Raw genomic sequence first — 56,665 nt, 5'->3', positions numbered from 1 at the left:
AAAACGATGACTCGAACCGCGCCCTCATGGGAGCGAACATGCAGCGTCAGGCTGTGCCTTTGATGCAGCCGGAAGCTCCGATCGTCGGAACGGGTATGGAATACGTATCCGGTAAAGACTCCGGTGCAGCCGTTATTTGTAAACACCCTGGTATCGTAGAACGGGTGGAAGCGAAAAACGTATGGGTGCGCCGCTATGAAGAAATTGACGGCCAAAAAGTAAAAGGCAACCTGGATAAGTACAGCTTGCTGAAATTTGTCCGCTCCAACCAAGGTACGTGCTACAACCAGCGTCCGATTGTAAGTGTCGGCGATGAAGTAGTCAAAGGAGAAATCCTTGCTGACGGACCTTCAATGGAGCTTGGTGAACTTGCTCTCGGCCGCAACGTAATGGTCGGCTTCATGACATGGGACGGTTACAACTATGAGGATGCCATCATCATGAGTGAACGCCTTGTGAAAGATGATGTATACACATCTATTCACATTGAAGAATATGAATCAGAAGCACGTGATACAAAGCTTGGACCGGAAGAGATCACCCGCGATATTCCAAACGTAGGGGAAGACGCGCTTCGCAACCTTGATGACCGCGGAATTATCCGTATCGGTGCGGAAGTCAACGACGGAGACCTTCTCGTAGGTAAAGTAACGCCTAAAGGTGTAACTGAGCTTACGGCTGAAGAACGCCTTCTTCATGCGATCTTTGGAGAAAAAGCGCGTGAAGTCCGTGATACTTCTCTCCGTGTGCCTCACGGCGGCGGCGGAATTATCCACGACGTAAAAGTCTTCAACCGTGAAGACGGCGACGAACTTCCTCCGGGAGTGAACCAGCTTGTACGCGTATATATCGTTCAGAAACGTAAGATTTCTGAAGGTGATAAAATGGCCGGACGTCACGGAAATAAAGGGGTTATCTCGAAGATTCTTCCTGAAGAAGATATGCCTTACCTTCCTGACGGCACGCCGATCGATATCATGCTTAACCCGCTGGGTGTACCATCACGTATGAATATCGGTCAGGTATTAGAACTTCACATGGGTATGGCTGCCCGCTACCTCGGCATTCACATCGCGTCACCTGTATTTGACGGCGCGCGTGAAGAAGATGTGTGGGAAACACTTGAAGAAGCAGGCATGTCAAGAGACGCTAAAACAGTTCTTTATGACGGCCGTACGGGAGAACCGTTCGACAACCGTGTATCAGTCGGAATCATGTACATGATCAAACTGGCTCACATGGTTGACGATAAACTTCATGCCCGTTCTACAGGTCCTTACTCACTTGTTACGCAGCAGCCTCTCGGCGGTAAAGCCCAATTCGGCGGACAGCGTTTCGGTGAGATGGAGGTTTGGGCGCTTGAAGCTTACGGCGCAGCTTACACGCTTCAAGAAATCCTGACTGTGAAGTCCGATGACGTGGTCGGACGTGTGAAAACATATGAAGCCATCGTCAAAGGCGACAATGTTCCAGAGCCTGGTGTTCCGGAATCATTCAAAGTATTGATCAAAGAGCTTCAAAGCTTAGGTATGGACGTAAAAATCCTCTCAGGCGATGAAGAAGAAATAGAAATGAGAGATCTAGAAGACGAGGAAGATGCGAAACAGGCTGACGGCCTTGCATTATCAGGTGATGAAGCGCCGGAAGAAACAGCATCTCCAGACGTTGAACGTGACGCAGTAACGAAAGAATAGTCTCTGATTGATAAAGGCAAGTGACATCGGTTAATCCGAAGATAAAAAGGGAGGTAGGCCCCTTGCTAGATGTGAACAATTTTGAGTATATGAACATCGGTCTTGCTTCACCAGATAAAATCCGTTCATGGTCTTTTGGTGAAGTGAAAAAGCCTGAAACGATAAACTATCGTACGTTGAAACCTGAAAAGGACGGCCTGTTCTGCGAACGCATTTTCGGACCGACTAAGGACTGGGAATGTCATTGCGGCAAGTACAAGCGGGTTCGTTATAAAGGCGTAGTTTGTGACCGTTGCGGAGTTGAAGTAACGCGGGCTAAAGTCCGTCGTGAGAGAATGGGGCATATTGAACTGGCTGCCCCGGTTTCTCACATTTGGTATTTCAAAGGTATTCCGAGCCGTATGGGTCTTGTATTGGATATGTCACCGCGTGCGCTGGAAGAAGTTATTTACTTTGCTTCTTACGTCGTAACTGACCCGGCCAATACACCGCTCGAAAAGAAACAGCTTTTATCTGAAAAGGAATACCGTGCGTATCTGGATAAGTACGGAAACAAATTCCAAGCCTCTATGGGTGCGGAAGCCATTAATAAACTTCTGCAGGACATCGACCTTGTCAAAGAAGTTGATATGTTAAAAGAAGAGCTGAAGACTTCTCAAGGACAGCGCCGTACACGTGCGATCAAACGCCTTGAAGTGCTTGAAGCCTTCCGTAATTCAGGAAACAAGCCGTCTTGGATGATTCTCGACGTGCTTCCGGTTATTCCGCCTGAATTAAGACCGATGGTTCAGCTTGACGGCGGACGTTTCGCAACGTCTGACCTGAACGACCTTTACCGTCGTGTCATCAACCGTAATAACCGTTTAAAACGTCTGTTAGACCTCGGCGCGCCAAGCATCATCGTTCAGAACGAAAAACGTATGCTTCAGGAAGCGGTCGACGCTCTGATTGACAACGGACGCCGCGGCCGTCCGGTTACCGGACCGGGTAACCGTCCGCTTAAATCTCTTTCTCACATGCTGAAAGGGAAACAAGGGCGTTTCCGTCAGAACCTTCTCGGTAAACGTGTAGACTACTCAGGCCGTTCCGTTATCGTCGTAGGCCCGCATCTGAAAATGTATCAGTGCGGTTTACCGAAGGAAATGGCGCTTGAGCTCTTCAAGCCTTTCGTCATGAAAGAGCTTGTTGAAAAAGGCCTTGCTCACAATATCAAGAGCGCAAAACGCAAAATCGAACGCGTGCAGCCTGAAGTATGGGATGTACTTGAATCTGTCATTAAGGAGCATCCGGTCTTACTGAACCGTGCCCCTACTCTTCACAGATTAGGTATCCAGGCTTTCGAACCGACGCTTGTTGAAGGACGCGCCATCCGTCTTCACCCGTTAGTATGTACAGCTTATAACGCTGACTTTGACGGTGACCAAATGGCGGTTCACGTACCTTTATCAGCTGAGGCTCAAGCTGAGGCGCGCATTCTGATGCTTGCGGCCCAAAACATCTTGAACCCTAAAGATGGTAAACCGGTTGTTACGCCGTCTCAGGATATGGTATTAGGAAACTACTACCTGACGCTTGAGCGCGCCGGAGCAGTCGGCGAGGGTATGGTTTTCAAAAATACGGACGAAGCGCTTCTTGCTTATCAAAACGGTTATGTTCATCTTCATACGAGAGTAGCTGTTGCAGCGAACTCCCTTAAGAATGTGACATTTACTGAAGAACAGCGTTCAAAATTGTTAATTACAACTGTCGGTAAGCTCGTCTTCAATGAAATTCTTCCGGAATCATTCCCTTACATGAATGAACCAACGAAGAGCAACATTGAAGAGAAGACACCTGACCGTTTCTTCTTAGATAAAGGTGCTGACGTAAAAGCTGTGATTGCTGAGCAGCCGATCAACGCACCGTTTAAAAAAGGTATTTTGGGTAAAATCATCGCGGAAATCTTTAAACGATTCCATATCACGGAAACGTCTAAAATGCTTGACCGCATGAAAAACCTCGGTTTCAGATATTCAACGAAAGCCGGCATCACAGTAGGGGTTTCTGATATCGTCGTTCTCGATGATAAACAGGAAATCCTTGAAGAAGCACAAAGCAAAGTAGATAATGTTCTGAAACAGTTCAGACGCGGTTTAATCACCGAAGAAGAACGTTATGAAAGAGTCATTTCAATTTGGAGTTCAGCGAAAGATGTTATCCAAGGCAAACTGATGAAATCATTAGACGAAGTCAACCCGATCTACATGATGAGTGATTCAGGAGCCCGTGGTAACGCATCTAACTTTACACAGCTTGCGGGTATGCGCGGTCTGATGGCCAACCCGGCTGGACGAATCATTGAATTGCCGATTAAATCAAGTTTCCGTGAAGGTCTGACAGTATTGGAGTACTTTATCTCCACTCACGGTGCGCGTAAAGGTCTTGCCGATACCGCCCTGAAAACAGCTGACTCAGGTTACCTTACACGCCGTCTTGTTGATGTTGCGCAGGATGTTATCATTCGTGAAACAGATTGCGGAACAGACCGCGGTATTCTTGCAAAACCGCTCAAAGAAGGCACGGAAATCATCGAGCGTCTGGAAGAGCGTCTGATCGGACGTTTCGCCAGAAAACAGATCAAACATCCTGAAACGGGTGCTGTGCTCATTAACGAAAATGAATTGATCGATGAAGATAAAGCGCTGGAAATCGTTGAAGCCGGAATCGAAGAAGTGTGGATCCGTTCTGCGTTCACATGTAACACTCCTCATGGTGTATGTAAACGATGCTACGGACGAAACCTTGCAACCGGAACTGATGTTGAAGTCGGCGAAGCAGTAGGTATTATCGCCGCTCAATCTATCGGTGAGCCTGGAACACAGTTAACGATGCGTACGTTCCACACAGGCGGGGTTGCCGGAGACGATATCACACAAGGTCTTCCGCGTATCCAAGAGCTTTTCGAAGCGCGTAATCCGAAAGGTCAAGCGACGATTTCTGAGATTGACGGTACAATTGCCGAAATCAATGAAGTCCGCGACAAACAGCAGGAGATTGTTGTTCAGGGCGCTGTTGAGACCCGTTCATACACGGCACCTTACAACTCACGCCTGAAAGTGACTGAGGGTGATCAGATTACCCGCGGTCAAGTGCTGACAGAAGGTTCAATCGATCCGAAAGAACTTCTTAAAGTCACTGACCTGACAACGGTTCAGGAATATCTTCTGCATGAGGTTCAGAAGGTTTACCGTATGCAGGGGGTTGAAATCGGCGATAAACACGTAGAAGTAATGGTTCGCCAGATGCTTCGCAAAGTCCGTGTAATCGATGCCGGAGATACTGATGTTCTCCCTGGCACATTGCTTGATATTCACCAATTTACAGAAGCGAACAAAAAAGTGCTGCTTGAAGGCAATCGACCTGCTACAGGCCGTCCTGTCCTTCTCGGTATCACGAAAGCTTCACTCGAGACGGATTCATTCTTGTCTGCCGCATCATTCCAGGAAACAACACGCGTTCTTACAGATGCTGCGATTAAAGGCAAGCGTGATGAACTTCTCGGCCTGAAAGAGAATGTCATCATCGGTAAACTGGTTCCGGCCGGTACAGGTATGATGAATTACAGAAAAGTAAAACCTGTTTCAAACGTTCAGCCTTCGGAAGATATGGTTCCGGCTGAATAACAGAAACTGCTGCAGGAAAGGCTGTTTCGACAGCTTTTCCTCAGTATTACAATTATTCTGGCGGGGGACTGCACTAAAAAATGTCATACGTTGTTGACATCCGTCCCGCAGAGTGATAATATAACCAAGGTGCTCGAAATAAAACCTGTTACTTTGGAGGATATGTTTATGTCTTATGATAAAGTATCACAGGCCAAATCAATTATTATTGGTACGAAGCAAACAGTGAAAGCTCTAAAACGAGGTTCAGTGAAGGAAGTCGTCGTGGCAAAAGACGCGGATTCAGTTCTTACGGCTGGCGTTATCCAGCTTGCAAAGAACCAAAATACCGCTGTCTGTATGGTGGATTCCATGAAAAAGCTCGGCAAAGCCTGCGGAATTGAAGTGGGAGCAGCAGCTGTTGCCATTATGTTATAGCGTACTTTTTGTTTTTATATAAGATATCAATCTTGTGTAAAGACATTGTTTTTTGCCTAATGATGAACCACCTGGGTATGTGGGTTATAAAACGTAATGAAGGGAGGAACACAACATGCCTACAATTAATCAGCTAATTCGCAAGGGACGCGTGAGCAAAGTTGAAAACTCTAAGTCACCTGCACTAAACAAAGGATACAACAGCTTTAAAAAAGAGCACACTAACGTATCTTCTCCACAAAAACGCGGGGTATGTACTCGTGTCGGTACAATGACACCGAAAAAACCGAACTCAGCACTTCGTAAATATGCTCGTGTTCGTTTGACTAACGGAATCGAGGTTACTGCCTACATTCCTGGTATCGGTCACAACCTGCAAGAGCACAGCGTTGTACTGATCCGCGGCGGACGTGTAAAAGACTTACCGGGGGTACGCTACCACATCGTTCGTGGCGCGCTTGATACTGCCGGAGTTGAAAACCGTGCGCAAGGCCGTTCTAAATACGGTACGAAACGTCCTAAAGCAAAGTAATAACAATAAATCATTAAAACTATGAAGGGAGGATATTCAGATGCCACGTAAAGGTCCTGTAGCAAAAAGAGATGTTTTACCTGATCCGCTTTACAACTCTAAGCTGGTATCCCGCCTGATCAACAAAATGATGATCGACGGTAAAAAAGGTAAATCTCAAACAATCCTATACAAGTCATTCGATATCATTAAAGAACGCACTGGCAATGATGCAATGGAGGTTTTCGAACAAGCATTGAAAAACATCATGCCTGTACTTGAAGTAAAAGCACGCCGTGTAGGTGGAGCTAACTACCAAGTGCCTGTAGAAGTTCGTCCTGAACGCCGTACAACTCTTGGTCTTCGCTGGTTGGTTAACTATGCGCGTCTTCGCGGAGAAAAAACAATGGAAGAGCGCCTGGCTAACGAAATTCTTGATGCAGCTAACAACACTGGTGCTGCCGTTAAGAAACGTGAAGACACTCACAAGATGGCAGAAGCGAACAAAGCATTTGCTCACTACCGCTGGTAGGATTCATATAATCAAAATAATAATTCCCTAATAAGGAAGGAGAAATTACCCAATGGCAAGAGAGTTCTCCTTAGAAAAAACTCGTAATATCGGGATCATGGCTCACATCGATGCCGGTAAAACGACTACTACAGAACGGATCTTGTTCTACACAGGCCGTATCCACAAAATTGGCGAAACTCACGAAGGTGCTTCGCAAATGGACTGGATGGAGCAGGAACAAGAACGCGGTATCACAATCACTTCTGCAGCAACGACTGCACAGTGGAAAGGTTACCGTGTAAACATCATCGATACACCGGGACACGTAGACTTCACAGTTGAAGTTGAACGTTCACTCCGTGTACTTGATGGTGCGGTTGCCGTACTTGATGCTCAATCAGGTGTTGAGCCTCAGACAGAAACAGTATGGCGCCAAGCAACAACTTACGGAGTACCGCGCGTTGTATTTGTTAACAAAATGGACAAAATCGGCGCAGACTTCCTTTACTCTGTAGGCACTTTAAGAGACCGTCTTCAAGCTAACGCTCACGCAATTCAATTGCCGATCGGCGCTGAAGACAACTTCGAAGGTATCATCGACTTAGTAGAAAACGTTGCGTATTTCTACGAAGATGACCTTGGAACTCGTTCAGATGCGAAAGAAATCCCTGAAGAGTACAAAGAGCAAGCTGAAGAGCTTCGCAGCAGCCTGATTGAAGCTGTAGCTGAGCTTGATGAAGAGCTTATGGAAAAGTACCTTGAAGGTGAAGAAATCACTATCCCTGAACTGAAAGCTGCTATCCGTAAAGGTACACTGAATGTTGAATTCTACCCTGTACTTGTTGGTTCTGCTTTCAAAAACAAAGGTGTTCAGCTTGTACTTGATGCTGTTCTTGACTACCTTCCTGCGCCAACTGATGTTGCTGCAATCAAAGGTGTACGTCCTGATACAGATGAAGAGATCGTTCGTCATTCTTCTGATGAAGAGCCGTTCTCTGCACTTGCATTTAAAGTTATGACTGACCCTTATGTCGGTAAGCTGACATTCTTCCGCGTATATTCCGGTACACTTGATTCCGGTTCATATGTAAAGAACTCTACAAAAGGCAAGCGTGAGCGCGTAGGACGTATCCTTCAAATGCACGCTAACAGCCGTGAAGAGATCTCTACTGTTTACGCTGGAGACATCGCAGCTGCTGTAGGTCTAAAAGATACTTCTACTGGAGATACTCTATGTGATGAAAAGGATCTTGTAATCCTTGAATCAATGGAATTCCCAGAGCCTGTTATCGACGTAGCGATTGAGCCTAAATCAAAAGCTGACCAAGATAAAATGGGTATCGCTTTAGCGAAACTTGCTGAAGAAGATCCTACATTCCGTACACAAACTAACCCTGAAACGGGTCAAACAATCATCTCTGGTATGGGTGAGCTTCACCTTGATATCATTGTTGATCGTATGAAGCGTGAGTTCAAAGTTGAAGCTAACGTTGGTGCTCCTCAAGTTGCGTACCGTGAGACATTCCGTACCGGTGCAAAAGTTGAAGGTAAATTCGTACGTCAATCAGGCGGACGCGGTCAGTTCGGTCACGTTTGGATCGAATTTGAACCGAACGAAGAAGGCGCTGGCTTTGAATTCGAAAACGCAATCGTCGGTGGTGTTGTTCCTCGTGAATACATCCCAGCCGTACAAGCAGGTCTTGAAGACTCTCTTGAAAATGGTGTCCTAGCCGGATTCCCGCTAATCGACATCAAGGCGAAACTTTTTGATGGATCTTACCATGATGTTGACTCAAACGAAATGGCGTTTAAAGTCGCTGCTTCTATGGCATTGAAAAATGCAGTCAGCAAATGTAACCCAGTTCTTCTTGAACCAATCATGAAAGTTGAAGTTGTTATTCCTGAAGAATACATGGGAGACATCATGGGTGATGTTACTTCTCGTCGCGGACGCGTAGAAGGTATGGAAGCTCGCGGTAACGCTCAAGTTGTGCGTGCGATGGTACCTCTTGCTGAAATGTTCGGTTACGCTACTGCCCTTCGTTCTAACACGCAAGGACGCGGTACGTTCACAATGTTCATGGATCACTACGAAGAAGTGCCGAAGAGCATCGCTGAAGAAATTATCAAAAAAAATAAAGGCGAATAATTGATTTTGCCACTTAACTCAAGTATAACTACTATTGTAAGATGAGGAAGTGAGAGCTTGCTTTCACTTTCTATCACTCTATACATTACTAATTAAAAGCTCTTAAGGAGGATTTTAGAATGGCTAAAGAAAAATTCGACCGTTCCAAATCACATGCCAATATCGGTACAATTGGACACGTTGACCATGGTAAAACAACATTAACTGCTGCTATCTCAACAGTACTTCATAAGAAATCTGGTAAAGGTACAGCTATGGCGTACGATCAAATTGATGGTGCTCCAGAAGAACGTGAGCGCGGTATCACAATCTCTACTGCACACGTTGAGTACGAAACTGACACTCGTCACTATGCACACGTTGACTGCCCAGGACACGCTGACTATGTTAAAAACATGATCACTGGTGCTGCGCAAATGGACGGAGCTATCCTTGTAGTATCTGCTGCTGATGGCCCAATGCCACAAACTCGTGAGCACATCCTTCTTTCTAAAAACGTTGGTGTACCATACATCGTAGTATTCCTTAACAAATGCGACATGGTAGACGACGAAGAGCTTCTTGAGCTTGTTGAAATGGAAGTTCGCGATCTTCTTAGCGAATACGACTTCCCTGGTGATGATGTACCAGTTGTTAAAGGTTCTGCTCTTAAAGCTCTTGAAGGCGATGCTGAGTACGAAGAAAAAATTCTTGAACTTATGGCTGCAGTTGATGAGTACATCCCAACTCCAGAACGCGACACTGAAAAACCATTCATGATGCCAGTTGAGGACGTATTCTCAATCACTGGTCGTGGTACAGTTGCTACTGGCCGTGTAGAACGCGGACAAGTTAAAGTCGGTGACGAAGTTGAAATCATCGGTCTTCAAGAAGAAAACAGCAAAACAACTGTTACAGGTGTTGAAATGTTCCGTAAGCTTCTTGACTACGCTGAAGCTGGAGACAACATCGGTGCACTTCTTCGCGGTGTAGCTCGTGAAGACATCCAACGTGGACAAGTACTTGCTAAACCAGGTACAATCACTCCACACAGCAAATTCAAAGCTGAAGTTTACGTTCTTTCTAAAGAAGAGGGTGGACGTCATACTCCATTCTTCTCTAACTACCGTCCTCAGTTCTACTTCCGTACAACTGACGTAACTGGTATCATCAATCTTCCAGAAGGCGTAGAAATGGTTATGCCTGGAGATAACACTGAAATGATCGTTGAACTTATCTCTACAATCGCTATCGAAGAAGGAACTCGTTTCTCTATTCGTGAAGGCGGACGTACAGTTGGTTCAGGCGTTGTTTCTACAATCACTGAGTAATCGACTCGTTCAATAATGCGGGGTCCCTTATGGGGCCTCGTTTTTTTGTTTCCCTGCTGATTCCATGTATAATAGAACGTATACAAATTTTAGGAGCAGACCGATGAACGATAACTTCAAGAAAACCAATCGTATTTCAATGCTTCAGCAATTGCAGATTAATGGCAGTGAACAAACCATTATGATTAATGGTGATGACAGGAGTAGTCCGCTGCTTTTGTTTTTGCACGGCGGTCCCGGTACGCCTCAAATCGGTTATGCGAGAAAATACCAGAATGAGCTGGAAAAGCATTTCACCGTTGTGAACTGGGATCAGAGAGGGGCGGGTCTCTCTTATTCAAAGGAAATTCCGGGTTCATCTATGACTTTGGATCAGCTGACAGCTGACACCATTCATCTGACCGAACGCTTATGCAAGCAATTCAGCAGGCAAAAAATATATATCGCCGGCTATTCGTGGGGTTCAGTTTTGGCGCTTCAAGTTCTTCAAGAGAAACCTGATTTGTATTATGCGTATATCGGTATCAGTCAGGTGGTTAATATTCAAAAGGAAGAAACGGAAGCCTACCGGCTGATGATGGAATGGAGCAGGCAACACAAACATATCCTGCTGGGCAAGACGCTGAGCTTTATCGGAGCACCTCCATGGGAGAAACAGCTGCAGCGTACGCTGTTTCTGCTTTGTATTGAGATGAGGGGAGGGGGCTTTACCCATCATCCGATCGGCGCTCTTAAAGCAGGGGGGCGAATGCTGTTTGGTGAACCGTACGGTGTGAGAGGGAGCTTCTTAGCCGCGCGGGGACAAATGTTCAGCCTGAAACACCTGTGGGAGGATCTCATTTCCTTTGATGCCGGGGAATCAGTTTCTTCTATTGTAATACCGTGCTGTTTTATGTCAGGGAGATACGATTTGACGGTTCCGGGGACGACGTCTTATGAATATTATCAGAAGGTTGATGCGCCATATAAAGAATGGCATTGGTTTGAGAACTCAGCCCATTCGCCTCACTTGGAGGAACCGGATCGCTTTGCCGAAGTTGTCAGCCGGTTCGCATCGTTCCATCTCTGAAAGAAAACAGTCATATCCTTGATTAATCATGGTATCACCTGTATAATAATCAAAGTGTGAAAACCACAAGGTTCTTTAAATAAACCTTGCAACATGCGTCTATTTTCTGTATAATAGTGTATGTTGGTCTTTGACTGCGATGAAGTGAGAGGTTGCTGACACACCCGGCCGCTTTGCCATGGCAAGGTGATCAGGTTTTTCTCACGGAGAACTGTCTAACGTGATGTAGGCGAAAAGGAGGGAAAATAATGGCAAAACAAAAAATTCGTATTCGTTTAAAAGCATATGATCATAGAATCCTTGATCAATCTGCAGAGAAGATTGTTGAAACGGCAAAACGTTCTGGTGCCAGCGTATCTGGTCCGATTCCGTTGCCGACTGAAAAATCAGTTTACACAATCCTTCGTGCGGTGCACAAATACAAAGATTCTCGTGAGCAATTTGAAATGCGTACACATAAACGTTTAATCGACATTGTGAACCCAACACCACAAACTGTTGATGCTCTCATGCGATTAGACTTACCATCTGGTGTCGATATCGAAATCAAACTTTAATTCTAAAATATAGAATGATCTTAATAGGAGGTGTGACGAATGACCAAAGGAATCTTAGGAAGAAAAATTGGTATGACGCAAGTATTCGCAGAGAACGGTGATCTTATCCCGGTAACTGTTATTGAAGCAGCTCCAAACGTTGTTCTTCAAAAGAAAACAGCTGAAAATGATGGCTATGAAGCGATCCAGCTTGGTTTTGACGATAAGCGCGAAAAGCTTTCAAACAAACCGGAAAAAGGACACGTTGCAAAAGCGGAAACTGCTCCTAAGCGCTTCGTTAAAGAATTACGCGGCGTGGATATGGATGCGTATGAAATTGGTCAGGAAGTCAAGGTTGAAATTTTCTCTGCAGGAGAAATCGTAGATGTAACAGGAGTATCTAAAGGTAAAGGTTTCCAAGGTGCAATCAAGCGCCACGGACAATCTCGCGGACCTATGTCTCACGGTTCACGCTACCACCGTCGCCCTGGTTCAATGGGACCTGTAGATCCTAACCGTGTATTCAAAGGTAAACTATTACCTGGACGCATGGGCGGAGATCAAATCACTGTCCAAAACCTTGAAGTCGTAAAAGTAGATGCTGAGCGCAATCTTCTTTTGATTAAAGGTAACGTACCTGGTGCGAGAAAAGCTTTAATCACTGTTAAAAGTGCTGTTAAATCTAAATAAGTCTCTTAGGAAAGGAGGAAATTGATCATGCCAAAAGTAGCATTATACAACCAAAACGGTTCTACTGCTGGTGATATCGAATTAAACGCTTCTGTATTTGGAATTGAGCCAAATGAGAGCGTAGTATTCGACGCTATTCTTATGCAAAGAGCTTCCTTACGTCAAGGATCTCACAAAGTAAAAAATCGTTCTGAAGTACGCGGCGGAGGTCGCAAACCATGGCGTCAAAAAGGTACAGGTCGTGCCCGTCAAGGTTCAATCCGTTCACCGCAATGGCGCGGAGGTGGTGTCGTATTCGGCCCAACACCACGCAGCTATTCTTACAAATTACCTAAAAAAGTTCGCCGCTTGGCAATCAAATCAGTATTGTCTTCTAAAGTGAACGACAACAACATTATTGTTCTTGAAGATCTTACTCTTGATACGGTTAAAACAAAAGAAATGGCAGCTGTCCTTAAAGGATTATCTGTTGAGAAAAAAGCTTTAATCGTAACTGCGGATGCAAACGAAGCAGTATCTCTTTCTGCACGCAACATCCCTGGAGTTACAGTTGTTCAAGCTAACGGAATCAACGTGTTAGACGTTGTCAACCACGAGAAGCTTCTGATTACAAAAGCTGCGGTTGAAAAAGTAGAGGAGGTGCTTGCATAATGAAAGATCCTCGTGATGTTCTTAAGCGCCCCGTCATTACTGAACGTTCTGCTGATTTAATGACTGAAAAGAAATATACTTTTGAAGTTGATGTAAGAGCTAATAAAACAGAAGTGAAAGATGCAGTTGAAAGTATCTTTGGAGTGAAAGTTGACAAAGTCAACATCATGAACTACAAAGGGAAATCAAAACGTGTCGGCCGCTATACTGGTATGACTAGCCGTCGCAGAAAAGCGATCGTAAAACTTACTGCAGACAGCAAAGAAATCGAAATTTTTGAAGCTTAATTATCTGTAAAAAGAAGGAGGGAAATTCAAAATGGCGATTAAAAAGTATAAACCGACCTCTAACGGACGTCGTGGCATGACAACTTCAGATTTTGCTGAAATCACGACTGACCAGCCGGAAAAATCCTTGCTTGCGCCCCTTCACAAAAAAGGCGGACGTAACAACCAAGGTAAATTGACTGTACGTCACCAAGGTGGCGGACACAAACGCCAATACCGTGTTATCGACTTCAAACGCGATAAAGATGGTATACCTGGACGCGTTGCTACAGTTGAGTACGATCCAAACCGTTCAGCTAACATTGCACTAATCAACTATGTAGACGGAGAAAAACGTTACATTCTTGCTCCAAAAGGAATTCAAGTAGGTACTGAAATCATGTCCGGCCCTGAAGCTGACATCAAAGTAGGTAACGCACTTCCGCTTATCAACATCCCTGTTGGTACAGTTGTGCATAACATTGAATTAAAACCTGGTAAAGGCGGACAGCTTGTACGTTCAGCTGGTACATCTGCTCAGGTTCTTGGTAAAGAAGGCAAATACGTTCTTGTACGTCTTAACTCTGGTGAAGTTCGCATGATCCTTTCTGCTTGCCGCGCTTCTATCGGTCAAGTAGGTAACGAGCAGCACGAACTTATCAACGTTGGTAAAGCAGGACGCTCTCGCTGGAAAGGCATCCGCCCTACAGTCCGCGGTTCTGTAATGAACCCTAACGATCACCCGCACGGTGGTGGTGAAGGTCGCGCGCCAATCGGACGTAAATCACCAATGTCTCCTTGGGGCAAACCGACTCTTGGATTCAAGACACGTAAGAAAAAGAACAAATCTGATAAATTTATCGTACGTCGTCGTAAAAATAAATAACGGGGTTGTCTACGGTTCATTTCGGACCGTAGTGCAATCACGAAGGGAGGTTCCAAAATGGCTCGCAGCTTGAAAAAAGGACCATTTGTCGATGGACACTTGATGACAAAAATCGAGAAATTAAATGAAACGGACAAGAAACAAGTTGTAAAAACTTGGTCTCGCCGTTCAACTATTTTCCCACAATTTATCGGTCACACTATCGCAGTATATGACGGACGTAAACACGTGCCTGTATTCATTTCTGAAGACATGGTAGGCCACAAGTTGGGCGAATTCGCACCGACTCGTACTTACAAAGGCCACGCCAGTGACGATAAAAAAACAAGACGCTAAGAGAGGAGGCTTTTAAATGCAAGCTAAAGCTGTTGCAAGAACAGTCCGTATTGCTCCTCGTAAAGCACGTCTAGTAATGGACCTGATTCGAGGTAAGCAAGTAGGCGAAGCAGTATCTATCTTGAACCTAACTCCGAGAGCTGCTTCTCCGATCATCGAAAAAGTTTTAAAATCTGCTATCGCAAATGCTGAGCACAACTACGAGATGGACGCTAACAATCTGGTTATTTCTCAGGCATTTGTTGACGAAGGCCCAACGTTAAAAAGATTCCGCCCGCGTGCTATGGGACGTGCGAGCCAAATCAACAAACGTACGAGCCACATTACAATCGTTGTATCAGAAAAGAAGGAGGGATAAGTAGTGGGTCAAAAGGTAAATCCAGTCGGTCTTCGTATCGGAGTCATTCGTGATTGGGAATCTAAGTGGTACGCTGGTAAAGATTACGCTGACTTCCTGCACGAAGATTTAAAAATTCGTGAATTCATTAGCAAACGCCTTTCTGACGCTTCTGTTTCTAAAGTAGAAATCGAGCGTGCAGCAAACCGCGTTAACATTACGATCCACACTGCTAAGCCTGGTATGGTAATCGGTAAAGGCGGATCTGAAGTTGAAGCACTTCGTAAAGCCCTTAACAGCCTTACTGGCAAGCGTGTACACATTAACATTCTTGAAATCAAAAGAGCAGATCTTGATGCTCAGCTTGTAGCTGACAACATCGCTCGTCAACTAGAAAACCGTATTTCTTTCCGCCGTGCGCAGAAACAACAAATCCAACGCACTATGCGTGCTGGAGCACAAGGTGTGAAAACAATGGTTTCCGGCCGTCTTGGCGGAGCTGATATCGCTCGTTCTGAATACTACAGTGAAGGAACTGTTCCATTGCACACTTTACGTGCTGACATCGACTATGCAACATCTGAAGCTGACACAACTTACGGTAAGCTTGGTGTAAAAGTCTGGATCTATCGTGGAGAGGTTCTTCCTACTAAGAAGAAAACTGAGGAAGGAGGAAAATAATATGTTATTACCAAAACGCGTTAAATATCGCAGAGAGCATCGCGGAAAAATGCGCGGTCGCGCTAAAGGCGGTACTGAAGTACATTTTGGTGAGTACGGTATCCAGGCTCTTGAAGCTTCTTGGATCACGAACCGCCAAATCGAAGCTGCACGTATTGCGATGACTCGTTACATGAAACGTGGCGGTAAAGTTTGGATTAAAATTTTCCCTTCAAAACCTTACACTGCTAAACCGCTTGAGGTACGGATGGGTTCCGGTAAAGGGGCTCCTGAAGGCTGGGTAGCTGTTGTAAAACCGGGCAAAGTTTTATTTGAAATTTCTGGTGTGTCTGAAGAGGTAGCTCGTGAAGCTCTCCGTCTTGCATCTCACAAATTGCCAATTAAAACGAAGTTCGTAAAACGTGAAGAAATTGGTGGTGAATCAAATGAAAGCTAATGAAATTCGTGACCTTACCACTGCTGAAATTGAACAAAAAGTAAAGTCTCTTAAAGAAGAACTTTTCAATCTTCGCTTTCAATTAGCGACAGGACAACTTGAAAATACTGCTCGCATTCGTGAAGTGCGCAAAGCTATCGCGCGCATGAAAACTGTGATTCGTGAAAGAGAAATTGCTGCCAACAAATAATCACTGAGGGGAGGTCGTGAGCATGAGCGAACGTAACCAACGCAAAGTTTACCAAGGCCGTGTTGTTTCTGACAAAATGGATAAAACCATCACTGTTGTTGTTGAAACATACAAAAAGGATCCTATTTACGGTAAACGCGTAAAATACTCAAAGAAATTCAAAGCACATGATGAAAATAACCAAGCTAAAATCGGAGACATCGTAAAGATCATGGAAACTCGTCCATTATCTGCAACTAAGCGTTTTCGTCTAGTAGAAGTTGTCGAAGAAGCTGTTATTATCTAATAAAGTTCGGAATTCTTTTTCCGAAGGGAGGTAACAAATAATGATTCAACAAGAGACTCGTTTAAAAGTTGCTGACAACTCCGGTGCGCGTGAGGTACTTACTATTAAAGTTCTTGGCGGTTCTGGACGTAAAACGGCTAACATTGGTGATGTAATTGTTTGCACGGTTAAACAAGCAACACCAGGAGGCGTTGTCAAAAAAGGTGAAGTCGTAAGAGCTGTTATCGTTCGCACAAAAAGCGGAGCACGCAGATCTGACGGATCATACATCAGCTTCGATGAGAATGCATGTGTTATCATCCGTGACGACAAGAGCCCGCGTGGAACTCGTATCTTCGGACCGGTTGCCCGTGAATTACGTGAAAACAACTTCATGAAAATTGTTTCTCTGGCTCCAGAAGTTATCTAATGAAATAAATGCCTTACTCAAGGAGGTGCGATCAGGATGCATGTGAAAAAAGGCGATAAAGTAATGGTTATCTCTGGTAAAGATAAAGGCAAACAAGGTACGATCCTTGCTGCTTTCCCTAAAAAGGACCGCGTTCTAGTTGAGGGCGTAAACATGGTGAAGAAGCACTCTAAACCAACTCAAGCAAACCCTCAAGGCGGTATTTCTAATCAAGAGGCGCCAATTCATGTATCAAACGTTATGCCGCTCGATCCTAAAACAGGTGAAGTGACTCGCGTAGGATACAAAGTGGAAGATGGCAAAAAAGTTCGTGTTGCAAAAAAATCTGGGCAAGTCTTAGATAAATAGTATTTAAAGGAAGGGAGGTCTATCTCATGAACCGCCTTAAAGAAAAGTACAATAAAGAAATTTCACCTGCTTTAATGACGAAGTTCAACTACGACTCTGTTATGCAGGTGCCAAAAATCGAAAAAATCGTAATCAACATGGGTGTCGGTGATGCTGTTCAAAACGCAAAAGCAATCGACAGTGCTGTTGAAGAATTAACGTTTATCGCAGGTCAAAAACCTGTCGTTACTCGTGCGAAGAAATCAATTGCTGGATTCCGTCTTCGTGAGGGAATGCCTATCGGTGCGAAAGTAACTCTTCGCGGAGAGCGCATGTATGATTTCCTTGATAAACTTATTTCTGTATCTTTACCGCGTGTACGTGACTTCCGCGGGATTTCTAAGAAATCTTTCGACGGTCGCGGAAACTACACTCTTGGTATCAAAGAACAGTTAATCTTCCCTGAAATTGACTACGATAAAGTAACAAAGGTTCGCGGAATGGACATCGTTATCGTAACGACTGCTAACTCTGACGAAGAGGCTCGTGAGCTATTAACTCAAGTAGGTATGCCGTTCCAGAAATAATCAATGAAAGGGAGGCGAAATCGTGGCTAAAAAGTCAATGATTGCGAAACAACAACGTACACCAAAGTTTAAAGTGCAAGAGTACACTCGCTGTGAACGCTGCGGACGTCCGCACTCAGTCATTCGTAAATTTAAACTTTGCCGTATTTGTTTCCGTGAGCTTGCATATAAAGGACAAATTCCTGGCGTGAAAAAAGCCAGCTGGTAATCCCCAAGAATGGGAAGGAGGTAATTATATAATGGTTATGACAGATCCAATTGCAGATATGCTGACTCGTATTCGCAATGCAAACATGGTACGTCATGAGAAGCTTGAAATTCCTGCTTCTAAATTGAAAAGAGAAATTGCTGACATTTTAAAGCGTGAAGGTTTCATTCGTGACGTTGAGTTCGTAGAAGACAGCAAACAAGGTATCATCCGCGTTTTCTTGAAATACGGACAAAACAACGAGCGCGTTATCACTGGTCTTAAAAGAATCAGCAAACCAGGTTTGCGTGTATACGCTAAATCAAATGAAGTACCTCGCGTACTTAACGGTCTTGGAATCGCGATTATTTCTACATCACAAGGTGTTTTAACGGACAAAGAAGCCCGTGCAAAACAAGCTGGTGGAGAAGTTCTAGCATACGTTTGGTAAGAAGTTTAACAAGAATGGAGGTGTTTTAGTATGTCTCGTGTAGGTAAAAAACTGCTTGAGATCCCTTCTGGAGTTACAGTAACGCTGAACGAAGGCAACACTGTAGCTGTAAAAGGACCAAAAGGAGAATTAACTCGTACTTTCCATCCTGATATGGAAATCAAAATTGAGGACAACGTGCTTACAGTTACTCGTCCTTCTGATCACAAAGAGCACCGTGCGCTGCATGGTACGACTCGCAGTCTGCTTGGAAACATGGTTGAAGGCGTATCTAAAGGATTTGAAAGAGGTTTGGAATTAGTCGGTGTCGGTTATCGTGCGGCTAAATCCGGAAACAAACTTGTTTTAAACGTTGGATACTCTCACCCTGTTGAGATCGTTCCTGAAGAGGGCATCGAAATCGAAGTTCCTTCTCAAACTAAAGTAGTTGTAAAAGGTACAGACAAAGAGCGTGTAGGAGCTATCGCTGCTAACATCCGCGCTGTACGTTCTCCAGAGCCTTACAAAGGTAAAGGAATCCGCTACGAAGGTGAAGTTGTTCGCCGTAAAGAAGGTAAATCTGCTAAGTAAGACCGCTTAAAGTGAAGAAAGGAGTGACCTAAGGATGATTACGAAAACTAGCAAAAATGCTGCTCGTCAAAAAAGACATGCCCGTGTTCGTGCTAAACTTTCAGGCACAGCTGAAAGACCTCGTCTGAATGTGTTCCGTTCAAACAAACACATTTATGCTCAAATCATCGATGATGTAAATGGCGTTACACTTGCTAGTGCCTCTACTCTCGATAAAGATTTGAACGTGGAAAGCACTGGTGACAGCGCTGCTGCTGCTAAAGTCGGTGAACTCGTTGCGAAACGCGCTTCTGAGAAAGGTGTTTCTGACGTAGTATTTGACCGCGGCGGATACTTATACCATGGACGTGTAAAAGCTCTGGCCGATGCAGCTCGTGAAGCCGGACTGAAATTTTAATAAAAAAAGGAGGGACACATGATTATGCGTCGTATTGACCCAAGCAAATTAGAGTTAGAAGAACGCTTAGTTACGGTTAACCGCGTAGCGAAAGTTGTTAAAGGTGGTCGTCGTTTCCGTTTCGCAGCTCTAGTCGTTGTCGGTGACAAAAACGGTCACGTAGGTTTCGGTACTGGTAAAGCACAAGAAGTACCTGAAGCAATCCGCAAAGCTGTTGAAGATGCGAAAAAGAATTTGATTGAAGTACCAATGGTTGGAACTACGATTCCACACGAAATCATCGGACGTTTCGGTGCAGGCAATATCTTGTTGAAACCTGCTTCTGAAGGTACTGGAGTTATCGCTGGAGGCCCTGTACGTGCGGTACTTGAGCTTGCTGGCGTTGCTGATATCCTTTCTAAGTCTTTAGGTTCTAACACACCGATCAACATGATCCGTGCAACACTTCAAGGTTTAAGTGAGCTTAAACGTGCCGAAGAGGTTGCGAAGCTTCGTGGAAAATCTGTAGAAGAACTGTTAGGATAAGGAGGGAACATTAATGGCTAAATTAGAAATTACCCTCAAACGCAGTGTAATCGGTCGCCCGGAAGATCAGCGCGTTACTGTAAGAACACTTGGTTTAAAGAAAACAAACCAAACTGTCGTTCATGAAGATAACGCTGCGATCCGCGGTATGATTAATAAAGTATCTCATCTAGTTTCTGTTAAAGAACAATAAAAATAAATTATAGGCTAAGGAGGTGTCCTAATGAAACTTCATGAATTAAAGCCTTCAGAAGGTTCACGTAAAGTACGCAATCGCGTAGGTCGTGGTATTGGTTCTGGTAACGGTAAAACAGCTGGTAAAGGTCACAAAGGTCAAAACGCTCGTTCTGGCGGCGGTGTACGCCCTGGATTCGAGGGGGGACAAATGCCTTTATTCCAACGTCTTCCTAAGCGCGGTTTTACAAACATCAACCGTAAGGAATACGCTATTGTGAACGTAGACAAATTGAACGGTTTTGCGGAAGGAACGGAAGTCACTCCTGAACTTCTTCTTGAGACTGGTGTTATTAGCAAACTTAATGCAGGAGTAAAGATTCTTGGCAACGGTAAATTAGAGAAAAAATTAACTGTAAAAGCCAATAAATTCTCTGCTTCTGCGAAAGAAGCTGTTGAAGCTGCTGGCGGTACAGCTGAGGTGATCTAACTTGTTTAAGACAATCTCCAACTTTATGCGTGTGAGTGATATTCGGAATAAAATCATTTTTACATTACTCATGCTTATCGTCTTTCGCATAGGTGCGTTTATCCCTGTGCCATATGTAAATGCTCAGGCGTTGCAGACACAAAGTTCGATGGGGGTTTTTGATCTCCTTAACACATTTGGCGGCGGTGCGCTTTATCAGTTCTCCATTTTTGCGATGGGAATTACACCTTACATCACTGCTTCGATCATCATTCAGCTGCTTCAGATGGATGTTGTGCCGAAGTTTACCGAGTGGTCTAAGCAAGGTGAAGTCGGCCGCCGTAAATTAGCTCAGTTCACGAGATATTTTACGATTGTGCTTGGTTTTATCCAGGCATTAGGTATGTCTTACGGGTTTAACAACCTGGCAAACGGTATGCTGATTGAAAAATCCGGCATATCGACATATCTGATTATTGCTTTAGTACTCACTGGAGGAACTGCTTTTTTAATGTGGCTGGGAGAACAAATTACTTCCAATGGAGTAGGTAACGGAATTTCGATCATCATCTTCGCGGGGATTGTGGCTAGTATTCCGAAAACTGTTGGGCAGATTTATGAGACTCAATTTGTCGGCAGCAGCGATCAGCTGTTTATTCATATTGTGAAAATCGCTTTACTGGTGATTGCGATTTTGGCCGTTATTGTTGGTGTTATTTTCATTCAGCAGGCCGTACGCAAAATCGCGATTCAATATGCAAAAGGGCAAGGTCGTTCACCTGTTGGCGGAGGCCAGTCAACTCACCTTCCGCTTAAAGTGAATCCGGCAGGGGTTATTCCGGTAATCTTTGCGGTTGCGTTCCTTATTACGCCGCGTACTATCGCGTCATTTTTCGGAGAAAACGATGTGACAAAGTGGATTCAAGCCAACTTTGACAATACACATCCGGTGGGCATGACGGTTTATGTCGCATTAATTATCGCCTTTACGTACTTCTATGCTTTTGTGCAGGTAAACCCTGAACAAATGGCTGATAACCTTAAAAAACAGGGTGGCTATATCCCGGGGGTTCGTCCAGGGAAAATGACTCAAGATAGAATTACGAGCATTTTGTATCGACTTACGTTTGTGGGTTCTATATTCTTAGCCGTGATTTCCATTCTTCCTATCTTTTTCATTCAATTCGCTGGATTGCCTCAAAGTGCACAGATTGGCGGAACATCATTGTTAATTGTCGTCGGGGTAGCCTTGGAGACAATGAAGCAGCTGGAGAGCCAGTTAGTGAAACGTAATTACCGAGGATTTATGAAAAATTAGAGGACTGGTTTTAACCATTCCTCTAAATAAGAGAGGACGGGGGAAATCCGAATGAACTTAGTCTTAATGGGACTTCCTGGAGCCGGTAAAGGCACACAGGGAGAACGAATTGTTGAGGATTATGGGATACCTCATATCTCAACGGGAGATATGTTCCGTGCTGCTATGAAAGAAGAAACACCACTCGGACTCGAAGCAAAGTCTTATATTGATAAAGGCGAGCTCGTACCGGACGAAGTCACAATCGGCATTGTCAAAGAAAGACTCGGCAAAGATGATTGTGAAAGAGGTTTTCTTCTGGACGGATTTCCGCGAACAGTCGCTCAGGCTGAAGCTCTTGAAAACATTCTTGAGGAATACGGCAAGCCGATTGATTATGTCATTAACATTAAAGTAGACAAAGACTCTTTAATGGAACGTTTGACTGGACGCAGAATTTGCAGTGTTTGCGGCACAACCTATCATTTGGTTTTCAATCCGCCGAAAACGCCGGGTGTTTGTGATAAAGACGGAGGAGACCTTTATCAACGGGCAGATGATAATGAGGAAACCGTCTCAAAACGGCTTGAGGTCAACATGAAGCAGACTCAGCCTTTACTCGATTTTTATTCTGAGAAAGGGTATCTTGTCAACGTCAATGGCCAGCAGGACATTAACGACGTGTACAAAGATGTGAAAGAGCTTCTTGGAGGATTGAGCAAATGATTATCTGTAAGACCCCTCGTGAGCTTAGCATCATGCGGGAAGCAGGGCGAATCGTGGCTTTGACTCATGAAGAGATGAAAAAGCACATTAAACCAGGAATCTCGACAAAAGAATTGGATCAAATTGCCGAACGTTTTATTGAGAAGCAGGGTGCAATCCCATCTTTTAAGGGGTATAATGGGTTTCGCGGGAGCATCTGTGTATCAGTTAATGAAGAACTCGTTCACGGAATTCCCGGTAAAAGGGTTTTGCGTGACGGTGACATTATCAGCATTGATATCGGTGCTAAATTAAATGGTTATCATGGTGACTCTGCTTGGACATATCCGGTAGGAAACATCAGTGATGATGATAAACGACTGCTGGAAGTGACAGAGGAGTCTTTATATAAAGGCTTGAAGGAAGCAAAACCAGGTGAACGTTTGTCGAATATTTCCCACGCAATACAAACGTATGTCGAAAATGAGCAGTTTTCAGTTGTTAGGGAGTATGTCGGACATGGTGTTGGTCAAGACTTGCATGAGGATCCGCAAATACCTCATTACGGTCCGCCAAACAAAGGACCTAGGCTGAAGCCTGGTATGGTTCTCGCTATAGAACCGATGGTTAACGCTGGCAGCCGGTATGTGAAAACATTGGCTGATAACTGGACGGTTGTAACGGTAGATGGGAAAAAGTGTGCTCATTTTGAACATACGATTGCGATTACGGAAACGGGTTTTGATATACTGACAAAAGTCTAGATGATGAAATGAGTTCCATGACACATGTTTTTCATTCCGCACCTGGGCAGATTGTAGTTTTACAATTGGTCGGAAGAAAAACCGGCTAGCTGCTGTCATCGGAAGGAAGATTCATCATCGTGTACTAAAGCAGACGGAGAAAAGCGTACATTTCATTCTCCTTAGAAAAAGAATATCAATCATTCACCCTTTATGATTGCGTATCTCCGGAAGTTCAGAACAGTATAAACGAAACAGGGCGTGTGACAAACGGATAACTGAGATTTTCTCTTTTGAAATTTGTCAGAGAGCAAGTTACTGATTTGAAGAAGGGAGAACACTTGAATGGCGAAAGACGATGTAATTGAAGTGGAAGGTACGATTGTCGAAACACTGCCAAACGCGATGTTCAAAGTTGAACTCGAAAATGGCCATACGGTTTTGGCTCACGTATCTGGTAAAATCCGCATGCACTTCATTCGCATTTTACCTGGAGACAAAGTTACGGTAGAATTATCTCCATATGACTTAACTCGTGGCAGGATTACGTACCGTTACAAATAAAGCACTCCGGAAACTGAAGGAGGTTGGAAACACATGAAAGTGAGACCATCAGTTAAACCAATCTGCGAGAAATGTAAAGTTATTCGCAGAAAAGGAAAAGTAATGGTGATCTGTGAAAATCCAAAGCATAAACAAAAACAAGGATAATTAATAAGGAGGTGCCCAGAGAATGGCTCGTATTGCTGGTGTAGATATCCCACGTGACAAACGTGTTGTTATTTCTTTAACATATGTCTTCGGAATTGGCCGCACAACGGCTCAGCAAGTCTTGAAAGAGGCTGGTGTTTCTGAAGATACTCGTGTGCGTGATCTTACTGAAGAAGAACTTGGTAAAATCCGTGATGTTATTGACAAACTGAAAGTAGAAGGTGACCTTCGCCGTGAAGTTTCTCTTAACATCAAGCGTCTGATCGAAATCGGAAGCTACCGCGGAATCCGCCATCGCAGAGGTTTGCCTGTTCGCGGACAAAACTCTAAAAACAATGCGCGTACTCGTAAAGGTCCGCGTCGTACTGTAGCTAACAAGAAAAAATAAGTAAGGGAGGTACCTAAACAATGGCTGCTGCTCGTAAACAAAACACGCGTAAACGTCGCGTGAAAAAGAATATTGAGTCAGGAATCGCTCATATTCGTTCAACTTTCAACAACACGATCGTTACGATCACTGATACTCATGGTAATGCTATTTCTTGGTCAAGTGCCGGAGCTCTAGGATTCAGAGGTTCTCGTAAATCGACTCCTTTTGCTGCGCAAATGGCTGCTGAAACAGCTGCTAAAGGTTCAATCGAACACGGACTTAAAACTCTTGAAGTAACTGTTAAAGGACCAGGTTCTGGCCGTGAAGCTGCAATCCGTGCTTTACAAGCTGCCGGACTTGAAGTTACAGCTATCAGAGACGTAACTCCTGTTCCTCATAATGGATGCCGTCCACCAAAACGTCGCCGCGTGTAATTTGTTTGTATAGATTTTGTGTCCCTGTCAATAATGGGTTATGATACAGTTATTTATGAAACGAATGCACCGACTCGTTGCCTGAGCACATACGGGACTAAACAATGGGGAATTTCGGATGGAATCTCATATGATTCTATTCGAGGTTTCGACGTTTTGAAGGAGGGTTTTAAGTAATGATCGAGATTGAAAAACCAAAAATCGAAACGGTTGAAATCAGCGACGATGCCAAATTTGGTAAGTTTGTCGTAGAGCCGCTTGAGCGTGGATATGGTACAACTCTGGGTAACTCCTTACGTCGTATCCTCTTATCCTCACTCCCTGGTGCCGCTGTAACATCGATCCAGATAGATGGTGTACTGCACGAATTCTCGACAATCGAAGGCGTTGTGGAAGATGTTACAACGATAATCTTGCACATTAAAAAGCTTGCATTGAAAATCTACTCTGATGAAGAGAAGACGCTTGAAATTGATGTACAGGGCGAAGGAACTGTCACAGCAGCTGATATTACACACGACAGCGATGTTGAAATCCTTAATCCGGATCTTCATATCGCGACTCTTGGTGAGAATGCGAGTTTCCGAGTTCGCCTTACTGCACAAAGAGGACGTGGGTATACACCTGCTGATTCGAACAAAAGAGACGATCAGCCAATCGGCGTGATTCCGATCGATTCAATCTTTACGCCAGTTTCTCGTTTATCTTATCAGGTAGAAAACACTCGTGTAGGCCAGGTTGCAAACTATGACAAACTTACACTTGATGTTTGGACTGACGGAAGCACTGGACCGAAGGAAGCAATTGCTCTCGGTTCAAAGATTTTAACTGAACACCTTAATATATTCGTCGGTTTAACTGACGAAGCTCAGCATGCTGAAATCATGGTTGAAAAAGAAGAGGATCAAAAAGAAAAAGTTCTTGAAATGACGATTGAGGAACTTGATCTTTCTGTCCGTTCTTACAACTGCTTGAAGCGTGCGGGCATTAACACGGTTCAAGAACTTGCGAACAAGACGGAAGAAGATATGATGAAAGTTCGCAACCTGGGACGCAAATCACTTGAAGAAGTGAAAGCGAAACTTGAAGAACTTGGACTCGGCCTTCGCAAAGACGATTGATCTAGTTTCCATGTGAACTAGGATTTTCGTGTGTTTTTTAATTAGAAACAGCATTCCATTAAAGGAGGGGACATCACATGTCATACAGAAAACTAGGACGTACGAGTTCACAGCGTAAAGCTATGCTTCGTGATCTTACAACAGATTTGATCATCAACGAAAGAATTGAAACAACTGAAACACGTGCGAAAGAACTTCGCTCTGTTGTTGAAAAGATGATCACTCTTGGTAAGCGCGGTGACTTGCATGCTCGTCGTCAAGCTGCTGCATACATTCGCAACGAGGTTGCTAATGAAGAAAATAACCAAGATGCACTTCAAAAATTATTCTCTGACATTGCAACTCGTTACGAGGAGCGCCAAGGCGGATACACACGTATTATGAAGCTTGGTCCTCGCCGTGGTGACGGTGCACCAATGGCAATCATCGAATTGGTTTAATCACATATTTTTGTGTATCTAAAGAAGGGCGGGACAGTTTCTAACTGGATCTATGCCCTTTTTTTAGATATCAGAACTTTTTATCATGAGACAGAAAAGCAGAGCTATAGCTGAGAGGAGGTCAGGCGCCCGTGGATCAAAAACAGCTTATATCCGTAAAAGACATTCTATTCCGCTACCGCAAAGATGCAGTAAGACCGGCGCTGGACGGTGTGAGTCTGGAGGTATATGAAGGAGAATGGCTTGCTATCGTAGGTCACAACGGTTCAGGGAAGTCGACTTTGGCCAGAGCGCTGAACGGGCTGATTTTGCCTGAGGCCGGAGAAATTGATGTCGGCGGCATCAAGCTGACTGAGGATACCGTGTGGGATGTGCGAAAAAAAATAGGGATGGTCTTTCAGAATCCCGATAACCAATTTGTCGGAACGACTGTTCGCGATGATGTGGCTTTTGGTTTAGAAAACAATGGTGTTCCGCGCGAAGAAATGATTGAGAGAGTAGATTGGGCTGTCACACAAGTCAATATGCAGGATTTTCTTGATCAAGAGCCGCACCATCTCTCCGGAGGTCAAAAACAAAGAGTGGCGATCGCGGGAATTATTGCCGCGCGTCCTGATATTATGATTTTGGATGAAGCGACATCCATGCTTGACCCGATTGGGAGAGAAGAAGTCCTTGATACTGTCAGACGCTTAAAAGATCAGGGCATGGCCACCGTCATTTCGATAACACATGACCTGGAAGAAGCCGCAAGGGCGGACAGGATCATTGTGATGAACGGCGGCAGGAAATATGCAGAGGGCACGCCTGAAGAGATTTTTAAATTAAATGAAGACTTGGTTCGCATCGGTCTTGATTTGCCTTTCTCATTCCAGCTCAGCCTGCTTTTGAAAGAAAGCGGACTGGCGTTAACGAAAAACCATCTGACTCAGGAAGGGCTGGTGAATGAGCTGTGGACATTAAAATCAAAGATGTAGAACACCGCTATCAAATGAAGACACCGTTTGAACGGCTTGCTCTGTATGATATCAATGCCGTGATAAAAGAGGGCAGCTACGTTGCCGTCATCGGACATACAGGGTCGGGCAAATCGACGCTCCTGCAGCATTTAAACGGTTTGCTGAAACCGACTAAAGGACAGCTTGAGCTCGGGAGCACGATTCTGGCAGCCGGTAAAAAGAATAAAGACCTTAAGCCTCTGAGAAAAAAAGTCGGAATCGTTTTCCAATTTCCCGAACATCAGCTGTTTGAAGAGACTGTGCTGAAGGACATCGCATTCGGACCGATGAATTTCGGTGTAAAAAAAGAAGACGCTGAACGGAAAGCAAAAGAAATGCTGGGGCTTGTGGGCCTTCCGGAAGACATTTTGGATCGTTCACCGTTTGAGCTCAGCGGCGGCCAGATGCGCAGAGTGGCGATTGCCGGCGTTCTCGCGATGGAGCCGGAAGTGCTGGTTTTGGATGAACCGACAGCCGGTCTTGATCCGAGAGGGCGCCAGGACATTATGGACATGTTCTATGCGCTTCATCAGCGGGGAAACCTGACTACCGTTCTCGTCACCCACAGCATGGAGGACGCCGCCCGCTATGCTGACAAAATGATCGTCATGCACAAAGGCACCATTAAAGCGACGGGGAGTCCGCGTGACTTGTTTGTAAAAGGTGAAGAGATGGCCGAAATGGGACTGGATCTTCCTGAGTCGGTGAAGTTTCAGAGACGGCTTGAGGAGGCTCTCGGAGTTAAGTATGAAAAACCCATGCTGACCCTGCAGGATGCCGCGAGCGAAATTAAGGCTTTCTTTCAGGAGGAAAAGGACCAATGATGGACAGCATGATTATCGGAAAGTATGTTCCCGGATCATCGCTTATTCACCGATTGGACCCGCGAACAAAACTTGTCAGCATCTTTCTTTTTGTATGTATCGTTTTTTTGGCAAACAACGTACAAACGTATGCTTTGCTCGGTTTGTTTACATTCGGGGTGATCGCCTTAACACGAGTGCCGTTCAGCTTTTTGCTGAAAGGGCTTAAGCCGATTATCTGGATTGTGGCGTTTACCTTTTTATTACACATTTTCATGACGCATGAAGGATCTGTCATTTTTCAGCTTGGCTGGTTTAAAGTGTATGAGGGCGGACTTATACAGGGGATTTTTATCTCCCTCCGTTTCGTTTACCTTATCTTTATGACAACGCTGCTGACGCTGACAACAACGCCGATTGAAATAACGGATGGAATGGAGCAGCTCTTGAATCCTTTTAAAAAGGTGAAGCTGCCCGTACACGAACTCGCATTGATGATGTCGATATCATTGCGATTTATCCCGACATTGATGGAAGAGACAGATAAAATCATGAAGGCGCAAATGGCGAGGGGTGCGGACTTTACAAGCGGCCCGGTGAAAGACAGAATCAAAGCGGTTGTTCCGCTGCTTGTCCCGCTGTTTGTCAGCGCCTTTAAACGCGCGGAAGAGCTTGCGGTCGCCATGGAGGCGAGAGGCTACCAGGGCGGTGAGGGGAGAACGAAATACAGAAAGCTCGTCTGGACCGGAAAGGATACCGGAGCCATTCTGCTCATCATCGTATTAGCCGTGTTATTGTTTTTCTTAAGAAGTTAGAGGTGCTGCTGAATGAGAGTGAAATGTACCATTGCTTATGACGGGCATTTATTTAACGGATATCAGGTTCAGCCTGGAAAGCGGACCGTTCAAAGTGAATTGGAAAAAGCGCTGGCCGTCATCCATAAAACGGACGGCAGGGTGCCTGTCATCTCATCCGGCCGCACGGACAGCGATGTTCATGCTGCCGGGCAGGTTATTCATTTTGATACGCCGCTGTCCATCCCGGCTGAGAAATGGCCGTTTGCGCTCAATGCCCTGTTGCCTGATGATATTGCGGTCAAAACAGCAGAGATTGCGGATGATGGGTTCCATGCACGATTTAGCGCAGTCCAAAAGGAATATCGCTACTTTGTATATACGGAGAAACACCCGGACGTATTTAAACGACATTACGCTTACCATTTTGCATATCAGCTTAATGTGCAGAAAATGAGGGAAGCTTCAAGGCACCTCATCGGGACACATGATTTCACAAGCTTTTGCGCGGCTGATACCGCGGTTCAGGATAAGGTCAGAACGATTTACGAGCTGGATTGGACTGAGACCGGAGACGGCCTGCAGATGCGGATCACCGGAAACGGTTTTCTCTATAATATGGTCAGAATCATTGCCGGAACGTTATTGGATACAGGAGCTGGAAAATTTTCTCCCGATGATGTAAAAGCAATGCTCGAAGCGAAGGATCGCGAAGCCGCGGGGCGCACCGCACCGGGGCACGGGCTGTATTTATGGAGCGTTTGCTATGACAACTAAACCAGGTGTAACATTTTCTTGACAGAGTCTGCATAAAGTTATAAGATATCATATGGTATGTATTTCAACCCCACGATAAGCCCCGGAACTTATTGTGTTGTGAAATAGAACGTAACAGAAGTTTATGAAAAAATGACAGATCATTTAGGAGGGAATTAAATGCGTACAACACCTATGGCTAACGCAAGTACTATTGAACGCAAGTGGTTAGTTGTTGATGCAGCAGGCAAGACTTTAGGACGTCTTTCTACAGAAGTTGCATCTATCCTTCGCGGGAAACACAAACCGACTTACACACCGCACGTTGATACTGGAGATCATGTGATCATCATCAACGCTGAAAAAATCGAGTTAACTGGTAAAAAGTTAACTGATAAAATCTACTACCGTCACACAATGCACCCAGGCGGTCTGAAATCAAGAACAGCTCTTGAAATGCGTACAAACTACCCTGAGAAAATGCTTGAGCTTGCTATCAAAGGCATGCTTCCAAAAGGTTCTCTAGGTCGTCAAATGTTCAAGAAATTGAACGTATACCGTGGTTCTGAGCATCCACATGAAGCACAAAAACCTGAAGTTTACGAACTTCGCGGTTAATTAAAAAGGAGGTTACCAATTTGGCACAGGTTCAATATTACGGTACTGGCCGTCGTAAAAGTTCTGTAGCGCGTGTGCGCTTAGTTCCAGGAGAAGGTCGTATCGTCGTTAATAATCGTGAAATCAGCGAGCACATTCCATCTCCGGCTCTAATCGAAGATATCAAACAACCATTAGCTTTAACTGAAACAGCTGGTACTTATGATGTTTTAGTAAACGTACATGGAGGCGGCTTATCTGGTCAAGCTGGAGCAATCCGTCACGGTATCGCTCGTGCTTTGCTTGAAGCAGATCCAGAATACCGCGCAACACTTAAACGTGCTGGTCTTCTGACTCGTGACGCCCGTATGAAAGAACGTAAAAAATACGGTCTTAAAGGCGCTCGTCGTGCACCTCAGTTCTCAAAACGTTAATCGTTTTGGATGGCAAAAACCACAACTTCTTGGTTGTGGTTTTTTTGTATTTTTTTCTCATATCGAAGAGGTTATCCGATGTTTTTCTAGAATTGTTTGTTATACTCTATTCATTACCAATAAGGAGCGCAGTTATAATGAATAAGTTAGTCATACATAACAGCAAGGCATGGGATAAAAAAGTCGAAACAGGCAATGAATGGACGGTTGCGGTTGATTCTCATACAATTGGTGAAGCGAAAAAAGGCAATTGGAGCATCAGAATGACCCCCGGAAAAGATGTGCCGGCGGATTGGTTTCCGCCCATAGACGGTCTGAAGGTTCTTTGTCTCGCTTCAGGAGGAGGACAGCAAGGGCCGGTCCTTGCTGCTGCAGGAGCGGACGTCACCATCTTTGACAATTCGGAAAAACAGCTTGCGCAAGACAGAATGGTAGCCGAGCGGGACGGTCTTACGCTTCGGACTGTCAAAGGCAGCATGAATGATCTGAGCTGTTTTGATGATGAGACATTTGATTTTATCGTGCACCCGGTATCGAATTGCTTTGTTGATACGGTTCTTCCGGTATGGAAAGAAGCTCATCGCGTATTGAAAAAAGGCGGGTCTTTAGTCTCCGGTTTTGTAAATCCCGTCGTGTTCTTATTTGATATGGATTTAGAGCAGGAAGGCGTACTAAAAGTAAAGTATTCCATTCCGTTTTCGGATGAAAAAGATCTGAGTAAGAAAAAGGTAAAGGAACTTATTGATAATCATGAAGCGCTTGAATTCGGCCATACGCTGGAGGATCAAATTAAAGGTCAGATTGACGCAGGCTTTATGGTTGCCGGTTTTTACGAGGACAAAGGCGGCCTCGTGCTGGATGAATACATTAATACATACTCCGTAACAAGAAGCATTAAAATATAAAAACGGCATCCCGTCAGAGGTGCTGTTTTTTTGCGGCTTTTTCCTGCGGACGGCTGATCACATTAGCCGAAACCGGTTCTATTCCAATTTCTCTGGCCCAAACCGACAGTTGTCCCATGTGGTGAATCTCATGCGCAAGGATGTGGCGGAGAATATCTTCTTTAGGAAAGGTTTGGTCCATCCAGTCCGACTTAACAAGATCCGCCCCTTTGCGGGAGACCGCATGAATGACATCCTCCCGATACTGTTCAGACAGCTTTCTGAGATCCTGAATGCTCGTATAGTCAGACTCAGCGGGTAAAACATCATCTTTACCTAAAATGGCACGAGCCCAGCTGATCTCGACATCAATGATATGAAATAAAGTCCGCAAGATGCTCTCCATTCCGCCAGTCCGGGTTTTCGTCAGTTCCTCCCGGCTCAGCTTTTCACATATCATAAACCACTCGTCACGCACCGTCCAATTGTATTGAAACAGCTTTTTCATCACGTCACCTCAGCTCTTTATTCTTCCAGTTAACATGAAACTCCTTCATTTGGGAGGATTTCCACTATCAACAAAGCATGCTTTTTCCCTTTTCCTTTCAAAATAATAGTAAAAAGGAGCGTGGCTGGCAATGGCAGAAGTATTATCTTTTTCAGACGTGAAACGGCAGAAGGATTATGAGCTTGAGAAGAGTTTACTAAAGGAGCTGTCACTGACGCAGATCATTCAGTCCGTAAAAGCATGTCTCACCCCTCTGTTTCCCTTTCTTCAAGACGAAAACGGCATTCTGAGTGAAGGATGCATAGATTTTGCAATTGAAGCGTATTTATTAGGCGGCCGGTTCGGCGTCTTTGGCTATTATGGTGAGTCTTTGCAGAGGGCAAACGCACGTTCGGCTGAAGAAGAGGAAGAACTGACGGCCGATTTTTTTGAATATCTTTGCAATTGGACGCATGAGCAATATTCTTCCGTTGAACAAAAAGAAATCTATGAAGCGTCCTGCCGGTTTATCAACAGCTGGTGGACGGAAGGATTTCTGCAAAGAGAAAAACAATGTAAGCTCCGCATGAGGTAATCATAATTTCTTCCCTTGTCCCATACTTATTAATAACGGGGACAAGCGGGAGGGAAAGCTATGACAAAAAAGCTGAAATGGCTCGGTTTTTTACTTGGCTTTATCATATTATTGTGTTTATTCCGGTTTCAATTCCATAATGATGATTCATGGCGGCCGTGGAGCCTGCCGCTGAGCGGGAAAATCATCTATCTCGATCCGGGACACGGCGGGCCGGATGGAGGCGCCACGGGAGGCAGTCACCTTGAAAAGGACATTACTCTCGAAGTGGCCTCCAGGGTCAGAGACTATTTGCAGGAGCAGGGAGCTTTGGTCATTATGACGCGGGAGACGGATACTGATTTAGCTCCTGAAGGGACGAAAGGCTACAGCAGACGCAAAGCGGAAGATCTGAGAAAGCGCGTGGAGATCATCAACCGTTCAGAGGCGGAGCTTTATATCAGCATTCATCTGAACGCCATACCGTCACCGAGATGGAGCGGCGCCCAAAGCTTCTACTATGGAAAATACGAAGAGAATGAAAAAGTGGCAAAATATATACAGGACGAATTGAGAATCAATTTGGAGAATACAACGAGAAAGGCGAAACGGATACACGGCATTTACTTAATGCAGAATGTAACCAAACCGGGCGCCCTGGTGGAAATCGGATTTCTGTCCAATCCCGCGGAAGCGAAAAGGCTTGGACAGCCTAAATATCAGGACAAAATCGCTTCTTCCGTGTATAAGGGCGTGTTGAGATATTTTACAGAAAAAGGAGACCCTCCCGAGTAAGGAGGGTTTTTCGCCGATTCTACGTTTAAAATATATGTTATAATACCATTTGTAAACGAATACACAAAGGGTGAGGGTTCGATGATAAGAGAAGATGAAGTAAGAAATATAGTCGGAAACATGCGCGAACCTTTTCTTCATAGACCGCTGGGAGAATTGGATGCCATTAAAGAAGTAAAGGTCAAGCCGGAAAAACGGCATGTCAGTGTAAAAATTGCATTGGCAAAAACGGGGACGGCTGAACAGATGGGCATTCAGCAGGAAATCGTATCCGTTCTGAAAGAAGCGGGTGCGGAAACTGTGGGACTTCGGTTTGAAGAGCTGCCGGAAGAAACATTGGCGAAATTCAGCCGGCCTGCTGCTGAAAGCGAAACCCTGCTGAATAGGAAACATCCGCCGGTCTTTCTTGCGGTGGCAAGCGGAAAAGGCGGTGTCGGCAAATCAACGGTTTCCGTCAACCTGGCCATTTCTCTTGCGCGGCTCGGCAAAAAAGTCGGCTTGATCGATGCGGATATATACGGATTCAGCGTGCCGGACATGATGGGTATTACAGTTCGCCCGACAGTTGAAGGAGAAAAACTGCTTCCTGTCGAAAGATTTGGAGTAAAGGTTATGTCGATGGGCTTTTTCGTCGAAGAAAATGCTCCGGTTGTGTGGAGAGGGCCGATGCTGGGCAAGATGCTGAATAACTTCTTCCATGAGGTTGACTGGGGAGAGGTTGACTATATCGTTCTCGACCTGCCGCCCGGCACGGGTGATGTGGCGCTTGATGTACACACGATGCTTCCGAGCTGCAAAGAGATTATCGTATCAACGCCGCACCCTACAGCCGCATTTGTAGCGGCGAGAGCGGGATCTATGGCGATTAAGACCGATCATGAAGTTGTAGGGGTCATTGAAAATATGGCTTATTATGAAAGTGCAAAAACCGGCGAGAGAGAATATGTGTTCGGTCAAGGCGGGGGAGATAAGCTTGCAGAGGAATTGCAGGTGCCGCTGCTTGGCAGAATTCCTTTAAAACAGCCTGATTGGGACAAGGACCAGTTTGCGCCTTCTGTCTATGACAGAAGTCATCCGATCGGGGAAATTTATATGGGTATCGCCCAAAAAGTCATTGAAAAAACAGCTGAATAGAAAAGGGGCCGGGATCAACACGGCCCGGCCTTTTATTGGCTTTCTTTTTCAGAACTTGAAGCCGCTTTTTTCAATTCATCCTCGAATTGCTTTTTGAAAAGCGGGCTGGAAAGTGTCTCTGTAATTACATCTTCTAAGTAACTGCGGAACTTTTGGCTTTTCACCAGCTCATAGTATTTTTTATCCATGCCGGGGTCCTGCATGATCTGCATAAAACTTTTCTGATAATCAGGGTCTTTCATCAATTTTTTTATGATTTTTTCGTGCTCGGGCTGAAGCGTTTTTGCAAAGCTCTCGGCGAACTTTGAGTCTTCAAAGATGGTTTTCCAGAACTCCGCCCCTTTTTTAGAGGTGAGGGTTTTCTCTATTGTGCCTTTAATGGCATTTTGATCAATCACCAATGCCTCATTCATCGCATCATCATTTAATATTTCCTTAATTGCTTTTTTTCCATCATCTGTCTTTAATATATCAACAACCATTTTTTTAGTCTGGTCATAATCCATATCCGCTGCTTGGTCTTTTGGAGCACAAGCTGTTACAGATAATACAACAAAACAGCTTATCAATAGCGTTTTGGCTTTTGACATGCATAAGCTCCTTCCTTACTTGTACTTATTTTTAATATGATTCATCGGAATGGATTTATACATAACAAAATATCGCTGAACGCGATTGTCAGGGGGATGAATAAGAGATGAAAAGCCGCGGGCTTGTTCGATTTTTCTTTTCGATTTTAGCTGTGGGCGCTCTTATTACAAGCGTCGTGGGATTTGCACTGAAGTGGGGGGAGTACAAGGGGTTCTTTCTGAATTTTGAGGCCGGTCAGATTTTCTCCGTTCTGATCTGGTTTATCGGGGTAGGCATGATTTTCAGTGTGATCAGCCAGATGGGATTCTTCGTCTTTCTGACGGTGCACCGGTTTGCCCTTGAAATTCTCAGATCAAACTCGCTTTGGAATCTGCTTCAGCTGTTTATCATTCTGTTTGTCGCTTTTGATTTAATGTACGTCAGATTTTTGTTTTTCGGTGAGCGGGATGACTCGATTGCGGGGTTTGTCTGGCTGCCGCTGGCTCTGCTTGCCGTCGGCTTGCTGACGGCGTATATAAAACAAAAGCAGTCCTCAAAAAATACGTTCGTTTCATCATTATTTTTAATGGTCGTTATTACAGCGCTTGAATGGGTTCCTGCGCTAAGAGTGAATAATGAGGACTGGCTTTATTTGATGCTGATTCCGCTGATGGGCTGCAATGCGTTTCAGCTGTTAATGCTGCCGAAGTTTGCCCAGAGGTAGTTATTTCACTTCTGATGACTTGACGTCAGTATTTGCGATCAGGTCGCCGACTGTCACGTTTTTCAGTCCTTTTTGCTTTAAATTGTGAATGATGGCGGGGAGCGCTTCTTCGGTCTGTGTTGCTGAATCAGAGGCGTGCAGCAGGACAATGTCGCCGCCTTTTATATGACTGTTTACATTTTCAATGATTTTATCAGGACCGGGATTTGTCCAATCCTGCGAGTTAACGCTGTAATGAACCACTGAATAGCGGTACTGCTGTGCAATGGCAAGAACCTTTTTATTAAATTGTCCGGTCGGCGGGCGGAGTAAATGAACATTCTTCACACCCAGCTTTTTAAATGCGGTCTGGGCCCGAAGGATATCTTTTTTTATTTCGTTGTCCTCTAGGTTGGTATAATTCTTATACGCATATCCCATGCTGCCGATTTGATGTCCGTCTTTTACCATACGTTCAACTGTGTCCGGGTGCCGTTCCGCCCAAGAAGCTGACAGAAAAAAAGTGGCGTTTTTAATACCGTTTGCTTTTAGCGCGTTCAGAATCGGAACCGCTTTTTCATCGCCCCAGCTGATATCGAATGTTAATGCGACTTCGCCCGCTTTCGTCTCCCCTTTTGAAATAGCCTTCGGGCCGCTATCAGTTAAAAATACAGGAAGGGGGACGGCTCTCTGTATATAAAAAAAGCTGGCTGTTGCAAATGCGGCAATGATAATAATAAGCAGCTGTTTTATCCTTCTGATGTGCCACACGTAGAAGTGGTTCACTGATGACGCCTCCTTATCTTGTCCATGCTTGATTACATCGTATGCCGCGGCGGAGATGAATATAACGAAATACGTTTCAAAAAAAACGAAAAAAATACTTGCTAAATTCAGCGGATGCATGGTATATTATTAAACGTCGCTGATGGACAGCAGACAACAACAAAAAGCTTCGGAAACAACTTAAAAAAAGTTGTTGACATAAAAGAAGCTGAGTGGTAAGATAATAAAGCTGCTTCAACAAGCGGTAATGATCTTTGAAAACTAAACAAGACAAAACGTACCTGTTAATTCAAAGTTTTAAATAAATCGCACAGCGATGTGCGTAGTCAGTCAAACTACTTTATCGGAGAGTTTGATCCTGGCTCAGGACGAACGCTGGCGGCGTGCCTAATACATGCAAGTCGAGCGGACAGATGGGAGCTTGCTCCCTGATGTTAGCGGCGGACGGGTGAGTAACACGTGGGTAACCTGCCTGTAAGACTGGGATAACTCCGGGAAACCGGGGCTAATACCGGATGGTTGTCTGAACCGCATGGTTCAGACATAAAAGGTGGCTTCGGCTACCACTTACAGATGGACCCGCGGCGCATTAGCTAGTTGGTGAGGTAACGGCTCACCAAGGCGACGATGCGTAGCCGACCTGAGAGGGTGATCGGCCACACTGGGACTGAGACACGGCCCAGACTCCTACGGGAGGCAGCAGTAGGGAATCTTCCGCAATGGACGAAAGTCTGACGGAGCAACGCCGCGTGAGTGATGAAGGTTTTCGGATCGTAAAGCTCTGTTGTTAGGGAAGAACAAGTGCCGTTCAAATAGGGCGGCACCTTGACGGTACCTAACCAGAAAGCCACGGCTAACTACGTGCCAGCAGCCGCGGTAATACGTAGGTGGCAAGCGTTGTCCGGAATTATTGGGCGTAAAGGGCTCGCAGGCGGTTTCTTAAGTCTGATGTGAAAGCCCCCGGCTCAACCGGGGAGGGTCATTGGAAACTGGGGAACTTGAGTGCAGAAGAGGAGAGTGGAATTCCACGTGTAGCGGTGAAATGCGTAGAGATGTGGAGGAACACCAGTGGCGAAGGCGACTCTCTGGTCTGTAACTGACGCTGAGGAGCGAAAGCGTGGGGAGCGAACAGGATTAGATACCCTGGTAGTCCACGCCGTAAACGATGAGTGCTAAGTGTTAGGGGGTTTCCGCCCCTTAGTGCTGCAGCTAACGCATTAAGCACTCCGCCTGGGGAGTACGGTCGCAAGACTGAAACTCAAAGGAATTGACGGGGGCCCGCACAAGCGGTGGAGCATGTGGTTTAATTCGAAGCAACGCGAAGAACCTTACCAGGTCTTGACATCCTCTGACAATCCTAGAGATAGGACGTCCCCTTCGGGGGCAGAGTGACAGGTGGTGCATGGTTGTCGTCAGCTCGTGTCGTGAGATGTTGGGTTAAGTCCCGCAACGAGCGCAACCCTTGATCTTAGTTGCCAGCATTCAGTTGGGCACTCTAAGGTGACTGCCGGTGACAAACCGGAGGAAGGTGGGGATGACGTCAAATCATCATGCCCCTTATGACCTGGGCTACACACGTGCTACAATGGACAGAACAAAGGGCAGCGAAACCGCGAGGTTAAGCCAATCCCACAAATCTGTTCTCAGTTCGGATCGCAGTCTGCAACTCGACTGCGTGAAGCTGGAATCGCTAGTAATCGCGGATCAGCATGCCGCGGTGAATACGTTCCCGGGCCTTGTACACACCGCCCGTCACACCACGAGAGTTTGTAACACCCGAAGTCGGTGAGGTAACCTTTTAGGAGCCAGCCGCCGAAGGTGGGACAGATGATTGGGGTGAAGTCGTAACAAGGTAGCCGTATCGGAAGGTGCGGCTGGATCACCTCCTTTCTAAGGATTTTAACGGAATATAAGACCTTGGGTCTTATAAACAGAACGTTCCCTGTCTTGTTTAGTTTTGAAGGATCATTCGATTCTTCGAGATGTTGTTCTTTGAAAACTAGATAACAGAAGTAATTCACATTCAATTAGTAATGCAAGATATCACGTAGTGATTCTTTTTAACGGTTAAGTTAGAAAGGGCGCACGGTGGATGCCTTGGCACTAGGAGCCGATGAAGGACGGGACGAACACCGATATGCTTCGGGGAGCTGTAAGCAAGCTTTGATCCGGAGATTTCCGAATGGGGAAACCCACCACTCGTAATGGAGTGGTATCCATATCTGAATACATAGGATATGAGAAGGCAGACCCGGGGAACTGAAACATCTAAGTACCCGGAGGAAGAGAAAGCAAATGCGATTCCCTGAGTAGCGGCGAGCGAAACGGGACCAGCCCAAACCAAGAGGCTTGCCTCTTGGGGTTGTAGGACACTCTGTACGGAGTTACAAAGGAACGAGGTAGATGAAGAGGTCTGGAAAGGCCCGCCATAGGAGGTAACAGCCCTGTAGTCAAAACTTCGTTCTCTCCTGAGTGGATCCTGAGTACGGCGGAACACGTGAAATTCCGTCGGAATCCGGGAGGACCATCTCCCAAGGCTAAATACTCCCTAGTGACCGATAGTGAACCAGTACCGTGAGGGAAAGGTGAAAAGCACCCCGGAAGGGGAGTGAAAGAGATCCTGAAACCGTGTGCCTACAAGTAGTCAGAGCCCGTTAACGGGTGATGGCGTGCCTTTTGTAGAATGAACCGGCGAGTTACGATCCCGTGCAAGGTTAAGCAGAAGATGCGGAGCCGCAGCGAAAGCGAGTCTGAATAGGGCGAATTGAGTACGTGGTCGTAGACCCGAAACCAGGTGATCTACCCATGTCCAGGGTGAAGTTCAGGTAACACTGAATGGAGGCCCGAACCCACGCACGTTGAAAAGTGCGGGGATGAGGTGTGGGTAGGGGTGAAATGCCAATCGAACCTGGAGATAGCTGGTTCTCTCCGAAATAGCTTTAGGGCTAGCCTCAAGGTAAGAGTCTCGGAGGTAGAGCACTGATTGGACTAGGGGCCCCTACCGGGTTACCGAATTCAGTCAAACTCCGAATGCCGATGACTTATCCTTGGGAGTCAGACTGCGAGTGATAAGATCCGTAGTCGAAAGGGAAACAGCCCAGACCGCCAGCTAAGGTCCCAAAGTATACGTTAAGTGGAAAAGGATGTGGAGTTGCTTAGACAACCAGGATGTTGGCTTAGAAGCAGCCACCATTTAAAGAGTGCGTAATAGCTCACTGGTCGAGTGACTCTGCGCCGAAAATGTACCGGGGCTAAACGTATCACCGAAGCTGCGGACTGTTCTTCGAACAGTGGTAGGAGAGCGTTCTAAGGGCTGTGAAGCAAGACCGGAAGGACTTGTGGAGCGCTTAGAAGTGAGAATGCCGGTATGAGTAGCGAAAGAGGGGTGAGAATCCCCTCCACCGAATGCCTAAGGTTTCCTGAGGAAGGCTCGTCCGCTCAGGGTTAGTCGGGACCTAAGCCGAGGCCGAAAGGCGTAGGCGATGGATAACAGGTTGATATTCCTGTACCACCTCCTCACCATTTGAGCAATGGGGGGACGCAGGAGGATAGGGTAAGCGCGGTATTGGATATCCGCGTCCAAGCAGTTAGGCTGGGAAATAGGCAAATCCGTTTCCCGTGAAGGCTGAGCTGTGATGGCGAGCGAATTATAGTAGCGAAGTTCCTGATTCCACACTGCCAAGAAAAGCCTCTAGCGAGGTGAGAGGTGCCCGTACCGCAAACCGACACAGGTAGGCGAGGAGAGAATCCTAAGGTGATCGAGAGAACTCTCGTTAAGGAACTCGGCAAAATGACCCCGTAACTTCGGGAGAAGGGGTGCTCTGTTAGGGTGCAAGCCCGAGAGAGCCGCAGTGAATAGGCCCAGGCGACTGTTTAGCAAAAACACAGGTCTCTGCGAAGCCGTAAGGCGAAGTATAGGGGCTGACGCCTGCCCGGTGCTGGAAGGTTAAGAGGAGCGCTTAGCGTAAGCGAAGGTGCGAATTGAAGCCCCAGTAAACGGCGGCCGTAACTATAACGGTCCTAAGGTAGCGAAATTCCTTGTCGGGTAAGTTCCGACCCGCACGAAAGGCCGCAACGATCTGGGGCACTGTCTCAACGAGAGAGACTCGGAGTGAAATTATAGTACCTGTGAAGAGCAGGTTACCGCGGACAGGGACGGAAAGACCCCGTGGAGCTTTACTGCAGCCTGATATTGAATGTTGGTACAGCTTGTAAGGATAGGTAGAGCCTTGGAAAACCGGAGCGCCAGCTTCGGTGGAGGCATCGGTGGATACTACCTGCTGTATTGACCTTCTAACCCGCCGCCCTATCGGGCGGGGAGACAGTGTCAGGTGGGCAGTTTGACTGGGGCGTCGCCTCCTAAAAGGTAACGGGAGGCGCCCAAAGGTTCCCTCAGAATGGTTGGAAATCATTCGCAGAGTGTAAAGGCACAAGGGAGCTTGACTGCGAGACCTACAAGTCGAGCAGGGACGAAAGTCGGGCTTAGTGATCCGGTGGTTCCGCATGGAAGGGCCATCGCTCAACGGATAAAAGCTACCCCGGGGATAACAGGCTTATCTCCCCAAGAGTCCACATCGACGGGGAGGTTTGGCACCTCGATGTCGGCTCATCGCATCCTGGGGCTGTAGTCGGTCCCAAGGGTTGGGCTGTTCGCCCATTAAAGCGGTACGCGAGCTGGGTTCAGAACGTCGTGAGACAGTTCGGTCCCTATCCGTCGCGGGCGCAGGAAATTTGAGAGGAGCTGTCCTTAGTACGAGAGGACCGGGATGGACGCACCGCTGGTGTACCAGTTGTTCTGCCAAGGGCATCGCTGGGTAGCTATGTGCGGACGGGATAAGTGCTGAAAGCATCTAAGCATGAAGCCCCCCTCAAGATGAGATTTCCCATTCCGCAAGGAAGTAAGATCCCTGAAAGATGATCAGGTTGATAGGTCTGAGGTGGAAGTGTGGCGACACATGGAGCTGACAGATACTAATCGATCGAGGACTTAACCAATTTGAATGTATGCTTACTGTTATCTAGTTTTGAGAGAACACTCTCAATGGTTTGGTGGCGATAGCGAAGAGGTCACACCCGTTCCCATGCCGAACACGGAAGTTAAGCTCTTCAGCGCCGATGGTAGTCGGGGGTTTCCCCCTGTGAGAGTAGGACGCCGCCAAGCTTTTTATTTTATCTACCATGTTTTTGTTTATGAAGCTTATAATATTCCGCAGTAGCTCAGTGGTAGAGCTATCGGCTGTTAACCGATCGGTCGTAGGTTCGAGTCCTACCTGCGGAGCCATTGCTTCCATAGCTCAGCAGGTAGAGCACTTCCATGGTAAGGAAGAGGTCAGCGGTTCGAGCCCGCTTGGAAGCTTATCTAAAATACGTTGATCTGAAGCAGTTTCCGAATGTTATGGAACTGTTATTTTTTGTTTAGTTCAGTAAAAATCTGTTGCTGATTGTACCAGTTAAGGTATAGGTATTTAGCGCGTCTCCTGATGAAGCCTTTCTTCAAGGGTGCAAAAGAGATTAACATAATTAATTGTTAAACGGTATTGACTTTTATCAAAACCTTGATATAATTACTTTTGTCATAATGAACAGTATAAATAACAATACGGTTTACCGCTATCTGAAGCTGTATTCTGGCCATGTATTACACTTTTACTTGCGGAAGTAGTTCAGTGGTAGAACACCACCTTGCCAAGGTGGGGGTCGCGGGTTCGAATCCCGTCTTCCGCTCCATTTTATCCCAACGTGATATTGTGAAATTAATTGCGCCCGTAGCTCAATTGGATAGAGCGTTTGACTACGGATCAAAAGGTTAGGGGTTCGACTCCTCTCGGACGCGCCATATTATTTTTAAAAATCGGGAAGTAGCTCAGCTTGGTAGAGCACATGGTTTGGGACCATGGGGTCGCAGGTTCGAATCCTGTCTTCCCGACCATTCTCAAGCTTTAAAGATAATATACTGGTTTTCTTTTTTTCTCTTTTTTAAAAAAATGCTTGATTTATAGAGGAGCACCGTGGTATATTATTAAACGTCGCTGATGGACAGCAGACAACAACAAAAAGCTTCGGAAACAACTTAAAAAAAGTTGTTGACATAAAAGAAGCTGAGTGGTAAGATAATAAAGCTGCTTCAACAAGCGGTAATGATCTTTGAAAACTAAACAAGACAAAACGTACCTGTTAATTCAAAGTTTTAAATAAATCGCACAGCGATGTGCGTAGTCAGTCAAACTACTTTATCGGAGAGTTTGATCCTGGCTCAGGACGAACGCTGGCGGCGTGCCTAATACATGCAAGTCGAGCGGACAGATGGGAGCTTGCTCCCTGATGTTAGCGGCGGACGGGTGAGTAACACGTGGGTAACCTGCCTGTAAGACTGGGATAACTCCGGGAAACCGGGGCTAATACCGGATGGTTGTCTGAACCGCATGGTTCAGACATAAAAGGTGGCTTCGGCTACCACTTACAGATGGACCCGCGGCGCATTAGCTAGTTGGTGAGGTAACGGCTCACCAAGGCGACGATGCGTAGCCGACCTGAGAGGGTGATCGGCCACACTGGGACTGAGACACGGCCCAGACTCCTACGGGAGGCAGCAGTAGGGAATCTTCCGCAATGGACGAAAGTCTGACGGAGCAACGCCGCGTGAGTGATGAAGGTTTTCGGATCGTAAAGCTCTGTTGTTAGGGAAGAACAAGTGCCGTTCAAATAGGGCGGCACCTTGACGGTACCTAACCAGAAAGCCACGGCTAACTACGTGCCAGCAGCCGCGGTAATACGTAGGTGGCAAGCGTTGTCCGGAATTATTGGGCGTAAAGGGCTCGCAGGCGGTTTCTTAAGTCTGATGTGAAAGCCCCCGGCTCAACCGGGGAGGGTCATTGGAAACTGGGGAACTTGAGTGCAGAAGAGGAGAGTGGAATTCCACGTGTAGCGGTGAAATGCGTAGAGATGTGGAGGAACACCAGTGGCGAAGGCGACTCTCTGGTCTGTAACTGACGCTGAGGAGCGAAAGCGTGGGGAGCGAACAGGATTAGATACCCTGGTAGTCCACGCCGTAAACGATGAGTGCTAAGTGTTAGGGGGTTTCCGCCCCTTAGTGCTGCAGCTAACGCATTAAGCACTCCGCCTGGGAGTACGGTCGCAAGACTGAAACTCAAAGGAATTGACGGGGGCCCGCACAAGCGGTGGAGCATGTGGTTTAATTCGAAGCAACGCGAAGAACCTTACCAGGTCTTGACATCCTCTGACAATCCTAGAGATAGGACGTCCCCTTCGGGGGCAGAGTGACAGGTGGTGCATGGTTGTCGTCAGCTCGTGTCGTGAGATGTTGGGTTAAGTCCCGCAACGAGCGCAACCCTTGATCTTAGTTGCCAGCATTCAGTTGGGCACTCTAAGGTGACTGCCGGTGACAAACCGGAGGAAGGTGGGATGACGTCAAATCATCATGCCCCTTATGACCTGGGCTACACACGTGCTACAATGGACAGAACAAAGGGCAGCGAAACCGCGAGGTTAAGCCAATCCCACAAATCTGTTCTCAGTTCGGATCGCAGTCTGCAACTCGACTGCGTGAAGCTGGAATCGCTAGTAATCGCGGATCAGCATGCCGCGGTGAATACGTTCCCGGGCCTTGTACACACCGCCCGTCACACCACGAGAGTTTGTAACACCCGAAGTCGGTGAGGTAACCTTTTAGGAGCCAGCCGCCGAAGGTGGGACAGATGATTGGGTGAAGTCGTAACAAGGTAGCCGTATCGGAAGGTGCGGCTGGATCACCTCCTTTCTAAGGATTTTAACGGAATATAAGACCTTGGGTCTTATAAACAGAACGTTCCCTGTCTTGTTTAGTTTTGAAGGATCATTCGATTCTTCGAGATGTTGTTCTTTGAAAACTAGATAACAGAAGTAATTCACATTCAATTAGTAATGCAAGATATCACGTAGTGATTCTTTTTAACGGTTAAGTTAGAAAGGGCGCACGGTGGATGCCTTGGCACTAGGAGCCGATGAAGGACGGGACGAACACCGATATGCTTCGGGGAGCTGTAAGCAAGCTTTGATCCGGAGATTTCCGAATGGGGAAACCCACCACTCGTAATGGAGTGGTATCCATATCTGAATACATAGGATATGAGAAGGCAGACCCGGGGAACTGAAACATCTAAGTACCCGGAGGAAGAGAAAGCAAATGCGATTCCCTGAGTAGCGGCGAGCGAAACGGGACCAGCCCAAACCAAGAGGCTTGCCTCTTGGGGTTGTAGGACACTCTGTACGGAGTTACAAAGGAACGAGGTAGATGAAGAGGTCTGGAAAGGCCCGCCATAGGAGGTAACAGCCCTGTAGTCAAAACTTCGTTCTCTCCTGAGTGGATCCTGAGTACGGCGGAACACGTGAAATTCCGTCGGAATCCGGGAGGACCATCTCCCAAGGCTAAATACTCCCTAGTGACCGATAGTGAACCAGTACCGTGAGGGAAAGGTGAAAAGCACCCCGGAAGGGGAGTGAAAGAGATCCTGAAACCGTGTGCCTACAAGTAGTCAGAGCCCGTTAACGGGTGATGGCGTGCCTTTTGTAGAATGAACCGGCGAGTTACGATCCCGTGCAAGGTTAAGCAGAAGATGCGGAGCCGCAGCGAAAGCGAGTCTGAATAGGGCGAATTGAGTACGTGGTCGTAGACCCGAAACCAGGTGATCTACCCATGTCCAGGGTGAAGTTCAGGTAACACTGAATGGAGGCCCGAACCCACGCACGTTGAAAAGTGCGGGGATGAGGTGTGGGTAGGGGTGAAATGCCAATCGAACCTGGAGATAGCTGGTTCTCTCCGAAATAGCTTTAGGGCTAGCCTCAAGGTAAGAGTCTCGGAGGTAGAGCACTGATTGGACTAGGGGCCCCTACCGGGTTACCGAATTCAGTCAAACTCCGAATGCCGATGACTTATCCTTGGGAGTCAGACTGCGAGTGATAAGATCCGTAGTCGAAAGGGAAACAGCCCAGACCGCCAGCTAAGGTCCCAAAGTATACGTTAAGTGGAAAAGGATGTGGAGTTGCTTAGACAACCAGGATGTTGGCTTAGAAGCAGCCACCATTTAAAGAGTGCGTAATAGCTCACTGGTCGAGTGACTCTGCGCCGAAAATGTACCGGGGCTAAACGTATCACCGAAGCTGCGGACTGTTCTTCGAACAGTGGTAGGAGAGCGTTCTAAGGGCTGTGAAGCAAGACCGGAAGGACTTGTGGAGCGCTTAGAAGTGAGAATGCCGGTATGAGTAGCGAAAGAGGGGTGAGAATCCCCTCCACCGAATGCCTAAGGTTTCCTGAGGAAGGCTCGTCCGCTCAGGGTTAGTCGGGACCTAAGCCGAGGCCGAAAGGCGTAGGCGATGGATAACAGGTTGATATTCCTGTACCACCTCCTCACCATTTGAGCAATGGGGGGACGCAGGAGGATAGGGTAAGCGCGGTATTGGATATCCGCGTCCAAGCAGTTAGGCTGGGAAATAGGCAAATCCGTTTCCCGTGAAGGCTGAGCTGTGATGGCGAGCGAATTATAGTAGCGAAGTTCCTGATTCCACACTGCCAAGAAAAGCCTCTAGCGAGGTGAGAGGTGCCCGTACCGCAAACCGACACAGGTAGGCGAGGAGAGAATCCTAAGGTGATCGAGAGAACTCTCGTTAAGGAACTCGGCAAAATGACCCCGTAACTTCGGGAGAAGGGGTGCTCTGTTAGGGTGCAAGCCCGAGAGAGCCGCAGTGAATAGGCCCAGGCGACTGTTTAGCAAAAACACAGGTCTCTGCGAAGCCGTAAGGCGAAGTATAGGGGCTGACGCCTGCCCGGTGCTGGAAGGTTAAGAGGAGCGCTTAGCGTAAGCGAAGGTGCGAATTGAAGCCCCAGTAAACGGCGGCCGTAACTATAACGGTCCTAAGGTAGCGAAATTCCTTGTCGGGTAAGTTCCGACCCGCACGAAAGGCGCAACGATCTGGGCACTGTCTCAACGAGAGACTCGGTGAAATTATAGTACCTGTGAAGATGCAGGTTACCCGCGACAGGACGGAAAGACCCCGTGGAGCTTTACTGCAGCCTGATATTGAATGTTGGTACAGCTTGTACAGGATAGGTAGGAGCCTTGGAAACCGGAGCGCCAGCTTCGGTGGAGGCATCGGTGGGATACTACCCTGGCTGTATTGACCTTCTAACCCGCCGCCCTTATCGGGCGGGGAGACAGTGTCAGGTGGGCAGTTTGACTGGGGCGGTCGCCTCCTAAAAGGTAACGGAGGCGCCCAAAGGTTCCCTCAGAATGGTTGGAAATCATTCGCAGAGTGTAAAGGCACAAGGGAGCTTGACTGCGAGACCTACAAGTCGAGCAGGGACGAAAGTCGGGCTTAGTGATCCGGTGGTTCCGCATGGAAGGGCCATCGCTCAACGGATAAAAGCTACCCCGGGGATAACAGGCTTATCTCCCCCAAGAGTCCACATCGACGGGGAGGTTTGGCACCTCGATGTCGGCTCATCGCATCCTGGGGCTGTAGTCGGTCCCAAGGGTTGGGCTGTTCGCCCATTAAAGCGGTACGCGAGCTGGGTTCAGAACGTCGTGAGACAGTTCGGTCCCTATCCGTCGCGGGCGCAGGAAATTTGAGAGGAGCTGTCCTTAGTACGAGAGGACCGGGATGGACGCACCGCTGGTGTACCAGTTGTTCTGCCAAGGGCATCGCTGGGTAGCTATGTGCGGACGGGATAAGTGCTGAAAGCATCTAAGCATGAAGCCCCCCTCAAGATGAGATTTCCCATTCCGCAAGGAAGTAAGATCCCTGAAAGATGATCAGGTTGATAGGTCTGAGGTGGAAGTGTGGCGACACATGGAGCTGACAGATACTAATCGATCGAGGACTTAACCAATTTGAATGTATGCTTACTGTTATCTAGTTTTGAGAGAACACTCTCAATGGTTTGGTGGCGATAGCGAAGAGGTCACACCCGTTCCCATGCCGAACACGGAAGTTAAGCTCTTCAGCGCCGATGGTAGTCGGGGGTTTCCCCCTGTGAGAGTAGGACGCCGCCAAGCTGTCTTAAACCAGTTCATGATGAACTGGTTTTTTTTTTGAAAGATCACATAGATATATAAAGCTAATGCCTTTCAAAGGCATTAGCTTTTTTGTTTACATTGATTTTGCTTTGCTGTTGTGATTTTGAAGATTGTTTGATTTTATTGTCTCGAGTATTCTTAAACTGAACACAATCAGCAGCATAAGGAGCATCAGTGCAGTAAACAGCCAGAACGCAGTTTGTGCGGGATATTCATCTAAGCTCCAACCGACGGCGATCGGAAGGAGTGAACCTCCTAATCCGTTTGAAGCGAGCAGAATACTGGTAGTCGTTTCTGTCTTTCCGGGATAAAAATGATTCGTGATGATTAGGGCTATTGCAAACATGCCTGCCATGAACAGCCCTAAAAAGAAGCAAAGGGCAAAACCGAACCATACGTTTTTACTTAGTGCTAATACGGTAAGTGCTGCCAGACCGCCAATGCTTATGAGACGAAGATAACGGTGATATGTCAGCTTTTCTGATACCGGGCCTGTTAATAACCTTCCGATGATCATCCCCGTCCAATACACTGTAACTGTTATCGTTGCCAAAGAGTTGGGGATATCCCATTTCTCAGCGAAAATGGAGGGGATAAAATGTACAATTGAAACTTCACTGCCTCCGTAAAAGAAGAAGTAAGCCCCCGCCAAGGCAATAAACAGCAATCCGTGTGACCGATAACCGGTGCTTTCTTTTTTAGTGTCATCGGAAGAGACCTCTTTTCGGATGAGAAGCTGATCAATACTGCCGAAACTCATCTGCTTCCATGCGATTAAAAGTGCAAAACTGGATAACCCTAATACTAAAAAAGCAATTGTCCACATGTGGTTGTTGATAAGAAAGCCTGAGAGCAGAGGCATGAAAAGCGCACCTAATCCGTAGGCCACTTCCATCTTGCTCATGGCCACAGCCTGTCTTTCTTTAATAGCGGTGAGGATAATCGTGCCTACACAGGATTCCACCAATCCGGCGCCAAGCCCCGCGATGCTGACGAGAAGAAAGAGCAGCGGCCAGGGCGGCAGGAAGGTGATGAACATTTCGCAGCTGATGAGTGCCAGGCCAAAGATAACGACGTTTTTGCGCCCAAGCTTTTTCACCATGTATGGCATGCCAATAACACCGATGAGAAAGCCCATGAACTGAGAGAATACCAATACTCCGCCATTACTGTAGCTTTGTGAATAATGTGTGAGTAACTCAGGCAGTACGGCTCCCAGAATAACAAGTGTAAAAGCAATCGATCCATAAGAAAAACAGCTTATCCACAGCAGACGAGATTTCATCATTTTATCTCCTTATTCGTAAAATAATATTTCTCTCTACTCGTATGACATGAAATTTTACAAAAAATCCAAGTATTGTTACTATATCACATAACTTTTTCTCGTACATCCCTTATGGTAACGTTAACAAATTGTTAACATTTTTTACAAGAAAGAACATTGACATTATTTTCAATAATTAATACGATAAAAAGCGAAATTCTAATAATTTCATAGGGGTGGTATTTGTGGGAACGAAGGAAATCACGAATCCAGACAGCTTGTATTACAGTGTTGACGATGTAGTAATGGAGCGCGGAGAAGGGATTTACCTGTACGATCAAGAGGGGAATGAGTACATTGATTGCGCTTCTGCCACATTTAACTTGAATTTAGGATACGGTAACAAAGAAGTCATTGATACGGTTAAAGAACAAGCCGATAAGCTGATCCATGTGACATCATCTTTTCAAACAGACGCCGTAAATAAACTGGCAGAAAAACTAGTAGAAATCGCCCCCGATAATCTCACAAAAGTACACCCTAAAGTCAGCAGCGGTTCCGGTGCAAATGAAGGAGCTATTAAAATGGCTCAGTATTACTCCGGAAAAACCGATGTCATCTCCTTATTTCGAAGCCACCTCGGACAAACGTATATGACTTCCGCTTTGTCCGGCAACTCATTCAGAAAAGAACCTTTCCCGCCGCAAATTTCTTTTGGCCTTCAAGTCCCCGATCCGTATTGCAGCCGCTGTTTTTATAATCAGAAACCTGATTCATGCGGTATGCTGTGCGTAGAAAGAATTAATGATTTTATTGAGTATGCGAGCAATGGAAAAATTGCCGCCATGATTATTGAACCGATATCCGGAAACGGTGGAAACGTCGTTCCGCCTAAAGAGTATTTTAAACAGCTGAGACAGCTTTGTGATGAACACGATATCGCCCTGATTTTTGATGAAATTCAGACCGGGTTCGGACGGACGGGCAAAATGTTTGCCGCGGACCACTTCAATGTGAAACCTAATATGATGACGGTAGCAAAAGGGCTCGGGGGCACAGGCTTCCAAGTCGCCGCCACTCTGACGGAGGACAAGTATACCGGGCTTCCGGGGTATACGCACTCCTTCACGTACGGCTCAAATGTGATGGCCGCCGCTGCCGCGTGTAAAACCATAGATATCATGCAGCGTCCGGGATTTTTGGAAAATGTAACGACGGTCGGTCATTATATTATGGATCGCTTAGAAACGATGAAAGAGGATTTCGCTTTTATTTCTGAGGTAAGAGGCGTCGGTCTTATGATCGGTGTGGAGATTGTAAAAGAGAACAATGAACCGGATGTGGAGTTGACCAATTGTATTGCAAAACGGGCAATGGATTACGGGCTGATTCTCCGGACATCCCGTTACGGGTTCGGAAATGTATTTAAAATCCGTCCGCCTTTAACCATTACACTTAGTGAAGCCGAAGTGCTCTGCTACAGACTTCGCAAGCTATTGGAGGAAATCAAGTGAGAGACTATATCATCGGGCTTGGACAATTTGTTTATCATAAGGTGAAAAGTCAAAAAGGCACGCTGAAAAACCGGCTCGTAAACGGCTATTCTCCGGGAGGCGACGCCCAATTTAACATAGACGCCGCTGCTGAGGAGGCGGTGCTGGATTATATTCAAGATAAGGGCCATCCGGTTGCTTTTTACACGGAGGATGGCGGCCTGAAGCTGATTGGAGAAGATCCGCAATATATTTTAATTGTAGATCCGATAGACGGAACGCGTCCGGCCGCCGCGGGGCTTGAAATGTCGTGTATTTCGATTGCGCTTGCTTCATATAAGCCAAACGCAAAGATTAAGGATATCGAATTTGCTTTTTTGCTTGAATTGAAATCGGGCGCTTACATGTACGGTGATATTTACAGCGACGCCATTCAGTTTGAGGGGTATCAGGGAGGATTGCCGAATTTGAGCGGAGTGCGGGATATTAAAAATATGTTTTGGAGCCTTGAATTTAACGGGCATCCGGCACAGCTGATGACGGATGCATACGGTCATCTGATTGACCGGTCAGCCAATAATGGCGGGGTTTTTGTTTTCAACAGCGCTTCTTATTCGATTTCACGAATTATTACGGGGCAGATGGATGCTTATGTGGATATCGGCAATCGTCTGCTGAAAGATGATCCGAAGCTGCTTTCAGATTTTCAGCAGGTCGGAAACGGAGAGGTGCTGCATTTGTTTCCTTATGATATTGCCGCAAGCGTCTTTTTGGCGAAGAAAGCGGGAGTGGTCATTACGGATGCATACGGCCGGTCTTTGGACGAAACGCTTCTGACAGATTTAAGTTATCAGAACCAGCAATCATGTATTGCGGCATCAACGAAGGAGCTTCATCAAACATTGTTAGACCAAATCCGCTGGGGCAGAAAGGAAGAGAAATATGAAGGCGTTGGTCTGGACTCCTAATGATAAGCTTGAATATCAAGAGGTGGACGAGCCTCAAATTCGGAAATCCAATGATGTGAAAGTGAAAATTTTCGGCACCGGTATCTGCGGAACGGATTTAAATGTGCTGAAAGGAAAAATGAATGCAACCCATCATATGATTATGGGGCATGAATCGGTGGGAGCGGTCGTGGAAATCGGACCGGACGTGACAAATGTAAAAGTCGGAGACCGCGTCGTGATAGATCCTACGCAGTTTTGCGGGAAATGTCATTATTGCCGGAGAGGGCTGACGTGTTATTGCGAAACCTTCGAGGATTGGCAGCTCGGAATCGGGGCACACGGAACGTTTGCGGAATATTACGTCGGAGAAGACAGGTTCATGTACAGAATTCCGGATTCAATGGAATGGGAGCGGGCCACATTGGTTGAGCCTCTCTCCTGTGTGCTGAATGTTGTGGACAAAGCTTCGATTCAGCCGGAGGACTCGGTCTTGGTTTTGGGGTCGGGGCCAATCGGACTGCTTGTGCAAATGATGGTGAAAAAACTGGCGCGGTTGACGGTTGCGACTGAAATAGGCAGTTTCCGAAGCGAGGCGGCGAGCCGGATATCGGATTATGTCTACCACCCTGAAGCATTAACCGTGGATGAAGTGAAACGGATTAATCAAGGAAGAAAATTTGATGTAATTTTTGACGCGATCGGCAATCAGCTTGATTGGGCTTATCCTTTTATTGAAAAGGGAGGCAGAATCGTGCCGATGGGCTTTGATGATACGTATGAGATGACAGTCAGGCCGTACCAGCTGCTGTCAAACGGCGTAACGATTGTGGGCACAGGTGAAGCCCGTCAGATCATGGAGGCTGCGTTAGCATGTGCATCCGACCTTCCGCAGCTCTATGATTTTATTACGGAAAAGACGGAACTGAAGAATTATGAAGAAGCCATTGATCATCTCATGGGCATCGACCCGGTGACAAAAGAAAGAAAGGATATCAGCGCAATAAAAACGATTCTTGTGTCTGATCCGGAACTTTTATAAAAGCGGAAACGGCTCCAGTGAGAGCCGTTTTCTTTTCTTTTTTATACGGTCTTGCACATTTCTTTAAAGTTTAATATGATACTCTTTGTTAACCATTCCTTTCCTCAAGACATTATACTCTGAGCGTGTCCCCTTTTCCCCGTAAGCTTGCCTCATATTCCCCAGATAAAAATCAATGTTTCCAACTGATAGGGTGCGGATTTTTATAGTGAAAAGGAGTCGTTATCATTTGAAAGATTATACGTTACAGCAGCAATGGTTCGGGAATGTCCGTAAAGACATTCTGGCCGGTATTCTGGTTGCTCTCGCTCTGATCCCTGAGGCGATCGGATTTTCAATTATTGCAGGTGTCGATCCGATGGTCGGCCTTTATGCATCATTTTGTATCGCGATTATTATTTCTATCTTCGGCGGCAGACCGGGAATGATTTCAGCCGCTACAGGTTCAATGGCGGTTGTCATGGTGACATTGGTGGCTGATTACGGGCTGCAGTATTTGTTTGCGGCAACCATTTTGACAGGTATTATTCAATTTATTCTTGGTGTCAGTAAGATAGCGAAATTGATGAAATTTATTCCGCGTTCGGTCATGATCGGATTTGTGAATGCTTTGGCGATCTTGATTTTTTCTGCGCAGCTGCCGCAGTTCAAAGGAGCTTCATGGGTCATGTACGCTATGCTTGCCGGATCATTGGCTATCATATATCTTTTGCCGAAGATTACGACGGCTGTGCCGTCTCCGCTGGTGGCGATTATTGTCATGACGATCATTGCGGTGGTCTTCCATGCGGATGTCCGCACGGTCGGTGATATGGGCGGGATTACAAGTTCACTTCCGCATTTCTTGATACCGGATGTTCCGTGGACGTTTGAGACATTGCGGATTATTTTCCCGTATTCACTGGCGCTTGCATTCGTCGGATTGCTTGAGTCGTTGCTGACGGCCCAGATCATTGACGAAATGACGGATACGGATAGTGATAAGAACAAAGAAAGCCGCGGACAAGGCATCGCCAATATTGTGAACGGGTTTTTCGGAGGCATGGCCGGATGCGCCATGATCGGCCAGTCTGTCATTAATACGAAAGCCGGCGGTCGCGGCCGGTTGTCGGCTTTTACGGCCGGAGCGTTTTTAATGTTTTTAATTGCCGTATTAAGCGGTATCGTCGTGAAAATTCCGATGGCTGCGCTTGTGGCCGTGATGGTTATGGTGTCCATCGGCACGTTCGACTGGTCATCGATTAAAGGTTTGCGGAAAGCGCCCCTTACTGATTCGATCGTTATGGTGATTACCGTCGTGACGGTCGTTCTGACAAATGATTTATCGAAGGGTGTTTTCGCGGGTGTGCTGCTAAGCGCGATCTTTTTTACGGCGAAAATTTCTAAGCTGAAGATTGTGTCACATTCCGAACAAAAAGATGTCAGAACTTATAAGGTCACGGGCCAGATCTTTTTTGCTTCCGTGTCTGAACTGATGAATGCCATCGTTTATGATGAAGACGTGAAACGGATTATCATTGATTTGACCGATGCCCACGTGTGGGATGATTCTGGAGCGGCTGCTCTTGAGAAGATTGTCGCCAAATGTAAAGAATACGAAATTGAGGCTGAATTAAAGGGATTAAATCAGAAAAGCCGAGATTTAATGAAACAAATGGCATAGAATTTGTGAAGTCCGGATGAATATATCCGGGCTTTTTTTCGGTTAAATTTGCCGGTGTGCATTGTTATAATGAATGAGACTTGAAAACCGTATATAGGAGACTTGCATATGATGTGGCTTCAAAAGTTGAACCAAGTGTTGGGGAGAATCATGCCGCTTTTGACTCCGTCTAGTGTGGCGGCGGGTGTGCTGTTATCTCAGCATATCAGCTGGATGGCCGGCGCTGTGCCGTGGATATTTGCATTTATTACATTTACGGGCAGTCTGAGTGCCAATTTTCAATCGCTGAAGCGCAGTATCGAGAAGCCGCTCCCGATGATCATGGCATTGTTTGTTCTGCATATTTTCATGCCTGTTTTTGCATGGGGAAGCGGCCATCTGATTTTCAGCGGTGACCCTTTAACTGTGACGGGGCTGATTATGGGTGTGGTGATTCCGACCGGAATTACGAGTTTGATTTGGGCTGCGATGTATAAGGGAAATGTCGGATTGACGCTGTCTATTATCCTGGTTGATACCGTGCTTTCTCCTTTTATCGTACCATTAAGCCTGTCTGTCCTGGCCGGGGCGAATGTTCAGATGGATGTGTGGGGCATGATGAAAGGGCTGGCGGAGATGGTGGTGATTCCGTCCATCGCAGGGATGATGGTCAACCAGTTTTCCCCGCCGGTAAGGACTCAGGCGATAAGCCGGTCACTGTCTCCTTTTTCAAAAATCTGTCTGATGATTGTCATTGCCATTAACAGTTCGGAAATCGCGCCGTATGTCACGCACGTGGATATCAAATTTGCGGGCATCGCAGGCACGGTATTTTTTATTGCCATGACGGGTTATGCCGTGGCTTGGCTGATCGGAAGACTGATGAAGCGGAGCCAGGATGAAATCGTGTCTCTGATTTATACAGGGGGCATGCGCAATATCAGCGCCGGAGCCGTTCTCGCCGTGTCTTTCTTTCCGTCTCAAGTGGCGGTTCCGGTCGTCATCGGGATGCTCTTTCAGCAAATCCTTGCCGCTTTGTTCGGCTATTTGCTGAGACGCTTTGAGCTTAAGCCGGTCGTGATCAAGTATGAAAAAAACCGCTCAGTCACGTGAGCGGTTTTTTCCGTACAGCCAGCTTAGTGCTGAATTAAATTGTCGTTTGAACGCTTCTTGATGGTGCACGGCGCCCTCTTCGACAGTGAAAGAGAGCTGAGATTGAGAAAAGCCTTTTTGCCTCAGGCTTTCATGCACTTCTTTATTTTGTCCGATCATGGTGTGTTGGATGTTACATTTTTGCTCTGCTTCACGGCTGCCGACAGACATAAAGATACGCTGCCGTGCCGGCCGCAAAGGTGCGGAGCGGACATAATCTGCTGATTTTTCATACCAGAAGGAACCGGAAATACAGCCGATTCTGCCGAATATTTCAGGCTTTTGCAGCATCGCGTATATCGAAAACAGTCCGCCTAATGACGCACCGATCAGTCCTCTCGTTTCCGGATGCGCAGAAATGTGATGCGTATCTTCAACAGTGGGAATAATGACATTTGTCAGCTCCTCGAGAAAGAGCCTCCCTTTGCCGCCGAAATCATGAAACGCAGGGCTCAGGGAAGGCGCGGGCCACGGTGTGTACTCATCGAGTCTGTCAGCCGGTTTGATGCCGATGAAAATCAATTCGGGAAGTGTTCCGTTCGTAAATTGGGATTCAAGCTTATCTATCTGTTCTAAAAACAAAGAACCCCCGTCAAGTACGTACACACAGGGTAAAGCCCCTGTTTGAACCGAATAGGAAGGAGGAAGATACACAGTGCATTCCCTTCCGTTTATCGGGTGTTCTGTAAGGGTGCCTCTCATGCGTCCATCCCCTTTTTTTGCTTAAACAGAAGAAAAAAGAAATAAGGAACGCCGAGAATTGCAAGGATAATTCCAGCCGGCACTTCTGAAGGCTGAAAGAACAATTTGCCCGCAAAGTCGGCGGATATGACGAGGAGCATACCGACCAGTCCGCTGACCGGTAATGAGTATCTGTGCTCAATCCCGGCGAGCCTGCGGGAAATATGGGGCGCGATCAGTCCGACAAATGCCATGCTGCCCGCTGCGGTTACACATGCGCTGATCAAAGCGATGCAGGCAATGAGTAAAATGGTTTTTTCTTTATTGGTTGAAACACCGAGGCTTTTCACCGTGTCCTCATCGAAACGAATGGTATCCAGCAATGACGTTTTCGCCATAAGAAGAGGAATGAACAAGATCAGCCACGGAAGGATTGCCGTAATGGTCATCCAGTTTGCCGACCAGATGCTGCCGTTTTTCCAAACCATCGCCATCTCATAATCCTGCGGGTCCATTTTT

General features: G+C 46.3%; 60 protein-coding genes, 5 tRNA genes, 6 rRNA genes and 1 pseudogene (2 of these 72 cut by a window edge). 66 read left to right on the top strand and 6 right to left on the bottom strand.

All coding sequences use genetic code 11. The features are described 5' to 3' along the window. The 46 genes and pseudogenes from rpoB to C5I45_RS18695 all read left to right on the top strand — a co-directional run. On the top strand, positions 1-1,694 hold the final stretch of the coding sequence (rpoB, locus tag C5I45_RS18920; RefSeq protein ID WP_003156440.1) for a DNA-directed RNA polymerase subunit beta. The gene continues 1,888 nt to the left of window position 1, outside the view; 1,694 of the gene's 3,582 nt are visible here — the last part of the coding sequence; its start codon lies off the left edge, out of view; the stop codon is at positions 1,692-1,694. 62 nt (positions 1,695-1,756) lie between these two features. Further along, a complete protein-coding gene (rpoC, locus tag C5I45_RS18915; RefSeq protein WP_003156441.1) occupies positions 1,757-5,356 on the top strand; it encodes a DNA-directed RNA polymerase subunit beta' in 3,600 nt (1,199 codons plus the stop codon). Positions 5,357-5,524: 168 nt separating this feature from the next. Continuing rightward, on the top strand, positions 5,525-5,773 hold the full coding sequence (locus C5I45_RS18910) for a 50S ribosomal protein L7ae-like protein (RefSeq protein WP_003156443.1): 249 nt from the start codon (positions 5,525-5,527) through the stop codon (positions 5,771-5,773). A 115-nt stretch (positions 5,774-5,888) separates the two neighbouring features. Then, on the top strand, positions 5,889-6,305 hold the full coding sequence (gene rpsL / locus C5I45_RS18905; protein ID WP_003156445.1) for a 30S ribosomal protein S12: 417 nt from the start codon (positions 5,889-5,891) through the stop codon (positions 6,303-6,305). 40 nt (positions 6,306-6,345) lie between these two features. Continuing rightward, positions 6,346-6,816, top strand: a complete 471-nt coding sequence (gene rpsG / locus C5I45_RS18900) for a 30S ribosomal protein S7 (RefSeq protein WP_003156447.1) — start codon at positions 6,346-6,348, stop codon at positions 6,814-6,816. 52 nt (positions 6,817-6,868) lie between these two features. Further along, on the top strand, positions 6,869-8,947 hold the full coding sequence (gene fusA, locus C5I45_RS18895) for an elongation factor G (protein ID WP_007410399.1): 2,079 nt from the start codon (positions 6,869-6,871) through the stop codon (positions 8,945-8,947). 119 nt (positions 8,948-9,066) lie between these two features. After that, positions 9,067-10,257, top strand: coding sequence for an elongation factor Tu (gene tuf / locus C5I45_RS18890; RefSeq protein WP_003156451.1), 1,191 nt, complete (start codon positions 9,067-9,069; stop codon positions 10,255-10,257). Between the two features lie 103 nt (positions 10,258-10,360). Further along, positions 10,361-11,326, top strand: a complete 966-nt coding sequence (locus C5I45_RS18885; protein ID WP_058906514.1) for an alpha/beta fold hydrolase — start codon at positions 10,361-10,363, stop codon at positions 11,324-11,326. A 248-nt stretch (positions 11,327-11,574) separates the two neighbouring features. Next, positions 11,575-11,883 (top strand): 30S ribosomal protein S10, encoded by a 309-nt coding sequence (rpsJ, locus tag C5I45_RS18880; RefSeq protein ID WP_003156464.1) that lies wholly within the window; start codon positions 11,575-11,577, stop codon positions 11,881-11,883. Positions 11,884-11,922: 39 nt separating this feature from the next. Further along, positions 11,923-12,552, top strand: a complete 630-nt coding sequence (gene rplC / locus C5I45_RS18875) for a 50S ribosomal protein L3 (RefSeq protein ID WP_003156465.1) — start codon at positions 11,923-11,925, stop codon at positions 12,550-12,552. Between the two features lie 27 nt (positions 12,553-12,579). Continuing rightward, positions 12,580-13,203, top strand: a complete 624-nt coding sequence (rplD, locus tag C5I45_RS18870; protein WP_003156466.1) for a 50S ribosomal protein L4 — start codon at positions 12,580-12,582, stop codon at positions 13,201-13,203. Next, positions 13,203-13,490 carry a 50S ribosomal protein L23 gene (gene rplW / locus C5I45_RS18865; RefSeq protein WP_003156467.1) on the top strand — a complete coding sequence of 96 codons (288 nt, stop codon included), beginning with the start codon at positions 13,203-13,205 and terminating at the stop codon, positions 13,488-13,490. Before rplD ends, rplW begins: the two co-directional genes overlap by 1 nt. Before the next feature lie 31 nt (positions 13,491-13,521). After that, positions 13,522-14,355 (top strand): 50S ribosomal protein L2, encoded by an 834-nt coding sequence (gene rplB / locus C5I45_RS18860; protein ID WP_003156470.1) that lies wholly within the window; start codon positions 13,522-13,524, stop codon positions 14,353-14,355. A gap of 57 nt (positions 14,356-14,412) precedes the next feature. Then, positions 14,413-14,691, top strand: a complete 279-nt coding sequence (rpsS, locus tag C5I45_RS18855) for a 30S ribosomal protein S19 (RefSeq protein ID WP_003156472.1) — start codon at positions 14,413-14,415, stop codon at positions 14,689-14,691. Positions 14,692-14,707: 16 nt separating this feature from the next. After that, a complete protein-coding gene (gene rplV, locus C5I45_RS18850; protein WP_003156475.1) occupies positions 14,708-15,049 on the top strand; it encodes a 50S ribosomal protein L22 in 342 nt (113 codons plus the stop codon). 3 nt (positions 15,050-15,052) lie between these two features. Next, entirely contained in the window at positions 15,053-15,709 is a 657-nt protein-coding gene (gene rpsC, locus C5I45_RS18845) for a 30S ribosomal protein S3 (RefSeq protein WP_003156476.1), read from the top strand. A 1-nt stretch (position 15,710) separates the two neighbouring features. Further along, positions 15,711-16,145 (top strand): 50S ribosomal protein L16, encoded by a 435-nt coding sequence (rplP, locus tag C5I45_RS18840; protein WP_003156478.1) that lies wholly within the window; start codon positions 15,711-15,713, stop codon positions 16,143-16,145. Next, on the top strand, positions 16,135-16,335 hold the full coding sequence (rpmC, locus tag C5I45_RS18835) for a 50S ribosomal protein L29 (protein ID WP_003156482.1): 201 nt from the start codon (positions 16,135-16,137) through the stop codon (positions 16,333-16,335). Before rplP ends, rpmC begins: the two co-directional genes overlap by 11 nt. Positions 16,336-16,357: 22 nt before the next feature. Beyond that, entirely contained in the window at positions 16,358-16,621 is a 264-nt protein-coding gene (gene rpsQ, locus C5I45_RS18830) for a 30S ribosomal protein S17 (protein ID WP_003156484.1), read from the top strand. A gap of 40 nt (positions 16,622-16,661) precedes the next feature. Beyond that, positions 16,662-17,030, top strand: coding sequence for a 50S ribosomal protein L14 (gene rplN / locus C5I45_RS18825; protein ID WP_003156485.1), 369 nt, complete (start codon positions 16,662-16,664; stop codon positions 17,028-17,030). A gap of 36 nt (positions 17,031-17,066) precedes the next feature. After that, a complete protein-coding gene (gene rplX, locus C5I45_RS18820; RefSeq protein ID WP_003156486.1) occupies positions 17,067-17,378 on the top strand; it encodes a 50S ribosomal protein L24 in 312 nt (103 codons plus the stop codon). 26 nt (positions 17,379-17,404) lie between these two features. Further along, a complete protein-coding gene (rplE, locus tag C5I45_RS18815; protein ID WP_003156487.1) occupies positions 17,405-17,944 on the top strand; it encodes a 50S ribosomal protein L5 in 540 nt (179 codons plus the stop codon). Positions 17,945-17,966: 22 nt separating this feature from the next. Then, positions 17,967-18,152 carry a 30S ribosomal protein S14 gene (gene rpsN, locus C5I45_RS18810; RefSeq protein WP_003156488.1) on the top strand — a complete coding sequence of 62 codons (186 nt, stop codon included), beginning with the start codon at positions 17,967-17,969 and terminating at the stop codon, positions 18,150-18,152. Between the two features lie 31 nt (positions 18,153-18,183). After that, positions 18,184-18,582 carry a 30S ribosomal protein S8 gene (gene rpsH, locus C5I45_RS18805; protein WP_003156489.1) on the top strand — a complete coding sequence of 133 codons (399 nt, stop codon included), beginning with the start codon at positions 18,184-18,186 and terminating at the stop codon, positions 18,580-18,582. 30 nt (positions 18,583-18,612) lie between these two features. Beyond that, entirely contained in the window at positions 18,613-19,152 is a 540-nt protein-coding gene (rplF, locus tag C5I45_RS18800) for a 50S ribosomal protein L6 (protein ID WP_003156490.1), read from the top strand. Positions 19,153-19,186: 34 nt separating this feature from the next. Beyond that, positions 19,187-19,549 carry a 50S ribosomal protein L18 gene (gene rplR / locus C5I45_RS18795; RefSeq protein ID WP_003156492.1) on the top strand — a complete coding sequence of 121 codons (363 nt, stop codon included), beginning with the start codon at positions 19,187-19,189 and terminating at the stop codon, positions 19,547-19,549. Positions 19,550-19,573: 24 nt separating this feature from the next. Beyond that, complete coding sequence (rpsE, locus tag C5I45_RS18790; protein ID WP_003156493.1) at positions 19,574-20,074, top strand: 30S ribosomal protein S5; 501 nt, start codon at positions 19,574-19,576, stop codon at positions 20,072-20,074. Positions 20,075-20,087: 13 nt separating this feature from the next. Continuing rightward, on the top strand, positions 20,088-20,267 hold the full coding sequence (gene rpmD / locus C5I45_RS18785; protein ID WP_003156497.1) for a 50S ribosomal protein L30: 180 nt from the start codon (positions 20,088-20,090) through the stop codon (positions 20,265-20,267). A gap of 30 nt (positions 20,268-20,297) precedes the next feature. Next, the gene (gene rplO, locus C5I45_RS18780; RefSeq protein ID WP_003156499.1) at positions 20,298-20,738 is read left to right on the top strand and encodes a 50S ribosomal protein L15; all 441 of its coding nucleotides are present in this window, start codon (positions 20,298-20,300) and stop codon (positions 20,736-20,738) included. A gap of 1 nt (position 20,739) precedes the next feature. Continuing rightward, on the top strand, positions 20,740-22,035 hold the full coding sequence (gene secY / locus C5I45_RS18775) for a preprotein translocase subunit SecY (protein ID WP_003156501.1): 1,296 nt from the start codon (positions 20,740-20,742) through the stop codon (positions 22,033-22,035). Between the two features lie 51 nt (positions 22,036-22,086). Then, entirely contained in the window at positions 22,087-22,740 is a 654-nt protein-coding gene (locus C5I45_RS18770; RefSeq protein WP_007410407.1) for an adenylate kinase, read from the top strand. Then, positions 22,737-23,483 carry a type I methionyl aminopeptidase gene (gene map / locus C5I45_RS18765; protein ID WP_003156505.1) on the top strand — a complete coding sequence of 249 codons (747 nt, stop codon included), beginning with the start codon at positions 22,737-22,739 and terminating at the stop codon, positions 23,481-23,483. The genes C5I45_RS18770 and map overlap by 4 nt, the downstream gene beginning before the upstream one ends. A 64-nt stretch (positions 23,484-23,547) precedes the next feature. Continuing rightward, a pseudogene (locus C5I45_RS20035) lies at positions 23,548-23,830 on the top strand (KOW domain-containing RNA-binding protein). Next, a complete protein-coding gene (infA, locus tag C5I45_RS18755) occupies positions 23,808-24,026 on the top strand; it encodes a translation initiation factor IF-1 (protein ID WP_003156508.1) in 219 nt (72 codons plus the stop codon). Before C5I45_RS20035 ends, infA begins: the two are co-directional and overlap by 23 nt. A gap of 33 nt (positions 24,027-24,059) precedes the next feature. Beyond that, a complete protein-coding gene (gene rpmJ, locus C5I45_RS18750) occupies positions 24,060-24,173 on the top strand; it encodes a 50S ribosomal protein L36 (protein ID WP_003156543.1) in 114 nt (37 codons plus the stop codon). A gap of 22 nt (positions 24,174-24,195) precedes the next feature. Continuing rightward, a complete protein-coding gene (rpsM, locus tag C5I45_RS18745) occupies positions 24,196-24,561 on the top strand; it encodes a 30S ribosomal protein S13 (RefSeq protein WP_003156545.1) in 366 nt (121 codons plus the stop codon). Between the two features lie 20 nt (positions 24,562-24,581). Further along, the gene (gene rpsK, locus C5I45_RS18740) at positions 24,582-24,977 is read left to right on the top strand and encodes a 30S ribosomal protein S11 (protein WP_003156547.1); all 396 of its coding nucleotides are present in this window, start codon (positions 24,582-24,584) and stop codon (positions 24,975-24,977) included. 176 nt (positions 24,978-25,153) lie between these two features. Continuing rightward, positions 25,154-26,098: a DNA-directed RNA polymerase subunit alpha gene (locus C5I45_RS18735; RefSeq protein ID WP_003156549.1), complete on the top strand. Its 945-nt coding sequence runs from the start codon at positions 25,154-25,156 to the stop codon at positions 26,096-26,098. Positions 26,099-26,175: 77 nt separating this feature from the next. Then, the gene (gene rplQ, locus C5I45_RS18730) at positions 26,176-26,538 is read left to right on the top strand and encodes a 50S ribosomal protein L17 (RefSeq protein ID WP_003156550.1); all 363 of its coding nucleotides are present in this window, start codon (positions 26,176-26,178) and stop codon (positions 26,536-26,538) included. 131 nt (positions 26,539-26,669) lie between these two features. Next, complete coding sequence (locus C5I45_RS18725; RefSeq protein WP_003156551.1) at positions 26,670-27,515, top strand: energy-coupling factor ABC transporter ATP-binding protein; 846 nt, start codon at positions 26,670-26,672, stop codon at positions 27,513-27,515. Then, the gene (locus tag C5I45_RS18720; RefSeq protein ID WP_107994571.1) at positions 27,491-28,360 is read left to right on the top strand and encodes an energy-coupling factor ABC transporter ATP-binding protein; all 870 of its coding nucleotides are present in this window, start codon (positions 27,491-27,493) and stop codon (positions 28,358-28,360) included. Before C5I45_RS18725 ends, C5I45_RS18720 begins: the two co-directional genes overlap by 25 nt. Continuing rightward, on the top strand, positions 28,357-29,154 hold the full coding sequence (locus tag C5I45_RS18715; protein WP_014304219.1) for an energy-coupling factor transporter transmembrane component T family protein: 798 nt from the start codon (positions 28,357-28,359) through the stop codon (positions 29,152-29,154). Before C5I45_RS18720 ends, C5I45_RS18715 begins: the two co-directional genes overlap by 4 nt. Positions 29,155-29,166: 12 nt before the next feature. Further along, positions 29,167-29,910, top strand: a complete 744-nt coding sequence (truA, locus tag C5I45_RS18710) for a tRNA pseudouridine(38-40) synthase TruA (protein ID WP_015388779.1) — start codon at positions 29,167-29,169, stop codon at positions 29,908-29,910. 159 nt (positions 29,911-30,069) lie between these two features. Continuing rightward, positions 30,070-30,507 carry a 50S ribosomal protein L13 gene (rplM, locus tag C5I45_RS18705; RefSeq protein ID WP_003156556.1) on the top strand — a complete coding sequence of 146 codons (438 nt, stop codon included), beginning with the start codon at positions 30,070-30,072 and terminating at the stop codon, positions 30,505-30,507. A gap of 20 nt (positions 30,508-30,527) precedes the next feature. Continuing rightward, positions 30,528-30,920, top strand: a complete 393-nt coding sequence (gene rpsI, locus C5I45_RS18700) for a 30S ribosomal protein S9 (protein WP_003156557.1) — start codon at positions 30,528-30,530, stop codon at positions 30,918-30,920. 137 nt (positions 30,921-31,057) lie between these two features. Beyond that, on the top strand, positions 31,058-31,825 hold the full coding sequence (locus tag C5I45_RS18695) for a class I SAM-dependent methyltransferase (RefSeq protein ID WP_003156560.1): 768 nt from the start codon (positions 31,058-31,060) through the stop codon (positions 31,823-31,825). A gap of 13 nt (positions 31,826-31,838) precedes the next feature. Here the strand turns inward: C5I45_RS18695 and C5I45_RS18690 are convergent, their stop codons facing one another. After that, the gene (locus C5I45_RS18690) at positions 31,839-32,312 is read right to left on the bottom strand and encodes a DinB family protein (protein ID WP_025854066.1); all 474 of its coding nucleotides are present in this window, start codon (positions 32,310-32,312) and stop codon (positions 31,839-31,841) included. A 130-nt stretch (positions 32,313-32,442) separates the two neighbouring features. On the opposite strand from C5I45_RS18690, the gene C5I45_RS18685 reads away from it, so the two are divergent. The 3 genes from C5I45_RS18685 (at position 32,443) to C5I45_RS18675 (ending at position 34,794) form a co-directional block, all read left to right on the top strand. Then, positions 32,443-32,886 (top strand): DUF2521 family protein, encoded by a 444-nt coding sequence (locus C5I45_RS18685; RefSeq protein ID WP_003156564.1) that lies wholly within the window; start codon positions 32,443-32,445, stop codon positions 32,884-32,886. 60 nt (positions 32,887-32,946) lie between these two features. Then, on the top strand, positions 32,947-33,660 hold the full coding sequence (gene cwlD, locus C5I45_RS18680) for an N-acetylmuramoyl-L-alanine amidase CwlD (protein ID WP_007410417.1): 714 nt from the start codon (positions 32,947-32,949) through the stop codon (positions 33,658-33,660). Between the two features lie 81 nt (positions 33,661-33,741). Beyond that, on the top strand, positions 33,742-34,794 hold the full coding sequence (locus C5I45_RS18675) for an Mrp/NBP35 family ATP-binding protein (protein WP_003156567.1): 1,053 nt from the start codon (positions 33,742-33,744) through the stop codon (positions 34,792-34,794). A gap of 32 nt (positions 34,795-34,826) precedes the next feature. On the opposite strand, the gene gerD is transcribed toward C5I45_RS18675, so the two are convergent. Beyond that, complete coding sequence (gerD, locus tag C5I45_RS18670) at positions 34,827-35,384, bottom strand: spore germination lipoprotein GerD (RefSeq protein ID WP_007615280.1); 558 nt, start codon at positions 35,382-35,384, stop codon at positions 34,827-34,829. 107 nt (positions 35,385-35,491) lie between these two features. Between gerD and kbaA the strand changes: the two genes are divergently transcribed. Then, positions 35,492-36,088, top strand: a complete 597-nt coding sequence (gene kbaA, locus C5I45_RS18665; RefSeq protein WP_003156571.1) for a KinB-signaling pathway activation protein — start codon at positions 35,492-35,494, stop codon at positions 36,086-36,088. Here kbaA and pdaB read toward each other — a convergent pair whose 3' ends face one another. Further along, entirely contained in the window at positions 36,089-36,853 is a 765-nt protein-coding gene (pdaB, locus tag C5I45_RS18660; protein WP_025854065.1) for a polysaccharide deacetylase family sporulation protein PdaB, read from the bottom strand. It lies immediately after the preceding gene. Positions 36,854-37,193: 340 nt separating this feature from the next. On the opposite strand from pdaB, the gene C5I45_RS18655 reads away from it, so the two are divergent. The 11 genes from C5I45_RS18655 to rrf (C5I45_RS18605) all read left to right on the top strand — a co-directional run bounded on the left by C5I45_RS18655 (position 37,194) and on the right by rrf (C5I45_RS18605) (position 47,901). Next, positions 37,194-38,743 (top strand): 16S ribosomal RNA (locus C5I45_RS18655). Between the two features lie 175 nt (positions 38,744-38,918). Next, positions 38,919-41,848: ribosomal RNA gene (locus tag C5I45_RS18650) — 23S ribosomal RNA — on the top strand. Between the two features lie 50 nt (positions 41,849-41,898). After that, positions 41,899-42,014 (top strand): 5S ribosomal RNA (rrf, locus tag C5I45_RS18645). A 45-nt stretch (positions 42,015-42,059) separates the two neighbouring features. Next, positions 42,060-42,134: transfer RNA gene (locus tag C5I45_RS18640), tRNA-Asn, on the top strand. A 2-nt stretch (positions 42,135-42,136) separates the two neighbouring features. Continuing rightward, positions 42,137-42,209 (top strand) — tRNA-Thr (locus C5I45_RS18635). Between the two features lie 296 nt (positions 42,210-42,505). After that, positions 42,506-42,580, top strand: a tRNA-Gly gene (locus C5I45_RS18630). A gap of 32 nt (positions 42,581-42,612) precedes the next feature. Beyond that, positions 42,613-42,689 (top strand) — tRNA-Arg (locus tag C5I45_RS18625). A 16-nt stretch (positions 42,690-42,705) separates the two neighbouring features. Further along, positions 42,706-42,782: transfer RNA gene (locus C5I45_RS18620), tRNA-Pro, on the top strand. A gap of 301 nt (positions 42,783-43,083) precedes the next feature. Next, positions 43,084-44,630: ribosomal RNA gene (locus C5I45_RS18615) — 16S ribosomal RNA — on the top strand. A gap of 175 nt (positions 44,631-44,805) precedes the next feature. Further along, positions 44,806-47,735, top strand: a 23S ribosomal RNA gene (locus C5I45_RS18610). A gap of 50 nt (positions 47,736-47,785) precedes the next feature. After that, positions 47,786-47,901, top strand: a 5S ribosomal RNA gene (rrf, locus tag C5I45_RS18605). Together the 16S, 23S and 5S rRNA genes with 5 tRNA genes alongside form the textbook arrangement of a ribosomal RNA operon. A 94-nt stretch (positions 47,902-47,995) precedes the next feature. Here rrf (C5I45_RS18605) and C5I45_RS18600 read toward each other — a convergent pair. Beyond that, the gene (locus C5I45_RS18600) at positions 47,996-49,207 is read right to left on the bottom strand and encodes an MFS transporter (RefSeq protein ID WP_015388775.1); all 1,212 of its coding nucleotides are present in this window, start codon (positions 49,205-49,207) and stop codon (positions 47,996-47,998) included. Positions 49,208-49,434: 227 nt separating this feature from the next. On the opposite strand from C5I45_RS18600, the gene C5I45_RS18595 reads away from it, so the two are divergent. The 5 genes from C5I45_RS18595 to C5I45_RS18575 all read left to right on the top strand — a co-directional run bounded on the left by C5I45_RS18595 (position 49,435) and on the right by C5I45_RS18575 (position 55,426). Continuing rightward, positions 49,435-50,703, top strand: a complete 1,269-nt coding sequence (locus C5I45_RS18595; protein ID WP_107994570.1) for an aspartate aminotransferase family protein — start codon at positions 49,435-49,437, stop codon at positions 50,701-50,703. Continuing rightward, a complete protein-coding gene (locus C5I45_RS18590; protein WP_025853831.1) occupies positions 50,700-51,650 on the top strand; it encodes an inositol monophosphatase family protein in 951 nt (316 codons plus the stop codon). The genes C5I45_RS18595 and C5I45_RS18590 overlap by 4 nt, the downstream gene beginning before the upstream one ends. After that, the gene (locus tag C5I45_RS18585) at positions 51,625-52,671 is read left to right on the top strand and encodes a zinc-dependent alcohol dehydrogenase (protein ID WP_003156784.1); all 1,047 of its coding nucleotides are present in this window, start codon (positions 51,625-51,627) and stop codon (positions 52,669-52,671) included. Before C5I45_RS18590 ends, C5I45_RS18585 begins: the two co-directional genes overlap by 26 nt. Before the next feature lie 229 nt (positions 52,672-52,900). Then, on the top strand, positions 52,901-54,334 hold the full coding sequence (locus tag C5I45_RS18580) for a SulP family inorganic anion transporter (RefSeq protein ID WP_015388772.1): 1,434 nt from the start codon (positions 52,901-52,903) through the stop codon (positions 54,332-54,334). Positions 54,335-54,484: 150 nt separating this feature from the next. Further along, on the top strand, positions 54,485-55,426 hold the full coding sequence (locus tag C5I45_RS18575) for a bile acid:sodium symporter family protein (protein ID WP_088005472.1): 942 nt from the start codon (positions 54,485-54,487) through the stop codon (positions 55,424-55,426). On the opposite strand, the gene C5I45_RS18570 is transcribed toward C5I45_RS18575, so the two are convergent. Together C5I45_RS18570 and feuC are read right to left on the bottom strand one after the other, a co-directional pair. Beyond that, positions 55,415-56,167, bottom strand: coding sequence for an alpha/beta hydrolase (locus C5I45_RS18570; protein ID WP_015388771.1), 753 nt, complete (start codon positions 56,165-56,167; stop codon positions 55,415-55,417). The two genes, C5I45_RS18575 and C5I45_RS18570, sit on opposite strands and share 12 nt — an antisense overlap. Beyond that, positions 56,164-56,665, bottom strand: the end of a protein-coding gene (gene feuC, locus C5I45_RS18565; RefSeq protein ID WP_025853830.1) for an iron ABC transporter permease FeuC. It continues 509 nt past the right edge of the window; the window shows 502 of its 1,011 coding nt (coding positions 510-1,011); its start codon lies off the right edge, out of view; the stop codon is at positions 56,164-56,166. The genes C5I45_RS18570 and feuC overlap by 4 nt, the downstream gene beginning before the upstream one ends.

This window comes from Bacillus sp. ZY-1-1 (assembly GCF_003047165.1).
In the GTDB taxonomy this organism is placed as follows: domain Bacteria; phylum Bacillota; class Bacilli; order Bacillales; family Bacillaceae; genus Bacillus; species Bacillus velezensis.
Note: the sequence above shows the minus strand (reverse complement) of the source record. Positions and strands in the feature narration are given on the sequence as shown.

Excerpts from the sequence above, each read along its gene's own strand:
- rplV (WP_003156475.1), top strand. The coding sequence starts at position 14,708 with ATGCAAGCTAAAGCTGTTGCAAGAACAGTCCGTATTGCTCCTCGTAAA.
- kbaA (WP_003156571.1), top strand. The coding sequence starts at position 35,492 with ATGAAAAGCCGCGGGCTTGTTCGATTTTTCTTTTCGATTTTAGCTGTG.
- C5I45_RS18910 (WP_003156443.1), top strand. The coding sequence starts at position 5,525 with ATGTCTTATGATAAAGTATCACAGGCCAAATCAATTATTATTGGTACG.
- rpsS (WP_003156472.1), top strand. The coding sequence starts at position 14,413 with ATGGCTCGCAGCTTGAAAAAAGGACCATTTGTCGATGGACACTTGATG.
- rplO (WP_003156499.1), top strand. The coding sequence starts at position 20,298 with ATGAAACTTCATGAATTAAAGCCTTCAGAAGGTTCACGTAAAGTACGC.
- cwlD (WP_007410417.1), top strand. The coding sequence starts at position 32,947 with ATGACAAAAAAGCTGAAATGGCTCGGTTTTTTACTTGGCTTTATCATA.
- rpsG (WP_003156447.1), top strand. The coding sequence starts at position 6,346 with ATGCCACGTAAAGGTCCTGTAGCAAAAAGAGATGTTTTACCTGATCCG.
- rplX (WP_003156486.1), top strand. The coding sequence starts at position 17,067 with ATGCATGTGAAAAAAGGCGATAAAGTAATGGTTATCTCTGGTAAAGAT.
- infA (WP_003156508.1), top strand. The coding sequence starts at position 23,808 with ATGGCGAAAGACGATGTAATTGAAGTGGAAGGTACGATTGTCGAAACA.
- rplR (WP_003156492.1), top strand. The coding sequence starts at position 19,187 with ATGATTACGAAAACTAGCAAAAATGCTGCTCGTCAAAAAAGACATGCC.
- C5I45_RS18675 (WP_003156567.1), top strand. The coding sequence starts at position 33,742 with ATGATAAGAGAAGATGAAGTAAGAAATATAGTCGGAAACATGCGCGAA.
- rpsJ (WP_003156464.1), top strand. The coding sequence starts at position 11,575 with ATGGCAAAACAAAAAATTCGTATTCGTTTAAAAGCATATGATCATAGA.
- C5I45_RS18715 (WP_014304219.1), top strand. The coding sequence starts at position 28,357 with ATGATGGACAGCATGATTATCGGAAAGTATGTTCCCGGATCATCGCTT.
- rpmJ (WP_003156543.1), top strand. The coding sequence starts at position 24,060 with ATGAAAGTGAGACCATCAGTTAAACCAATCTGCGAGAAATGTAAAGTT.
- rplN (WP_003156485.1), top strand. The coding sequence starts at position 16,662 with ATGATTCAACAAGAGACTCGTTTAAAAGTTGCTGACAACTCCGGTGCG.
- rplF (WP_003156490.1), top strand. The coding sequence starts at position 18,613 with ATGTCTCGTGTAGGTAAAAAACTGCTTGAGATCCCTTCTGGAGTTACA.
- rplM (WP_003156556.1), top strand. The coding sequence starts at position 30,070 with ATGCGTACAACACCTATGGCTAACGCAAGTACTATTGAACGCAAGTGG.
- C5I45_RS18600 (WP_015388775.1), bottom strand. The coding sequence starts at position 49,207 with ATGAAATCTCGTCTGCTGTGGATAAGCTGTTTTTCTTATGGATCGATT.
- rplP (WP_003156478.1), top strand. The coding sequence starts at position 15,711 with ATGTTATTACCAAAACGCGTTAAATATCGCAGAGAGCATCGCGGAAAA.
- fusA (WP_007410399.1), top strand. The coding sequence starts at position 6,869 with ATGGCAAGAGAGTTCTCCTTAGAAAAAACTCGTAATATCGGGATCATG.
- tuf (WP_003156451.1), top strand. The coding sequence starts at position 9,067 with ATGGCTAAAGAAAAATTCGACCGTTCCAAATCACATGCCAATATCGGT.
- truA (WP_015388779.1), top strand. The coding sequence starts at position 29,167 with ATGAGAGTGAAATGTACCATTGCTTATGACGGGCATTTATTTAACGGA.
- rpsQ (WP_003156484.1), top strand. The coding sequence starts at position 16,358 with ATGAGCGAACGTAACCAACGCAAAGTTTACCAAGGCCGTGTTGTTTCT.
- rplE (WP_003156487.1), top strand. The coding sequence starts at position 17,405 with ATGAACCGCCTTAAAGAAAAGTACAATAAAGAAATTTCACCTGCTTTA.
- rpmD (WP_003156497.1), top strand. The coding sequence starts at position 20,088 with ATGGCTAAATTAGAAATTACCCTCAAACGCAGTGTAATCGGTCGCCCG.
- C5I45_RS18685 (WP_003156564.1), top strand. The coding sequence starts at position 32,443 with ATGGCAGAAGTATTATCTTTTTCAGACGTGAAACGGCAGAAGGATTAT.
- C5I45_RS18570 (WP_015388771.1), bottom strand. The coding sequence starts at position 56,167 with ATGAGAGGCACCCTTACAGAACACCCGATAAACGGAAGGGAATGCACT.
- C5I45_RS18735 (WP_003156549.1), top strand. The coding sequence starts at position 25,154 with ATGATCGAGATTGAAAAACCAAAAATCGAAACGGTTGAAATCAGCGAC.
- rplC (WP_003156465.1), top strand. The coding sequence starts at position 11,923 with ATGACCAAAGGAATCTTAGGAAGAAAAATTGGTATGACGCAAGTATTC.
- C5I45_RS18575 (WP_088005472.1), top strand. The coding sequence starts at position 54,485 with ATGCCGCTTTTGACTCCGTCTAGTGTGGCGGCGGGTGTGCTGTTATCT.
- C5I45_RS18695 (WP_003156560.1), top strand. The coding sequence starts at position 31,058 with ATGAATAAGTTAGTCATACATAACAGCAAGGCATGGGATAAAAAAGTC.
- rpmC (WP_003156482.1), top strand. The coding sequence starts at position 16,135 with ATGAAAGCTAATGAAATTCGTGACCTTACCACTGCTGAAATTGAACAA.
- C5I45_RS18885 (WP_058906514.1), top strand. The coding sequence starts at position 10,361 with ATGAACGATAACTTCAAGAAAACCAATCGTATTTCAATGCTTCAGCAA.
- rpsM (WP_003156545.1), top strand. The coding sequence starts at position 24,196 with ATGGCTCGTATTGCTGGTGTAGATATCCCACGTGACAAACGTGTTGTT.
- C5I45_RS18585 (WP_003156784.1), top strand. The coding sequence starts at position 51,625 with ATGAAGGCGTTGGTCTGGACTCCTAATGATAAGCTTGAATATCAAGAG.
- rplW (WP_003156467.1), top strand. The coding sequence starts at position 13,203 with ATGAAAGATCCTCGTGATGTTCTTAAGCGCCCCGTCATTACTGAACGT.
- rpsK (WP_003156547.1), top strand. The coding sequence starts at position 24,582 with ATGGCTGCTGCTCGTAAACAAAACACGCGTAAACGTCGCGTGAAAAAG.
- gerD (WP_007615280.1), bottom strand. The coding sequence starts at position 35,384 with ATGTCAAAAGCCAAAACGCTATTGATAAGCTGTTTTGTTGTATTATCT.
- rplQ (WP_003156550.1), top strand. The coding sequence starts at position 26,176 with ATGTCATACAGAAAACTAGGACGTACGAGTTCACAGCGTAAAGCTATG.
- C5I45_RS18770 (WP_007410407.1), top strand. The coding sequence starts at position 22,087 with ATGAACTTAGTCTTAATGGGACTTCCTGGAGCCGGTAAAGGCACACAG.
- rpsH (WP_003156489.1), top strand. The coding sequence starts at position 18,184 with ATGGTTATGACAGATCCAATTGCAGATATGCTGACTCGTATTCGCAAT.
- rplD (WP_003156466.1), top strand. The coding sequence starts at position 12,580 with ATGCCAAAAGTAGCATTATACAACCAAAACGGTTCTACTGCTGGTGAT.
- map (WP_003156505.1), top strand. The coding sequence starts at position 22,737 with ATGATTATCTGTAAGACCCCTCGTGAGCTTAGCATCATGCGGGAAGCA.
- rpsE (WP_003156493.1), top strand. The coding sequence starts at position 19,574 with ATGCGTCGTATTGACCCAAGCAAATTAGAGTTAGAAGAACGCTTAGTT.
- rpsL (WP_003156445.1), top strand. The coding sequence starts at position 5,889 with ATGCCTACAATTAATCAGCTAATTCGCAAGGGACGCGTGAGCAAAGTT.
- rplB (WP_003156470.1), top strand. The coding sequence starts at position 13,522 with ATGGCGATTAAAAAGTATAAACCGACCTCTAACGGACGTCGTGGCATG.
- C5I45_RS18690 (WP_025854066.1), bottom strand. The coding sequence starts at position 32,312 with ATGAAAAAGCTGTTTCAATACAATTGGACGGTGCGTGACGAGTGGTTT.